The sequence below is a fragment of the uncultured Jatrophihabitans sp. genome (assembly GCF_964244045.1).
In the GTDB taxonomy this organism is placed as follows: domain Bacteria; phylum Actinomycetota; class Actinomycetes; order Mycobacteriales; family Jatrophihabitantaceae; genus Jatrophihabitans.
This window is the reverse complement of record NZ_CAXTHK010000005.1, coordinates 54,513-112,050: the sequence shown is the minus strand read 5'-3', so window position 1 is coordinate 112,050 and position 57,538 is coordinate 54,513. Positions and strand designations below refer to the sequence as shown.

Below are 57,538 nucleotides of genomic sequence, written 5' to 3'. Positions count from 1 at the left end.
GGTGCGGCGTGCAGTGCTGCTCGGCCTCGTCGTGCGAGTGCCGCTGTGGGCGTCCAACGTCGTGCTGACCCTGCACGTGGTGACCCACCTCGGCCGCTCGTACGCCGAGTCGGGGTTGCTCGTGGCTGTGGCTACGGTGACGCTCGCCGCCAGCGGGCCGTGGCGAGGCCGACGGATCGACCGGGTCGGGCTCCGCGCATCACTCGCCCCGTGTCTGGTCGTCCTCGCCACGTGCTGGAGCATCGCGCCGTTCGTCGGGTACTGGCCACTGCTGGTCCTGGCCGCCGTAGCCGGCTTGTTCGAGGTGCCTACCTTCACCATCGTGCGGCAGTCCCTGATGCACAGCGTCCCCGACGACCTGCGTCGCACCGCGCTGTCGATCGACTCGGTGGCCGTCGAGATCTCCTTCATGATCGGCCCGGTCATCGGAGTGCTGCTGGCCACGACCGTTCCCACGTCGTGGGCGTTGTTCGGCTGCGAGTTCGCCTCGATCGCCGGCGGGGTGGCCATCTGGATCCAGAACCCGGTGGTTCGCGACAATTCCGTCGAGCGGCCTGCGCGTAAACCGGCCCGAACATGGCTCGGACGTCGCGTGATCGCGGTGTTGCTGGCAGCGGGGGCCGCCACAGTGGTGCTCGGCGGATGCGACGTCGCCATCGTCGCCGCCCTCCGTCACCTGCATCACCAGCCGTGGATCGGCTGGGTGCTCGCGGTGTGGGGGCTCGGGTCTGCAGTGGGTGGGCTTGTCTACGGAGCGCTGCATCGTGCCCTGCCCGTCTTCCCCCTGCTCGGGCTGCTCGGAGCGACGACGATCCCGGTTGCCCTCGCCGGTGGCCCGCTGATGCTGGCCGTGCTGCTCTTCGTCACCGGCGTGTTCTGCGCGCCCACCATCACAGCAACCGTCGATGCGTTGTCGCGGATCGTGCCGGACGCCGTGCGCGGCGAGGCGCTGGGGTGGCACGGGTCGGCCATGACCGCCGGGGCCGCGCTCGGGGCCCCACTGGCCGGTGTCGCCATCGACACCGTTAGTTGGCGTGGCGGCTTCGTTGCTCCCGGCGTGCTGGGTCTGGCCGTCACCGTGATCGGCCTCCTGCTCTACCGTTTGCGCGACCGCGGGTCTACGGCGTACGTCGCGCTCCCACCCCAGGAACGGCGGGTCGTCGAGGCGGTGCGCGAACTCTGACACGACTGTGTCAGACTTTTCGGGTATGACGAACTTGCAGGCGTTCATCGCCGGACTGCCCAAAGCCGAACTGCATGTCCACCACGTCGGCTCGGCCTCGCCGCGCATCGTCGCCGAGCTGGCCGCCCGGCACGCCGGCGCCACATCGGTGCCGGCCGACCCGGACCTGCTGGCCGAGTACTTCACGTTCACCGACTTCGCGCATTTCATCACCACGTACCTCTCGGTGGTCGACCTCATTCGCGACGCTGAGGACGTCTGGACGCTGACCTACGAGATCGCCCGTGAGCTGGCGGCCGAAAGCGTGCGCTACGCCGAGCTCACTCTGACCCCGTACTCGTCGATCGCCCGTGGCATCGCCGCCGAGTCGTTCTGCGAGGCCGTCGAGGACGCCCGGGTGCGGGCTGAGCGGGACTTCGGCCTGGTACTGCGCTGGTGCTTCGACATCCCGGGCGAAGCCGGCGTGCCCGCGGCCGACGTCACGCTCGACGTCGCCACCCGGTTGCGTCCGGAGGGTTTGGTGAGCTTCGGCCTCGGCGGCCCGGAGCTCGGTGTCCCGCGCGAGCAGTTCGCACCGCACTTCGACGCCGCCGTCGCCGCCGGGCTGCACAGCGTCCCGCACGCGGGGGAATCCACCGGGCCAGAATCGATCTGGGACGCGCTAACCCACCTGCACGCCGAGCGCATCGGCCACGGCATCGCGGCGGCGCGCGACCCCCGCCTGATGGCCCACCTGGCCGAGGCCGGGATCCCGCTGGAGGTGTGTCCGACGTCGAACGTGTGCACCCGGTCGGTGCCGTCGCTGGCCGAACACCCGTTGCCGCAGTTGGTTGCGGCCGGGGTGCCGGTGACCATCAACTCCGACGATCCGCCGATGTTCTCGACGACGCTGAACCATGAGTACGAGGTCGCTGCCCAGTTGTTGGACCTCGGCCGCGACGGCGTGGCCGACCTCGCCCGCGCCGGGGTCCGCGCCTCGTTCCTCCACGACGTGGGCAAGCGTGAATTGCTGACCGAGATCGACACCTACGCGGCCCAGCCGGCGCCAGGACTTGTCGTCCCCGGCCACTAGCCTGGAAGCGTGCCTGACCCGTCCACGTACCGCCCGGCTCCCGGCACGATCCCGCTCGAACCCGGCGTCTACAAGTTTCGCGACGAGCGCGGCCAGGTCATCTACGTCGGCAAGGCCAAGAGCCTGCGGCAGCGGCTGAATTCCTACTTCGCCGACGTCGCCGGCCTGCATCAACGCACCAGGCAGATGGTCACGACTGCGGCCAGCGTCGAGTGGACGGTCGTACGCACCGAGGTCGAGGCTCTGCAACTCGAGTACACCTGGATAAAGCAGTTCGACCCGCGCTTCAACGTCCGCTACCGCGACGACAAGAGCTACCCGTCGCTTGCCGTCACGTTGTACGAGGACTACCCGCGCCTGCAGGTGATGCGCGGTCCCAAGCGCAAGGGTGTGCGGTACTTCGGTCCGTACTCGCACGCCTGGGCCATCCGCGAGACGCTTGACCTGCTGCTGCGGGTCTTCCCGGCCCGCACCTGCTCGGCGGGCGTGTTCAAGCGCGCGGGGCAGGTCGGCCGGCCCTGCCTGCTCGGCTATATCGGCAAGTGCAGCGCGCCGTGCGTCGGCCGTGTCAGCGCCGAGGAGCACCGCGGGATCGTGGAGGACTTCTGCGACTTCATGGCCGGGCGCACCGACACCATGATGAAGCGCCTCGAGAAGGAGATGCAGCGGGCCAGCGAGAGCCTCGAGTTCGAGCAGGCCGCCCGTCTGCGCGATGACCTCGGGGCACTGCAACGGGCGCTGGAGAAGCAGGCCGTCGTGTTCGGCGACGGCACCGATGCCGACGTCGTGGCCTTCGCCGAGGACGAGCTCGAGGCGGCGGTGCAGGTCTTCCACGTCCGTGGCGGCCGCATTCGCGGCCAGCGTGGTTGGGTCGTCGACAAGCTGGAAGAGATGACGACCGGCGATCTCGTCGAGCAGTTCGTGACGCAGTATTACGGGATCTTTACTGAGGACCTAGCTGACGGTTCGGAGATCCCAAGAGAGATCTTGGTTCCCGAGATCCCCGACGACAACGGCGCGCTCAGCGAATGGCTCAGCGAACGGCGCGGTTCGCGGGTGTCGCTGCGGGTGCCGCAGCGCGGTGACAAGCGGGCGCTGGCTGAGACCGTGCGGCGCAACGCCATGCAGTCGCTGAACCAGCACAAACTCAAACGGGCGTCCGACCTCACCGCGCGTTCGCGGGCTTTGGGCGAGCTGCAAGAGACCCTGGAGTTGTCGACGTCGCCGCTGCGCATCGAATGCTTCGACATCAGCCATGTGCAGGGCACGAACGTCGTGGCCTCGATGGTGGTCTTCGAGGACGGGCTGGCTCGCAAGAGCGAGTACCGACGCTTCGCGCTGCGCGACACGAGTGAGGGCACCGGCGACGTGCAGTGGATCGCCGAGGTCGTCCGTCGCCGGTTTGCCCGCTACCTGGACGAGCAGGTGCAGGACGGACCGGTGGAGGACGTCACCGACAACGTCGGGGACGGCGTCGACCGCGGGGTGGCGCCGGGCATCGACCCGACGACGGGCCGCCCGCGCAAGTTCGCCTACGCGCCCAACCTGCTGGTGGTCGACGGTGGCGCCCCACAGGTCGCGGCGGCCCAGAGCGTGCTCGACGACCTCGGCATCGACGACGTGTCGCTGGTGGGGTTGGCCAAGCGCCTGGAAGAGGTCTGGCTGCCTGGTCAGCCCTACCCGGCGATCCTGCCGCGCACATCTGAGGGGTTGTACCTGCTCCAGCGGGTCCGCGACGAGGCGCACCGGTTCGCCATCACCTACCACCGCCAGAAGCGCTCGAAGGCCATGACGACGTCCGCACTGGACGACGTGCCCGGGCTCGGCGAGACCCGCCGCAAGGCGCTGCTGACCCGCTTCGGTTCACTGAAGCGGTTGCGCGCGGCGTCGGTCGAGGACATCGTGGCGGTGCCCGGCATCGGTGAACGCACCGCTCAGGCCATCGTCGCCGCGTTGGCGCCGGCCGGCGACGAGGCACCCGCCCTCAACGTGACCACCGGAGAGGTCTTATGAGTGAGGCGATCGAGCCGACCGGCGAGGTCGGCGCGCTCGAGACGGTGATCATCACGGGGCTTTCGGGGGCGGGGCGCAGCACGGCGGCCAAGTGTTTCGAGGACCTCGGTTTCTTCGTCGTCGACAACCTGCCGCCGGAGCTGATTGGCACGCTGGTCGACCTCGGTAGCCGCAGCCAGGGCGCAGTCACCAGACTGGCGGTCGTCATGGACGTCCGCAGCCGCGCGTTCTCGAAGGACCTGCGCAGCGTCATCCGCGACCTCGCCGACCGGCGGATGCGTCCGCGGGTGTTGTTCCTCGAGGCCCAGGACGACGTGCTCGTGCGCCGTTTCGAGAACAACCGGCGTGAACATCCGCTGCAGGCCGGTGGCCGGTTGGTCGACGGCATCTCGGCCGAGCGCCGCCTGCTCTCGCCGCTGCGCGAGGAGGCCGACCTCGTCCTCGACACGAGCGAGCGTTCGGTGCACGACCTGCGGCGCTCGATCGAATCCGCGTTCACCGAGCTGGGGGCGAAGGGGCGTCCGGCGCTGCGGGCCACGGTGCTGAGCTTCGGCTACAAGTACGGGCTGCCCGTCGACGCCGATCTCGTCGTCGACGTGCGCTTCCTGCCGAACCCGCACTGGATCCCTGAGTTGCGACCGCTCACCGGCCGGGACCCCGAGATCCGCGACTACGTACTCAGCCAAGAGGGTGCGCTGGAGTTCCTGGACCGCTACACCGACATCCTGCGCATCATCGGCGCCGGCTACAGCCGCGAAAACAAGCGGTACCTGACGCTCGCGGTGGGCTGCACCGGCGGCAAGCACCGCTCGGTCGCCATCTCCGGCGAGCTGGCCACGCGGTTGCGGGCGATGGGCGTTCAGACGACGGTGGTGCACCGGGACCTCGGTCGTGAGTAAGGGCGGGCGCGCGGTCAAGGCGGTGGCGCTGGGCGGTGGGCATGGGCTGCACGCGGTGCTGTGCGCGCTCCGGCTGATCAGCGACGATCTCACCGCGATTGTCACCGTCGCCGACGACGGCGGGTCGTCCGGGCGCATCCGGCGCGAACTCAAGGTGCTGCCACCGGGCGACCTGCGGATGGCACTGGCAGCCCTGGCCGGCGACGACCCCGCGCACACCGCCTGGGCCGAGCTGCTGCAGCACCGCATCGGCGGCACCGGCGTGCTCGCCGGGCATCCGGTCGGAAATCTCATGCTCACCGGCCTGCTCGAACGTCATGACGATCCGGTGCAGGCGCTTGCCGCGCTGGGTGAGCTGGTCGGTGCGGTGGGTCGTGTGCTGCCCATGAGCCCGGTGCCGCTCGACCTCGTCGGCGAGGCCGATCGATTCGACCCGGACGATCCCACCCGCACGCGCCAGATCCGCGGGCAGGTGTCCATCGCCAGCACGCCGGGACGGGTGGTGTCGGTGCGGCTGCTGCCGCCGGGCGCGCCGGCGTGCGCCGATGCGGTGGATGCCGTCCGCGAGGCTGACGTCGTGGTGCTGGGCCCCGGGTCCTGGTTCACCAGCGTCATCCCGCATCTGCTGTTACGAGAGCTCGGCAAGGCGCTCGCCGGAACCGCGGCGCGAGTGGTCGTGGTGCTCAACCTCGTCCCGCAGGCCGGGGAGACCGACGACTACGCCCCGCACGAGCTACTGGACCTGCTGCAGACCCACGCCGAGCCGTTCGGCGGCCTGCCCATCGACACGGTGCTCGCCGACGCCGGCTCCGTGCTCGACCCGGACGGACTTCGCCGCTGCACGCGCGCACTGGGTGCGCGTCTCGTAGTGTCTACACTCGCCGCCGATGACAGCGTTGAGCGACACGATCCGGTCCGACTGAGTGAGGCGATCAGCAGCGTGATCGAGGAACCGATCACCGGCGAGCCGGACGGAGAGGCGAGCGCATGGCGATGACGGCAGCGGTCAAGGACGAGCTGAGTCGAGTTCCCGTGACCCGCATGTCCGCCCGCAAGGCCGAGCTGGCAACGATGCTGCGCTTCGCCGGAGCCCTGCACCTCGTCGGCGGCCACATCGTCATCGAAGCCGAACTCGACACCGGGTCGGTGGCCCGACGGTTGCGCAAGGAGATCGCCGACATCTTCGGCCACGGGTCCGAGGTGCAGATCGTGGCCAGCGGCGGCCTGCGCAAGAGCAGCCGCTACCTGGTGCGCGTCACCAAGGACGGGGAACGACTGGCCCGGCAGGCGGGCCTCGTCGACCTGCGCGGCCGCCCGGTGAAGGGCCTGCCCCATCATGTTGTCGCCGGTGGCATGGCCGACGCCGAAGCGGCCTGGCGCGGTGCGTTCCTGGCCCATGGCTCGCTCACCGAACCCGGCCGCGCGTGCGCCCTGGAAATCTCCTGTCCGTCGCCGGAGGCCGCGCTGGCCCTCGTCGGTGTTGGGCGACGGCTGGGTGTCTCGGCCAAGGCACGCGAGGTCCGCGGCGGCGATCGGGTCCTCGTGCGCGACGGCGACGCGATCGGTGCCCTGCTCACCCGCCTCGGCGCGCACGAGTCGGTGATCAACTGGGAAGAACGCCGGATGCGGCGCGAGGTCCGGGCTACCGCCAACCGACTCGCGAACTTCGACGACGCTAATCTGCGCCGTTCGGCCCGCGCCGCGGTGGCGGCCAGTGCCCGGGTCAGCCGTGCCCTGGAGATCCTGGCCGACGACGCCCCGGAGCACCTGCTGCAGGCCGGCCGGCTGCGCCTCGAGCACGGCCAGGCCTCTCTCGAGGAACTCGGTGCGCTGTCCGACCCGGTGATGACCAAGGACGCCGTGGCGGGGCGCATCCGCCGGCTGCTGGCCATGGCCGACAAGCGCGCCTCGGACCTCGGCATCCCTGACACCGAGTCGGCGGTCACGCCCGAGATGCTCGCCCCGTAACCACCCGCCGCCCACCCCGTAACCACCCGCCGCCCCACCACCCGCCAGCCGCCCTCGGGTGATCAACTGCGGATTTCGGTGCTTGAACGACGAGAATGCGCAGTTGATCACCTAGAGAGGCCGGGGGCCGAGGAAGGACGGGGCCGAGGAAGGACGGGGCCGAGGAAGGACGGGGAGCGGACGGACGAAGACGCATCGGCGTGCAGGACCGCACCTCGGCCGCACTCTGGGCCCGCGAGCATCTGCCGGACACCCGATAGGGTCGGGGCCGAAGACCGCAGACCCGTCCCGAGGAGCAGCGCAGTGACCGTACGAGTCGGCATCAACGGATTCGGCCGCATCGGCCGCAACTTCTTTCGCGCGGTCGCCGCGTCGGGGGCCGACGTCGAGATCGTCGGCGTGAACGACCTCACCGACAACGCGACGCTCGCCCACCTGCTCAAGTACGACTCGATCCTGGGCCGCTTCCCGGGCGAGGTGACCTACACCGAGGACGAGATCGCGGTCGATGGGAAAGCGTTCAAGGCCTACGCGCTACGAGACCCGAAAGAACTTCCGTGGGGTGACATCGGCGCCGACATCGTCATCGAGTCCACCGGTATCTTCACCGACGCGACGAAGGCCAAGGTGCACGTCGAGGGCGGCGCCAAGAAGGTCATAATCTCGGCCCCGGCCAGCAACGAGGACGTCACGATCGTCATGGGCGTCAACGACAAGGCCTACGACGCCGCGAAGCACACCGTCATCTCGAACGCGTCCTGCACCACCAACTGCCTGGCGCCGCTGGCGAAGGTGCTGAACGACGAGTGGGGCATCGAGCACGGTCTGATGACCACGATCCACGCCTACACCCAGGACCAGAACCTGCAGGACGGTCCGCACAAGGACCTGCGCCGAGCGCGCGCGGCCGCGCTCAACATCGTCCCGGCCTCCAGCGGCGCGGCCAAGGCCCTTGGGCTGGTGCTGCCGGAGCTCAACGGGAAGCTGACCGGGGCCGCTCTGCGCGTCCCCATTCCGACCGGCTCGGCCACCGACCTCACGGTCACGCTGTCGCGCGAGGCCGGCGTCGAGGAGATCAAGGCCGCCTACCAGGCAGCGGCGGATGGCCCGCTGAAGGGGTACCTGAAGTACAGCGAGGACCCCATCGTCAGCAGCGACATCGTCACCGACCCGGCCTCGTGCATCTTCGATGCACCGCTGACGCTCGTCACGGGCAACCTGGTCAAGGTCATCGGCTGGTACGACAACGAATGGGGTTACTCGAACCGCCTCGTCGACCTCACCGCCCTCGTCGGGGCCTCGCTGTAGATGAGCGACGCTTGCGCAGCGAACCGGAGGTGCAGAAGGGCTCTGCCGGTCGGCCGGAACGAAGTGAGGGTCGGACGATGATGCGAACGCTCGACGACCTGCTCGACGTCGGCGTCGCCGGCCGCCGCATCCTCGTCCGATCCGACCTCAACGTACCGCTGGGTACGGGGGAGCACGGCGCGCGGGCGGTGGCGGACGATGGCCGCATCCGCGCCTCGCTGCCGGTGCTCGAGAAGCTGCTCGACCACGGTGCACGGGTGCTCGTCACCGCCCACCTGGGCCGTCCGAAGGGTGCGCCCGACCCGCAGTACTCGCTGGCGCCTGTCGCCGACCGGTTGGCCCAGCTGCTCGGCCGGCCGGTCGAGTTCGCGCTCGACACCGTCGGCGAAAGCGCCCGACTACTCGCCGACGGACTCGAGGACGGCCAGCTGCTGCTGCTCGAGAACGTCCGCTTCAACGCGGGGGAGACGGCCAAGGACGACGCGCAGCGCTTCGACTTCGCTCGCCAGCTCGCGGCCCTGACCGGCGGCGAGGACGGCGGCGGCGCGTTCGTCGAGGACGCGTTCGGGGCGGTGCACCGCAAGCACGCTTCCGTGTTCGACGTGGCCACGCTGCTCCCGCACTACTGCGGCGACCTGGTACGCGACGAGCTGCAGGTATTGAGCACGCTGACCGGTCACCCGGCGCGGCCGTACGTCGTCGTGCTCGGCGGGTCGAAGGTCAGCGACAAGCTGGCCGTCATCGAGTCGCTGCTGCCCAAGGTTGACCGGCTGCTGGTCGGCGGTGGCATGTGCTTCACGTTCCTCGCCGCCCAGGGGCACGGCGTGGGTGACTCGTTGCTTGAACGCGACCAGGTCGACACCTGCCGCACGCTGCTCGAAAGCGCCGGCGAGAAAATCGTGCTGCCCACCGACATCGTGGTGTCCGACGACATCGCCAACGACGCCGTGACGGAGGTCGTAGCCGCCGACGCGATCCCCGCCGGCCGCAAGGGCCTCGACATCGGCCCGCAGTCGGTGGCGGAGTTCGGCGCCGCTCTCGACGGCGCGCAGACGGTGTTCTGGAACGGGCCCATGGGCGTGTTCGAAGTAGCCCCGTTCGCGGCCGGCACCAAGGGCGTCGCCGAGGCCGTGGCCGCTACGCCGGGACTGTCGGTCGTGGGTGGCGGCGACTCCGCAGCCGCCGTGCGCGCGCTCGGCCTCGACGAGACCGGCTTCGGTCACATCTCGACGGGCGGCGGCGCGTCGCTGGAATTCCTCGAGGGCAAGGAACTACCGGGTGTCACCGTTCTGGAAGCGCACTGACGTGGCGAAGTCCGACGGGCCGGCGCAGGCGCGGCCTGCAGGCCGGTTGCCACTGATCGCCGGCAACTGGAAGATGAACTGCAACCACCTCGAAGCGATCGCGCTCGTCCAGAAGCTGATCTTCAGTCTCACCGAGGAGCAGACGCGTCGGGTCGAGGTCGCGGTGCTGCCGCCGTTCGTCGACATCCGCAGCGTCCAGACGCTGATCGACGGCGACCGGGTGCCGATCAAGTTCGGCGCCCAGGACCTCTCGCCACACGACTCCGGCGCCTATACCGGCGACGTCAGCGGGCCGATGCTGGCCAAGCTCGGTTGCTCGTACGTGGTCATCGGCCACTCCGAACGTCGCCAGCACCACGGCGAGGAGGACGCGCTCGTGAACAGCAAGGTGGTGGCGGCGTACCGCAACGCGGTGACCCCCATCCTCTGCGTCGGCGAGACGCTCGAGGTGCGCCAGGCTGACGACCACGTCCAGCACGTCACCGCCCAGCTCACCGCCGCGCTGGACGGGATCACCGCCGAGCAGGCCGAGACCCTCGTCGTTGCTTACGAACCGATCTGGGCCATCGGCACCGGCGAGGTGGCCACCCCGGACGACGCTCAAGAGGTCTGCGCCGCCCTGCGCGGCACGCTCGCCGAGCTGTACTCGCCCGTTCTCGCCGACGCCGTCCGGGTGCTCTACGGCGGCTCCGTGAAGGCCGGCAATGCCGCCGAGCTGCTGGCCCGCCCCGACGTCGACGGCGCGCTGGTGGGCGGTGCCAGCCTCGACGCCGAGGACTTCTCCCGCATCTGCATCGCTGCGGGTGAGCCTGCCCCGGCGGGTTGACGTGCTGGGGTACGCACGCCTGCAGACGAACAACCTGTGTCCGGCTGGTCAAAGCGGCCAGTGCGGCAGGTAACCTGATGCCGCAGCTCATTCGTCGCGCTGCACGTCATACCCGCTCGCCCGTCATTCAGTGCTCTTGAGTAAAGGCCGTACCCGATGATTTTGACCTTGTCCATCGTGCTCACCGTCGCAAGTCTGATGTTGATCGTGCTGGTCCTGCTGCACCGCGGCAAGGGTGGCGGACTGTCGTCGATGCTCGGTGGTTCGTTCTACTCCAGCCTGTCCGGCTCGTCCGTCGTCGAGCGCAACCTGGACCGCCTCACGATCATCGCCGGTGCCGTGTGGGCTATTTCCATCATCGGTCTCGGCCTGCTCTACAAGAATCAAGCCTGACCCGCGCCCCGGTTACGGGCGCGCAAAATGTACAGCGAGAGGTGACGTACGTGGCTGGTGGCAGTGCCATCCGTGGCAGTCGAGTTGGTGCCGGGCCGATGGGGGAGAACGAGCGCGGTGAGTCCGCTCCCCGTCAGCTGGTGTCGTTCTTCTGCGCGAACGGTCACGAGGTGCGCCCCGCGTTCGCCGTCGACGCCGCGCTGCCCGACACGTGGGACTGCCCGCGCTGCGGTTACCCCGCCGGCCGGCAGTCCGACGCCCCGCCCAAGGCGCCCCGCAACGAGCCGTACAAGACCCACCTGGCCTACGTGAAGGAACGGCGCAGCGACGAGGACGGTGCGGCCATCCTCGAAGAGGCCCTGGCGCGTTTGCGCGCCCGTCGCGGCGAGAACTAGCCCGGCAACAGCCAGCTGGGCAGCAACTAGCTGGGCAACTTCGCCGCGGCGGCGGTGTCCAGCAACCACAGCGTGCGCTCGGTGCCGCGCGGGCCGGCCGACGGAACCTCTTCGCGCGGTGCGCCGCCGAGGGCTCGCGCCACCGCGTCGGCCTTCCCGTCGCCCGAGGCGATGAACCAGATCTCGCGCGCCGCGTCGAGGGCCGGGAAGGTCAGAGACAGCCGGTTCGGCGGCGGCTTGGGGGAGTCGCGCACTCCGATCACCGCCGCGTCGAGTACTCGCGTGCCGGGGTGGCCGGGAAACAATGACGCGCAGTGCCCGTCAGGACCGAGGCCGAGCAACACGACGTCGAAGGCGGGCACGCTCACGTCGTTGCCGTCGGACGCCAACGCGGCAAGTTCGGTGGCGTAGGAGTCCGCTGCCGCGTCGAGGTCGTCGCCGAAGCTGGCGTCGGCCGCCGGCATCGGGTGCAGGTGGCCGGCCTCGACGGGCAGGTGATCGAATGCCTTGGCCATCGCCGGCCGGTCATTGCGGTCGTCGTCGCCGGCCGGCACGTAGCGTTCGTCACCCCACCAGACATGCACCCGCGACCAGTCCACGGGCGCGGCATCGGTGGCGGCGGGCAGCCCGGCCAGGACGGCCTCGAGGATCGACCCGCCGGTGATCACAAGGTGGGCGTACTCGCGTTCAGCAAGCGCAAGACCAAGGGTTGCCACGGTTCGTTCGGCGGTGCGCTGGGCCAACGCGTCGGCATCGGGGTGCAGCACGACCTCGGGCTTGTTCGCCGGTGCGCTCACGAGGCACCGGCCTTGCGGGAACGCGACGGACGGTCGACGACTTCGCCGGTGGCCGGGTCGTACCAGATGTGCTTGCGGTGCGGTGAGCGCTCCTCGATGCCGTCGACGCCGGTGACCGTGGACAGCGCCTCGGCGTAGACGTGATCGTGGTCGAGGCGCTTGAGCTCCTCGGCCAGCAGGTCGCCGAGGGGCCGCTCGCCGAAGGGCATGAACGAGTCCTGCTGACCGTCTCGGCGCAGCACCAGGCTGGCGCCCTCGAGGGTGGCCCGGGTGGTGCGGTCGTCGTCGAAGTGAATGTCGACGCCGCTCACCGGCTCGTCGTCGACACCGTCGATGTCGACGTGCAGCTCCAGGCGGGCGGTCAACCAGCCGGCCAGCAACCGCGCCGAGGGCTCGTTGATGCCGCCGTGCACCACCACGCCCTTTGGCGCCGCGTGCGCACCGTCGAAGGCCGAGGCCAGCGCGGCACGCCACGGGGTGAGCCGCGTCCACGCGAGATCGGTGTCACCGGGCGCAAAGTCGTCGGCGCGCTGCTGCAGGGCCACGCTGGGGTCGGCCGAGCGCAGGATGTCGGTGATGCGCCGTTCGGCGAACACTCCGAGCGGATCGTAGGCGATCTTCTCCGGCGCCTCGCCGTACCACCACGTGACGACGGGGGCGTCGGGCGCGAGCAGCGGCAGGGTCACCGACTCGGCGTGCAAGGCCAGGCGCCCGTACATGCGCAGCACCACGGCCTCACCCGGACCGAGCCGGCCGCCCATCGTGACCTCGGCGTCCAGGCGCGGCACCGGCGCGTCGATCTGGCGACGGATCACCATCAGCATGCGCATCGGGTGCCGGCTGGCGGCCAGCGACGCAGCCTCCTCGGCCGCCTCCACGTCCTTGTGGTCGACGACGATGACAAGCGTCAGCGCAATGCCGCTGGTGACCGCGCCACCCGTGCGCCGTTCCGCGGCCAGCGCGCGCACGACGGCTCCGCCGGTCGTGTCCCAGAGCGTGGTCATGGCTCAGCCCTCGCTACGCTCGGCGTGGCAAAGCACGCTATGTCCATGGTTCGCCCGCGAGCTTCGCTCACGGCCGCCTCCACTGCCGGCCGTCGCTGGCCAGCATCTCGTCGGACTCCTTCGGACCCCACTCGCCGGCGCGATAGAGGTAGGGCTCCTGGCCGTCCCAGAACTTCTCGAGCGGGTCGATGACCCGCCAGGAGGCCTCGACCTCCTCGCTGCGCGGGAACAGCGTCGCGTCGCCTACCAGGACGTCGAGGATGAGCCGCTCGTAGGCCTCGGGGGAGGACTCGGTGAACGCCTCCCCGTAGAGGAAGTCCATGGCAACATCGCGGACCTCCATGGCGCTGCCCGGAACCTTGGACCCGAACTTCAGCGTGACGCCCTCGTCGGGCTGCACCCGGATGACGAGCTGGTTGTGCCCAAGCTCCTGGGTGTCGGTCTTGCTGAATGGCAGGTGCGGCGCCTTCTTGAACATCACGCTGATCTCGGTGACCCGCTTGGGCAGTCGCTTGCCGGTACGCATGTAGAAGGGCACACCCGCCCAGCGCCGCGTCTCGATGCCGAGGCGGACCGCCGCGTACGTCTCGGTCTTGGAGTCCTCGGGTATGCCCTCCTCGGAGCGGAACGAGCACGCTCGCTCGCCGGCGAGCCACCCCTGGTCGTACTGCCCGCGCACTGCGTAGCGCTCGAGGTCGTCGGGCAGCGAGATTGCCCGCAACGCCTTCAGCTTCTCGATCCGGACGGCCTCCGGCGAGAACTCGACGGGCTCCTCCATCGCCGTGAGCGCGAGCAGTTGCAGCAGGTGGTTCTGCAGCACGTCGCGGGCGGCACCGGTGGCCTGGTAGAACGCTGCGCGTCCGCCGATGCCCACGTCCTCGGCCATGGTGATCTGCACCGAGTCGACGAAATTGCCGTTCCACACCGGCTCGAACAGCTGGTTGGCGAAGCGCAGCGCCAGCAGGTTCTGCACCGTCTCCTTACCGAGGTAGTGATCAATGCGGTAGACGTCGCGTGGCGGGAAGACATTGTCGACGAGCTTGTTGAGCTCGAGCGCGCTGGGCAGGTCGTGGCCGAACGGCTTCTCGACGACCACCCGCCGCCAGCCGCCAGCCTTCTTCGCATCCGACAGCCCGGTGCGCTGCATCTGCTTGAGCACGTCCGGGAACAGCGTCGGCGGGATGGACAGGTAGAACGCGGCGTTGCCCTCGATGCCGTGGCTCTGCTTGAGGTCGGCCATCGTCGACACCAGCTCGTCGATCGCGGCGTCGTCGTCGAACGAGCCCTCGACGAAGCGCGAGTTGCTGGCCAACCGCCGCCAGACCTCCTCGTTCCATACCGTGCGGGCATGGTCCTTGGCGCTCTTACGGGCCATCGCCTCGAAGGACCCGCCACCGGGCCAGTCCGCCCGGCTGAAGCCCACCAGCACGAAGTCGGTCGGCAGCAGTCCGCGGTTGGCGAGGTCGTAGATCGCAGCGATCAACTTCTTGCGTGAGAGGTCGCCACCGATACCGAAGATGACCAGGGCACAGGGCTCGGGCACCCGCGGCAGCCGGCGGTCGGCAGGATCGCGTAGCGGGTTGAGCCCGTCGGCACCGAAGTCGGCCATCAGCCCGCCGGTCGAGGCCGGCATGCTTGCCGGCTGTGTCGGGGTGATGCCCTGGTCGGTCTGAATGGACGGCACCTCCGACCCGGTCGTGCTCTCCGGAGTGGTCGTTCCCGACTCAGTCATGCAGCCTCGTTTCGAAGGTCGCGAGCAGGCCTACGGGTACCGGTCAGGTCACTTGTCCGACGCGGCGAGTTGACTCTTCACGCTGTCGGACAGCTGGGCGTAGGAGTCCTCGAACTTCTGCACGCCCTCGGACTCGAGGACCTCGATGACGTCGTCATAACCGATGCCGAGTGCGGCGAGGTCGTCGATGACCTTGCGCGCCTCGTCATAGGTACCGGCGATCGTGTTGCCCGTGATCTTGCCGTGGTCGGCGACCGCGTCGAGCGTGGCCTCGGGCATCGTGTTGACCGTGTCCGGGGCTACCAGGTCGACGACGTACATCGTGTCGTCGTAGGCTGGGTCCTTGACGCCGGTCGAGGCCCAGAGCGGGCGCTGCACGGTGGCGCCTGCGTCGGCCAGGGCCTTCCACCGATCGGAGGCGATGACCTTCTCGTAGCGCTCGTAGGCCAGCCGGGCGTTGGCGATCGCGGCCTTGCCCTTGAGCGCCTTCGCCTCGTCGGTGCCGATCTTGTCGAGCCGCTTGTCGATCTCGGAGTCGACGCGCGAGACGAAGAACGAGGCCACCGAGTAGATCTGGGACAGGTCGTGACCGTCCGCCTTGGCCTGCTCGAGGCCGTCGAGGTAGGCGTCCATCACCTTGTCGTAGCGGTCCAGGCCGAAGATCAGCGTGACGTTGACGCTGATGCCGGCCGCGATCGTCTTGGTGATGGAGGGCAGGCCCTCCTGCGTCGCCGGGATCTTGATGAGCGCGTTGGGTCGGTCGACCAACCACCAGAGTGCTTTGGCCTCGGCGGTCGTGCGGTCGCTGTCGTGGGCGAGACGGGGGTCGACCTCGATCGACACCCGGCCGTCGGCGCCGCCGCTGGCCTCGTACACCGGCTTGAGGACGTCGCACGCCCAGCGGATGTCGAAGGCCATGAAGTAGCGGATGGCCTCGTCGGTGTCGGTCTTGCGCAGGGCGAGATCGCGGGCCTGCTCGTCGTAGGCCTCGCCCTTCTCCAGCGCCTTCTGGAAGATCGTGGGGTTGCTGGTCACGCCGACGACATGCTTGTCATTGACGAGGTCCTGCAGGTTGCCGGTGCGCAAACGCTCGCGGCTGATGTCATCGAGCCAGATGGAAACTCCGGCGTCGGACAGTTGGGCCAGTGCGTTAGTCATGAGAACTCCTGTCAGTTGTCTGTGGTGGTGCCGCCGACGGCACCGGCGCGGGTGAGGCTGGCGTGCGCTGCGGCGACGATGCGGTCGGGCGTGAAGCCGAACTGCTCGTACAACACGTCGCCCTCGGCGCTGGCGCCGAAGTGTTCGATCGAGATCGACTCGCCGGCATCGCCGACGTGCTCGCGCCAGCCCTGTTTGACCGCGGCCTCGACGCTGACCCGGGCCTTGATCTCCGGCGGCAGGACCTCCTGCCGGTAGGACATCGGCTGCGCCTCGAACCACTCCATGCAGGGCATCGAGACCACCCGGGTGGGCGTGCCCTCGGCCTCGAGACGTTCGCGGGCAGTCAGGGCCAGCCCGACCTCGGAGCCGGTGGCGATGAGGATGACCGTCGCGCGACCCGTCGAGGCCTCCTCCAGGATGTACGCACCCTTGCCCGCGTCGGCGGTCTTAACCGGGTCCAGCACGGGCAGGTTCTGCCGCGAGAGCGCAAAGCCGACCGGCCCGTCGGTCTTCTCGAGCGTGGTACGCCAGCAGGCCGCCGTCTCATTGGCGTCGGCCGGGCGCACCATGTCGAAGCCCGGGATCGCCCGCAACGACGCCAAGTGCTCGATCGGCTGGTGGGTAGGGCCGTCGCCACCGAGCCCGATCGAGTCGTGCGTCCAAACGAAGATGGACGGCAGGTCCATCAGTGCCGCCAACCGGACGGGCGGGCGCATGTAGTCGCTGAACACCAGGAACGTCCCGCCGTAGACGCGGGTGCCGCCGTGCACGGTGATCCCGTTGATGATCGCGCCCATGGCGTGCTCGCGGATGCCGAAGTGCAGCGTGCGCCCGTAGGGACCGCCGCTCCAGGTTTTGGTCTGATGGACGGCCGGCAGGAAGCTGGGTTCGCCCTCCATCGTGGTCAGGTTGCTCTCGGCGAGGTCAGCCGAACCGCCCCACAGCTCGGGCAGCACCGAAGCGATCGCGCCCAGCACCTTGCCGGAGGCGGCGCGGGTGGAGACCGTGTTCGCCTTGCCGTCCTTCTCGGTCGGCCAGGTGGGCAGGGACTGCGCCCAGCCGTCGGGCAGGGTGCGGTTCTGCATCCGCTCGTGCAGTTCGAAGCCAGCCGGGTTGTCCTTCGCCCAGGCGTCGTAGGACTGCTGCCATTCGGCGTGCGCGGCGCGACCGCGGTCGATGACCTCGCGTGTGTGCGCCAGGACCTCGTCGGCGACGTCGAACGTGACCTTGGGGTCGAACCCGAGGATCTCCTTGGTCTTCTCGATCTCCTCGTCGCCCAGGGCACTGCCGTGCGCCTTGCCGGTGTTCTGCTTGGTCGGCGCGGGCCAGCCGATGATCGTGCGCACGACGATGAACGACGGCTTGTCGGTGACTGCCTTCGCTGCCTCGATGGCAGCCTCCAGGGCGACGATGTCCTCGCCGGAGTCGACATGGTGAACGTCCCACCCGTAGGACTCGTAGCGCGCGCCGACGTCCTCGCTGAACGCGACCGCGGTGTCGTCCTCGATGGAGATGTGGTTGTCGTCGTAGAACAAGATCAGATTGCCCAGCTGCTGGTGCCCGGCGAGGGACGAGGCCTCGCTGGACACGCCCTCCTCCATGCACCCGTCGCCGGCAATCACGAAGATGTGGTGGTCGAACGGCGACTCGCCCGGAGCTGCGTCCGGGTCGAACAGACCCCGCTCGCGGCGGGCCGCCATGGCCATGCCCACCCCGTTGGCTACGCCCTGGCCGAGCGGGCCGGTGGTGATCTCGACGCCGGCTGTGTGGTGATACTCGGGGTGCCCAGGAGTGCGGGACTCCCACGTGCGCAACTGCTTGAGATCCGACAGTTGCAATCCGTAGCCGGACAGGAACAGCTGGCAGTACTGCGTCAGTGACGAGTGCCCGTTCGACAGGATGAACCGGTCGCGCGCGACCCACTCCGGGTCAGTGGGGTCGAGGCGCATGACGCGCTGGTAGAGCAGGTAGGCCAGCGGCGCCAGACTCATTGCCGTTCCGGGGTGGCCGCTGCCGGCCTTCTGTACGGCGTCGGCGGCCAGTAGGCGAGCGGTGTCGACCGCCTTGGTGTCGAGTTCGGTCCACCAGTCGGGGTGCGTCGTGACGACGCCGTCGACGGGGTTGAGACCTGCGTTGTTGGCTGTGTCCGGCACGGACGATCAAGTCCTCTCTCGCATCGCTCATGTGTGGGGCCCGGCTCCGGGCCCTTTGTGTCCTCTGGTGCCCTATGTGTCCTACCCAGGACAGTCTTCGTCCCAGCCTAGCCACTCCGGAGCCCCGCGAAAGGGCCGTCGCCGAACGGTCGCCAGGAGGTCACCGGGACGCCGCCTACCCGCTGAGCCTGGGTGCGGGCCGGGCGAGCGTGGCAGTTAGGCTGAGCGGCGTGACGCAGACTCCGGTGGCGCCCGCGCACGCGGGTCACGGCGAGGAGTCCGCAGCCCCACGAGCCGGCCGTGCAGCTTTGGTGCACCGAGGCGGTCCGGGCCGTAGCCGGCTCGCCGCATATGTCGCCCTGACCAAGCCCCGCATCATCGAACTGCTGCTGGTCACGACCCTGCCCACCATGATTCTCGCGGCGGGCGGGTTGCCCACCTGGTGGGTCGTCGTGGCGACGATGGTCGGCGGCACGCTCGCCGCCGGCAGCGCGAACGCGCTGAACTGCTACGTCGACCGCGACATCGACGCCCTGATGCGGCGCACGGGCCACCGCCCGCTCGCCCGGGCCGAAGTGTCACCGACCGGCGCGCTGCGCTTCGGTCTGGTGCTCGGCGTCGTCGCGGTGTTATCGGTCGGCCTGGTCACCAACTGGCTGGCCGGCGGACTCACCGCGACCGCCATCGGCTTCTACGTCGTCGTCTACACGATGCTGCTCAAGAGGCGGACCTCGCAGAACATCGTCTGGGGCGGTGCCGCAGGGTGCATGCCCGTGCTGATCGGCTGGTCGGCAGTGACCGGCTCGCTGGCCTGGGCGCCGGTCCTACTGTTCGGCGTGGTGTTCTTCTGGACGCCACCACACTTCTGGGCACTGGCCATCCGCTACCGCGAGGACTACGCCAACGCCGGCGTCCCGATGCTGCCCGTCGTGGCCGGCCCGGTGCGGGTCGCCCGTGACATCACCGGGTACGCGTGGCTCACGGTCCTGACCTCGCTTGCGCTGTGGCCGGTCGCGACGTCGTGGGTGTACGGCGTCCTTGCGCTCGGCGCCGGCATCGGCCTGATCGCCTCGGCGCACCGCCTGCTCTCGCGCACCCGCCGGCAGGTCGACGACCCCAGCGTCGAGGTCAACCCGATGCAGCTGTTCCACCTGTCGAACAGCTACCTTGCCTTCGTCTTCGTGGCCGTCGCAGTCGACGTCTTCGTCCGCTGACGCCTGCAGGCATCAGCCCGCAGCGATGCTGATCGCGACCTCCTTGGTGGTGCGCACCGTGGATGTCACCCCGTTGGAGAACCGCTGGGTGCCGGTGATCTGCAGCGTGCCGGTGGTGAAGGTGGCCGGTACCTCGAAGACGTTCGCGATCTTGCCCTTCGGGGCGATGTTACGGGCCTTGACGTAGCTGCCGTTCGGCAGTTTGAGCCGCAGCTGCGACGGGTCATAGCCGTACGGTCCGCCGGACTGCGTCGAATCGAAGTAGTTGATCCGCACGGACAGCAGGGCGTTACGCGGGCTGCTGGCCTTGACCGCGGTGTTCGCCGGCGGCCAGTAGTCCAGCGAGGCCAGGGTGGCCGTCGTCTTGAACGTGGCGTTGCCCTTGCGAGTGCCCTTGCGCACCAGGATCGGGACGTTGAAGGTGCGCCCGAGGACCTGGGTGCGGTGCGTGCGAGTCAGGACGGCAATGTTGTTGGCTCCGGGCTGGCCCTGCGGCAGCGACAGCGTCTGCGTGTCGCCCGAATCGATGAGCTGCAGCGTCGGTGCGGAGGAGTCCGGGACTGCGGCGATGACGTACTCGCCCGTTGTGGCCGTCGGTACGTCGTGCGTGGTGCCGCCGACCACGAGCTTCACCTGGGCGCCGGTGCCGCTGCTGACGGCGCCGATGTCGTAGGTCGTCCGGAACGCCAGCAGCTTCTGACCGCTCGGTGCCGAGCGGGCGTCGGTGCCGGTGCCGTAGCGGGGGATGAAGCCGGCCGCGGTCACCGTGACCTTGCGCGTGCGCCCGACCATGACTGCGTTGGTGAGCGAGGAAGGTGGGGTGGTCGAGCCCAGGCTGGCGGTGGTGATGGAGTCCTGCTGGGTGGACTGCGGCTGGGGAACCTTCAGCCCGCCGTTGCCGCTCGGTGCCGTCTCGCCGTCGGGCCGCACGAGCTTGTACCCGGAACGCACGCTGGACGGATCGACGCTGTCGAGCGAGGACTGCGGGGTCAGAACGGCCTTGCCGCCGGACGTGGCGGCGGTCAGCCGCACCGGCAGGTACTCCTGCGCGGTATTGCCGTCGACGAACAGGACGGGACCGCAGGACAGGCTGCTGTCGACGTCGCTCTTCTTGGTGCCGTCGGCCGGTTTCTCGGCCTGGACGAAGTAACAGCGGGTGTCGTTGCTCTTGACACCGTGGCGCGCGGACACCGTCTTGGTCACGGACGATTCAGCGCTCGAGAGCACCGCGGCGGCGTCCTTGATGGAGTTGCCCTGGTAGGTGATCGACGGGGCGTCGTCGCCGGGCAGGACGAGCAGGGCGACGAGCCCGGCGGCGATCAGCGCCACGGCGACGACGGCGGCGATGAGGATGTTGCGGCGCTTCTTCGACGCTACCGGCGCCGGCGCACCGGCCCACGGATGTGCACTCGACCCCTGCTGGAAGCCAGGCTGTCCGTACCCGGGCTGTTCGTAGCCAGGTTGTCCGTACCCGGGTTGTCCGTACCCGGGCTGTTGGTAGCCGGACTGCGGGTAATCCTGGGTCGGCTGGTAACCCTGAGGTGATTGATAGCCCTGGGTTGGCAGGTAGCTCTGGGTTGGCTGGTAGTTCTGGGTTGGCTGGTAGCTCTGGGTTGGCTGGTAGGCCGCAGGCTCGCCCTGCCATTGCGGTTGCGGGGCGGCCGGCTCGGGCGCCGACTGGAACGTCAGGTTGCTGCGGGTCTCCTGCGCCGCGGACTGGTCAGCACCGCCGGAGCCGCCGCCGCTCGAGCCGGCGCCGCGGCGATGACCGGTCCACATCTGACCGTCCCAGTACTGCTCGGCGTTCGAGTCCTGTGGGTCTGGATACCAGCCGGCGTCAGCCACTGCTCACCCTTCGTCGGTACTCGTGTCGAACAGCGATGATCACACGAAGCGAACACGCACACTTCATCGGTGCCGGGTGACCCCGGCGATCTCCCTAGAATTAGGGCATGTCTCGCATCGTGCTCGCCACCTGTACCCGGTTACCGGACGGTGACGATGACGCGCAGGCCTTGGGAGCAGCGTTGCGATCCTGCGGGGTACAGCCGCAGTGGGCGGCGTGGGACGACCCGACGGTCGACTGGTCCGGCGACCTCGTCGTCCTGCGTTCGACCTGGGACTACCCGAACCGCCGCGCTGAGTTCCTGACCTGGACCGCGTCGGTGCCACATCTGGCCAACCCCGCCGAGGTCGTTGCCTGGAACAGCGACAAGCGGTATCTGGCCGACCTCGCCGCCACCGGGCTGGACGTTGTGCCGACCGCGGTTGCCGACCCGGCGAACCTCGAGGTGCCGGACGCCGACGAGTTCGTCGTCAAGCCGTCGGTCGGTGCCGGCTCGGGCGGTGTCGGCCGGTTCCGCCGTGACGCCCGCGGGCTGCGCGCGGCTAGGGCACACCTCGAGGCGCTGCACGCCGCGGGGTACACCGCGCTGGTGCAGCCTTATCTTGCCGACGTCGACACCCGCGGCGAGACCGCGCTCGTCTATGTCGACGGGACGTTCAGCCACGCAGCGCGCAAGGGCCCGATGCTGGCCGCCGATGCCCGTCACCCGCTCGGCGGCCAACTCGACGACGAGCTGTTCGTGCCGGAGGCCATTACGGCGCGCAAGCCCTCCGACGCCGAACTGGCTGTCGGCGACGCTGCGGTGGCCGCGGTCCGTGACCGCTTCGGCAGCACCCCGCTCTACGCCCGGGTAGACCTGCTGCCGTCGGCGGGCGGGCCCGTCGTGGTCGAGCTGGAGCTCATCGAGCCGTCCCTGTTCCTGGATTGCGCCGAATCGGCGGCCACAACGTTCGCGGCTGCGATCGCGGCCCGAATATGAGCGAGGTGATGGACCCGGCGGCCGATTCGCCGTTCCCGGCCATGGCTGACGGGCGACTGCAGGCACTTCGCCGCATGAAGGCGATCTCCGGCGCGCTGCTGCTCGTCGCCGCGATCGTTTACGTACTGTGTCGGGCGTTCACGGACAGTGACGGCGTGTGGGGGTACATCCAAGCGACCGCGGAGGCCTCGATGGTGGGCGGGCTGGCCGATTGGTTCGCCGTCACCGCGCTGTTCCGGCACCCACTGCGGTTGCCGATCCCGCACACGGCGATCATCCCGCGCAAGAAGGACCAGATCGGCGAGGGCCTGGCCACCTTCGTACGCGAGTACTTCTTGACCAGCGAGATCCTCGGCGAGCGGCTCGCCGCCGCGCGGGTGCCGCAGCGGGTCGGCGACTGGCTCGCCGACCCCGAGCACGCGCGTCGGTTGGCGCAGGAACTGAGCATCTCGGTCAGCGGCATGGCCGAGATGCTGCGCGACGACCAGCTGCGCAACTCGGTCGCCACGTTCGCCGACAAGCGGCTGCGGCAGACCGACATGTCCCCGCTGCTGGCCCGGCTGCTCGAGGCGGTCTGCGACTCAGGTCAGCACCAGGCGGCGTTGACCACGACCTTGCGGGGGTTGGCCCACTTCCTGGAGGAGAACCGCAGCGAGTTGCGCCGCCGGGTCGCCCTCGAGAGCCCCGAGTGGGTGCCGGACTGGGTCGACGACCGGGTCTTCAACAAGGGCTTCCAGCTGCTGCAGTCGTTCATCACCGACGTCGTGGGCGACGACGGGCACGGGCTGCGCAAGGGCTTCGACGACCAGCTGCGCGACTTCGCCGAGCGGCTGCGGGACGACCCCGAGCAGATCGCGAAGGTCGAGCAGACCAAGCTCGAGATCCTCGACCACCCGGCTGTGCGCTCCTACCTCGAGGACATCTGGGGAACGTTGAAGAAGTTCATCCTCGACGGTGCCGCCGACCCCGAGTCGGACCTGCGTCGCTCGGCCGAGGCGCTCACCGTGCGCGCCGGCGAGGTGCTGCGCGACGACCCGGACGTCCGCGGGCGGGTGAACGACGTGCTCGAGCGCTTGGCGGGGCACGTGGCCACGCACTACGCCGACGACCTCACCGACGTCATCTCGACGACGGTCGCCCGCTGGGACAACGAGGAGACCAGCCGTCGCCTCGAGCTGCAGGTCGGTCGCGACCTGCAGTTCATCCGCATCAACGGGACCGTGGTCGGCGCGCTGGCCGGCCTGGCCATCTACACGTTCAGCCGGCTGTTCTGAGTCGCGCGAACGGCTCGGTCTGCAGCAGGACGTTGAGGGCGGCCAGCCACACCAGGCAGGCGCCGAACATGTGTAGGCCGACGAGCAGTGGCGGCACGTGCAGGAAGTACTGCGTGTAGCCGATGACGCCCTGGGCCAGCTCGACGCCGAGCAGCACGACGGCCGCGCGCCGGACGGCCTCGGCGGCGTGCACGGCGTAGACCAGCACGACCAAGCCGACGGTCAGGCCGATCAGCACCATGACGACGTCGGCGTGCAGCTGCGAGACCGACGACACCTTGAGCCCGGTGCGATGGATCTTGCCGCTACTGTCCTTATCCCCGGCGTGCGGACCGCTGCCGGTGACCACCGTGCCGGCGACGAGCGTGGTCAGCGCAACCATCGCCGTAATGCGGGCCAGGGTGCGCGGCAGCGGACCGGGCAGGGCGGGGACGTCATCGACCGGACGCAACCGCCACCACAGCAGGAATGTCACCGCGATGATCGCCATCGACAGCATGAAGTGCGCCGCGACCAGCCAGGGGTTGAGGTGAGTCAGCACCGTCAGTCCGCCGAGCACCGCCTGCGCCGGGATACCGAGCGCTGCCCAGGTAGCCGGCGCGCGTTGCGTGCGGCGGACCATCGCCACCAGCCAGGTGGCCACTGCGACGATGACGAGGACGAAAGTCAGCTGGCGGTTGGTGAACTCGATGATCCCGTGAACGGCGTACTGCTTCGTCGGCGTCAGCGAGGCGTCGGTGCACCGCGGCCAGGTGGGGCAACCAAGGCCGGAGTCAGTAAGGCGGACCGCGCCGCCGGTAACCACGATGACCACGTTCGCGACGACCGAGGCCAGAGCCAGCCGACGCAGCGCATTGGCGGTCTGCAACCACGAGGGCAGCCAGCGCACCCGCCGGTCGTCGACGCCGTTCCGGCCGGTCGCGACGACCGGTTCGGTGCTTACTCCCACTTGAACCACCGTGCGGCGGCCGGCAGGGCGATGGCCGCCCAGACCAGCAGCGTCAGGACCTCGCGCACCGGGAAGCCGGCGTGGTGCTGGAGCACGTCGTGCAGCCCGTCGCTCAAGGCGGCCGACGGCAGGAACTGCAGGACGTCGCGGGCGGCGCCGCCGTACTTGTCGAGCGGGATCGCGATGCCGCCGGCGAACAGCAGGATGAGCCAGATCAGATTCGCGGCAGCCAGCGTCACCTCCGCACGCAGCGTGCCCGCCACCAGCAGCCCCAGCCCGCCGAACGCCAGCGTGCCCAGCACCACCAGCAGGACGACGGTGAACGGGTCGCCGTGCGGATGCCACGCCAGCGCCAGGCCCACACTGCAGATCAGCACGATCTGCAGCACCTCGAGCAGCAGGACGGCCAGTGTCTTGCCCAGGATGAGCGTCGAGCGCGGCAGCGCGGTGGCCCCGAGCCGCTTGAGCACCGCGTACTTGCGCTCGAAGCCGGTGCCGATGGCCAGGCCGGTGAACGCGGCGGACATGACCGCGAGCGCGATGATGCTCGGTACGACGAAGTCGATGCGCCGCGGCGTCCCGAGGGAGTACAGCAGCGGCAGGTTGAAGAAGAACAGCAACAGCAGCGGGATGAGCAGCGTCAACCCGACCTGCTCACCGTTGCGCAGCAGCAGCCGGAACTCCATGCGCGTCTGCGCCTTCACCATCGTGGCGCGCGACGACGCGGCCGGCGCGGGCGCGAATGAGATGCGTCCCGGTGCCGTCTGATCGCTCATGTGCGCAGCTCGCGTCCGGTGAGCTCGAGGAACACGTCCTCGAGGGTGCGCCGCTCGACGGAGAGGTCCTGCGCCAGCACCTGCTGGTGCGCGCACCAGGCCGTCAACGTGGCCAGCAGTTCGGGGGTGACGTCGCCGGTGATCAGGTACCGGCCGGGTTCGGGTTCCAGGGCGGTGCTGCCCAGCGGCAACACGTCGACCAGCTGATCGAGCGGTAGACCGGCGATCGCGCGGAACCGGATCTGGCCCTCGGCGCCGGAGCGGGTGAGCTCAGCAGGACTGCCCTGCGCCACCACCCGTCCCTGGTCGATGACCACCACGTCGTCGGCCAGCTGCTCAGCCTCGTCGAGGAGGTGGGTGGTCAGCACGACGCTGACGCCGTCGGCGCGCAACGAGCGGATAAGGTCCCAGGTGCCGTGTCTGGACTGCGGGTCCATGCCGGCCGTCGGCTCGTCGAGGAAGACGAGTTCGGGGCGGCCGACGAGCGCCAACGCCAGCGACAGCCGCTGCTGCTGACCGCCGGAGAGCCGCTTCACGGCGGTGCCGGCGGCCTCGGTGAGCCCGACGACCTCGAGCAGCAGGTGCGGGTCGTGCGGGTCGGCGGCGTAGGAGGCGAACAGGCGCAGCAGCTCGACCGTGGTGGCACCGGTGTAACCGCCGACGCCGTCCTGGAGCATGACGCCGACGCGCGGGCGCAACTCGGTGGCGTCGGCCACGGGGTCGCGGCCCAGCACCCGGACCTTGCCGGCGTCGGGCCGCCGGAAGCCCTCGCAGATCTCGATGGTCGTGGTCTTGCCGGCCCCGTTCGGGCCGAGCAGCGCCACGACCGACCCGGCGGGCACGTGCATCGACAGCCCGTCCACCGCTCGGCGCGAGCCGTACGCCTTGACGAGGTCGACCACCTCGAGGGCCGGCCCCGACGGCACGGACGATGCGGACACAACAACAGTCTATGAACGCTGCGGAGCGGGCCGCGCCATGGATGTCGGGGGAGTGATCTACGCGCGCTCACGCGCGCGGTGCCTCGGTCATCCGGGGGTCGTGGACGACCCGGCGAAGGCGTCGACGTAGGCCTGGCCGGACAGCGCCTGGACGCTCGCGCGCACGATCTCGGTGACCTCGCGCAGTACCCGCGAGCTGCGCTCCTCGCCCGCGCGATCGCCGAAGTACAGCGGCGCTCCGAAGTGCACCTCGACCGGGACCCGGTGCCACGCGTGCGTACCGGGCGGCTGGGCCTCACGCGTCCCGACCAGACCGACCGGGACGACGGGTGCACCGCTGCGCAGCGCGAGCCGCGCGACGCCCGTGCGGAACTTGTGCAATCGGCCGTCGGGGGAGCGGGTGCCCTCCGGGTAGATGCCGAGGGTGCGGCCCTCGGCCAGCACGTCGACGCCGATGTCGATGACGGCCGCGGCCGAGCGGGTGTCCGAGCGCGCGACCGGCACGTGCCCCATGCTGTTGAAGAACACGGCCATCGCCCTGCCCCTCGGACCCGGCGTGTTGAAGTACTCCACCTTCGCGAAGTAGCAGACCTGCCGGCGCGCCGCCAGCGGCGTGAAGATCTCATCGGCGAAGGAGACGTGGTTTGCGGCCAGCACGACCGGACCGTCCGGGAGGTTGTGCAGTCCGGTGACCGCGGGCCGGTACACCGCGCGCAATGCGGGAGCCAACGTCAGCTCGAGCGTCCGGTACAGCACGCGAGGAACCTATCGTGGGGGATCGGCACGCAGTTGTGACCCATCAGGCGGAACCCGTTTGTGATCAGCCCGAGTAAATACGTCATAATGGTGTTGTGGAAATCGCGACGGACACCAGGGACGCCAGGGGCGCTGCCACGCTGCCCGTTGGCGCCGGCGAGCGGACGGGCGACCGCACCCGCGACGCGGTGGCCCGCACGGTGCTCGAGCAGGGTCCGCACAGCGCCGCCGCACTGGCCGAGCGGCTGGGCCTCTCGGCCGCAGCGATCCGCCGTCACCTCGACGCCCTGGTCGGCGACGGCATTCTCGTCGAGCGCGAGCCACGGCCGAGCGCGCAGCGTGGCCGTGGACGTCCCGCCCGCACCTATGCCCTGACCGACGCGGGCCGTGCCTCGTTCCCACACGCCTACGACGACCTGGCCAGCACCGCACTGCGCTACCTGCGCGACACCGGCGGTGAACAGGCCGTCGAGGCATTCGCCGCACACCGGGCCGAGCAGCTGGCCGACCTGCTCACCGAACGCGTCGATCGCAACGCGCCGCTCGCCACTCGCACCGGTGCGTTGGCCGGCGGGCTGACGGCGCACGGATACGCGTCGACGACGCAGGCCGTGGGCAGCCCGAACCAGAGCACCAACGGCATTCAGATCTGTCAGCACCACTGCCCGGTCGCCCACGTGGCCGCCGAGTTCCCCCAATTGTGCGAAGCGGAAACACGCGCCTTCGAACAGGTGTTGGGCACCTACGTGCAGCGGTTGGCGACGATCGCCCACGGCGACGGCGTCTGCACCACGCACGTCCCGCACCGACCAGAAACACCCACCCACCCGATCCGGGAGGACCACAGATGACCACCACCCAGCCAGCCCCAGTGACATTGACCCAGGACGAGCAGATCGATGCGCTCGGCCGGTACGGCTTCGGCTGGAGCGACAGCGACGCCGCCGGCGCCAGTGCCAAGCGCGGACTGTCCGAGGCGGTCGTGCGGGACATCTCGGACAAGAAGAGCGAGCCCGAGTGGATGCTCACGCACCGGCTCAAGGCGCTGGCGATGTTCGACAAGAAGCCGATGCCCAGCTGGGGTTCGGACCTCTCGGACATCGACTTCGACAACATCAAGTACTTCGTCCGCTCGACGGAGAAGCAGGCTGCGACCTGGGACGACCTCCCTGCGGACATCAAGAACACCTACGACAAGCTCGGCATCCCCGAGGCCGAGAAGCAGCGCCTCGTCTCCGGGGTGGCCGCTCAGTACGAGTCCGAGGTGGTCTACCACCAGATCAACGAGGAGCTCGAGAAGCAGGGTGTCATCTTCATGGACACCGACACCGGCCTCAAGGAGCACCCGGAGCTGTTCCGCGAGTACTTCGGCTCGGTGATCCCGTCGGGCGACAACAAGTTCTCCGCGCTGAACTCGGCCGTGTGGTCGGGCGGGTCGTTCATCTACGTGCCGAAGGGCGTGCACGTCGAGATCCCGCTGCAGGCCTACTTCCGGATCAACACCGAGAACATGGGCCAGTTCGAGCGCACGCTCATCATCGTCGACGAGGGTGCCTATGTGCACTACGTCGAGGGCTGCACCGCGCCGATCTACAAGTCGGACTCGTTGCACTCGGCCGTCGTCGAGATCATCGTCAAGAAGGGCGGCCGGTGCCGCTACACGACCATCCAGAACTGGTCGAACAACGTGTACAACCTGGTCACCAAGCGGGCCAAGGCCGAAGCCGGCGCCACCATGGAGTGGGTCGACGGCAACATCGGCTCCAAGGTCACCATGAAGTACCCCGCGGTCTGGATGACCGGCGAGTACGCCAAGGGCGAGGTGCTCTCGATCGCGTTCGCCGGTGAGGGCCAGCACCAGGACGCCGGCGCCAAGATGCTGCACCTCGCGCCGCACACGTCCTCGACGATCATCTCCAAGTCGGTTGCCCGGGGCGGCGGTCGCACGAGCTACCGCGGGCTCGTCCAGGTCAACAAGGGCGCGCACCACAGCAAGTCCACGGTGAAATGCGACGCCCTGCTGGTCGACGACATCAGCCGCTCCGACACCTATCCCTATGTCGACGTTCGCGAGGACGACGTGTCGATGGGGCATGAGGCCACGGTCTCGAAGGTCAGCGAGGACCAGCTGTTCTACCTGATGAGCCGCGGCCTGTCCGAGGACGAGGCCATGGCCATGGTCGTGCGCGGTTTCGTCGAGCCGATCGCCCGTGAGCTGCCGATGGAATACGCGCTCGAGCTCAACCGCCTGATCGAACTGCAGATGGAGGGAGCAGTCGGCTGATCCGGCTGCCACAGACATGACCGCACTGCTCAAGCCCACGGGTTCGCCCGCGGAACGTTTCACCTCGCGAGACCCCGAGGCCTTCGAGACCCCCTCGTCACGGGACGAGGACTGGCGCTTCAGCCCGTTGACCAAGCTGCGCGCCTTCTTCGAGCCGTTCACCGAGGACCTCGTCGTCACGGGGTCGACGACCGTGCCCGACGGCGCGCGCGTCGACGCTGTCGACCCGCAGACCGTGCTGGGGTTCGGCTCGGTGCTGACGCCGGCCGACCGCGCCAGCGCGGTGGCCATGGCGCAGGCCCGCAAGGGCACACACACGGTCACCGACGCGGGCGCCGAGCTGGCCGAGCCCGTAGTCATCGAGCGGATCGGGATCAGCGGGCGCGGCTACTCGCACCACATCATCGAGGCCGGCGCGAACTCGCACGCCACCGTGGTGTTCGACCACCGCGGCGCGCTGAGCGTGTCGGGCAACGTCGAGATCATCGTCGGCGACGGCGCCGAGCTGACCCTCGTCGCGATTTACGACTGCGACCCGTCCGCGGTCGTGCTGGTCGCGCACGCGGCCAAGGTCGGCCGCGACGCCACGTTCCGCCACGTCAACATCGGCCTGGGTGGCGGCGTCGTACGCATCGTCCCGACCGTGCAGTACGCCGGCCCTGGTGGTCGTGCCGAGCTGCTGGGTGTCGCCTTCGCCGGCGCCGGGCAACACATCGAGACGCGGCTGTTCGTCGACCACGCGGTGCCGCAGTGCTCCTCCGACGTGTTGTACAAGCACGCATTGTCGGGTGACACCGCTCGCACGGTCTGGATCGGCGACGTCCGCATCCGACCGGCGGCCACCGGCACGCAGACCTACGAGATGAACCGCAACCTGCTGCTGTCCGACGGCGCGCGCGCCGACTCGGTGCCGAACCTTGAGATCCAGACCGGCAACATCGCCGGAGCGGGGCACGCCAGCGCGACGGGTCGCTTCGACGACCTGCAGCTGTTCTACCTGCAGTCCCGGGGCATCCCCGAGGACGTCGCCCGGCGTCTGGTCGTGCGCGGCTTCTTCGCCGATGTCGTCGAGCGCATCGGCATCGCTGCCCTGCAGCAGCGAGTCATGACCACCATCGAAGCCCGGCTGGGCTTCCCCAAGAACGACATCGAATCTGATGACTCTGTTGAAGAGGACGACGAATGAGCATTCTGGAAATCCACGATCTGCATGTCACCGTCGGTGACGCCGGCGAGACGACCGAGATTCTGAAGGGCGTCGACCTCACGGTCTCCTCCGGCGAGACCCACGCCATCATGGGCCCGAACGGTTCAGGCAAGTCGACGCTCGCCTACTCGATCGCCGGCCACCCGAAGTACACGGTCACCGGCGGCACGGTCACCCTCGACGGTGCCGACGTGTTGGCAATGACTGTCGACGAACGCGCTCGTGCGGGGCTGTTCCTGGCCATGCAGTACCCGGTCGAGGTGCCCGGTGTCTCGGTGTCGAACTTCCTGCGCACTGCCGCCACCGCAATCCGTGGCGAGGCGCCGAAGCTGCGCACCTGGGTCAAGGAGGTCAGCGTCAGCATGGCCGAGCTCGAGATGGACAAGACCTTCGCCGAGCGCAGCGTCAACGAGGGGTTCTCCGGCGGTGAGAAGAAGCGGCACGAGATCCTGCAGCTCGAGCTGCTCAAGCCCAAGATCGCGATCCTGGACGAGACCGACTCCGGTCTGGACGTCGACGCACTGCGGGTCGTCAGCGCCGGCGTCAACCGCTCACGCGAGCAGGGCATCGGCACGCTGCTGATCACGCACTACACGCGTATCCTGAACTACATCAAGCCCGACTTCGTGCACGTCTTCTTCGACGGGCGCATCGCCGAGTCCGGCGGCCCGGAGCTTGCCACCAAGCTCGAGAACGAGGGCTATCACAGATTTGGTGTGAACGAGACGGCGAGCGCCTGATCATGTCTCTGGATGTGGAGGCGGTCCGCAAGGACTTCCCGATCATGGCGCGCGAGGTGCACGGCGTCCCGCTCGTCTACCTCGACAGTGCCAACAGCGCGCAGAAGCCGCAGCAGGTCATCGACGCTGAAGCCGATCTCTACGCCAACCACTACGCGAACGTGGCCCGCGCAGTGCACACGCTCGGCAGCGAGGTCACGAACGCCTACGAGGGCGCACGTGACAAGGTGGCGGCCTTCCTGAACGCCCCGTCACGCGACGAGATCATCTTCACCCGCAACATCACCGAGGCGCTGAACCTGCTGGCGTACTCCTTCTCGAACGCGTCCACCTTCCCTGGGGGCGAGAAGTTCGCGCTCGGGCCCGGTGACGAGATCGTGGTCACCGAGATGGAGCACCACAGCAACCTTGTGCCGTGGCAGCAGCTCGCGTTGCGCACGGGCGCGACGTTCCGCTGGATCCCGATCGGTGACGACGGGCGGTTGGTCGAGTCGGCCATCGACGAGGTCATCAACGAGCGGACGAAGGTCGTGTCGTTCGTCTACCAGTCGAACGCGCTCGGCACGATCAACCCGGTGAAACGCATCGTCGAGCGCGCGCACGCCGTGGGCGCGCTGGCCATCGTCGACGCCGCACAGGCCGCGCCGCACATTGCGCTGGACGTCCAGGATCTCGGCGCCGACTTCGTCGCCTTCACCGGCCATAAGGTCTACGGACCGACCGGCGTCGGTGTCCTGTGGGGCCGCTACGACCTGCTCGCCGCACTGCCGCCGTTCCTGGGGGGTGGCGAGATGATCGAGACCGTCGCCATGGAGGGTTCGACGTTCGCCGCACCGCCGCACCGCTTCGAGGCCGGCACGCCGATGATCGCTCAGGCCGTGGCGCTGGGTGCGGCCATCGACTGGCTCACCGACCTGGGCCTCGACAACGTGCGCGAGCACGGCGAGCAGATCACCGGCTACGCGCTCGAGCAGCTGCAGACCGTGCCGGGCCTGACCATCATCGGCCCGGCCGACAATGTCGACCGTGGCGCCACCATCTCGTTCACGCTCGACGGGGTGCACCCGCACGACGTCGCTCAGTTGCTCGACGAGTACGGCATCGCCGTACGCGCCGGCCACCACTGCGCGCGGCCGGTGTGCCTGCGGTTCGGAATACCGGCGACCACCCGCGCGTCATTCGGGGTGTACACCACCACCGACGAGATCGACCAGCTCGTCGTGGGCCTCAGCAAGGTCGCGGAGATGTTCTCCACATGAGTGAGTCGATGTACCAGGAGATCATCCTGGACCACTACAAGCACCCGCAGCACCGCGGCCTGCCCGAGTCCTTCGACGCCGAGGTGCACCACGTCAACCCGACCTGCGGCGACGAGGTCACCCTGCGGGTGCGCATCGCCGACGGACGGATCGCCGACCTCGGCTGGGACGGCGAAGGCTGCTCCATCAGCCAGGCGTCGACCTCGGTCATGAGCGGGCTCGTCAGCGGCAAACATGTCACCGACGCGCTTGCGCTGGAGGAGAAATTCCTCGAGCTGATGCAGTCCCGCGGCGCAGCCGAGCTCACCGAGGCCGACGCCGACCTGCTCGAGGACGCTGTCGCCTTCGAAGGTGTGTCGAAGTACCCGGCTCGCGTTAAGTGCGCGCTGCTGGGTTGGATGGCCATGAAGAGTGCAGTGGCTGACGCCGAGACCAAGAAGGAGCGAAGCTCATGAGTGCACCAACCATTCCGTCGCGCGACGACATCGACGAGGCCATGCGTGACGTCGTCGACCCGGAGCTCGGCATCAACGTCGTCGATCTCGGCCTCGTCTACGACGTGACCGTCGACGAGGGCGAAGCGGGCATCGTGATCACCATCGACATGACCCTGACGTCAGCCGCTTGCCCGCTGACCGACGTGATCGAGGACCAGACGCACTCCGCTCTGACGCTCGGCCCGAAACCCCTTGCCGTCGACGCCAAGATCAACTGGGTCTGGATGCCACCGTGGGGTCCCGACAAGATCACCGATGACGGCCGCGAGCAACTGCGCGCCCTCGGCTTCAACGTATAATATGACCTCCCTCCGCTGCGCTCCGGACGCCAAAGGCCATTCCGCTGTGTCCTTCGCTCGCTCATGACGGCCTACTGGATCAGCGAGTACCGCGAGATCATCGACGCGGACAAGGTGGCGGCCTACGGCAGGCTCGCCGGACCGGCGCTTCTCGCTGCCGGTGGCCGGTTCCTCGCCCGAGACGTTCCGGAGCAGACCTACGAGGCCGGCGAGGCGACCCGCACCGTCGTCATCGAGTTCGAGTCCGTCCAGGCCGCCCGCGATGCGCATGACAGTCCGGCTTACGCGGAGGCGCTCGCCGCCCTCGACGGTGGCGCCATCCGCGACATGCGGATCGTGCCGGGAGTGCAGTAACCGCGTTAGCGTCCGACGGGCGCTGGTCATCCTGACGAAATGGCTGACGAACCGAACAAGAACGGACCCGTTCCCGGGGCACGCGCCGACATCGACCCGGACTTCTTCGATTACCGCTCGCTGCTCGACAAGGATGAGCAGGCGTTGCTGGCTGATCTGCGCGCATGGTTGACGGAGCACCTCGTCCCGATCGTCGACGACTACTGGGCCCGCGCCGAGTTCCCGCACCAGCTCATCCCGCAGCTCGCACCGCTCGACGTCATGGGCCTGTCACTGGACCTGCCAGGACGTGAGCCCCAGCGCCGACTGCTGTCAGGTTTTGCCAGCTTGGAGTTCGCTCGCATCGACTCCTCGTTCGCGTCCTTCTACGGTGTCCACAGCGGGTTGGCCATGGGCAGCATCTACCAGTGCGGCTCGGACGAGCAGCGTGACCGCTGGTTGCCGGCGATGCGACGCCTCGAGAAGATCGGCGCGTTCGGGCTTACCGAACCGCACGGCGGCTCCGACGTCGCCGGCGGCCTCGAAACCACCGCCCGCCGCGACGGAGACGAGTGGGTCATCGACGGCGCGAAGCGGTGGATCGGCAACGGCACGTTCGCCGACCTGATCGTCACCTGGGCGAAAGACGTCACTGATGGCAGCGACGGTGGCGTGCGCGGCTTCGTTGTCGAGAAGGAGATGCCCGGGTTCTCGGCCACCAAGATGGAAAACAAGATGGCGCTGCGGATCACGCAGAACGCCGACCTCACCCTGGACGGCGTGCGGGTGCCCGAGGCCAACCGGCTGCAGAACGCCAATTCTTTTGACGACACGAACTCCATCCTGCGAGCGACGCGGGGGAGTGTTGCCTGGAGTTCCGTCGGGGTGATGACCGCGGTCTACGAGGTCGCCGTGCAGTACGCCAAGGACCGTGTTCAGTTCGGCCGCCCGATCGGTGCGAACCAGCTCATCCAGGACCTGCTCGCCCGCATCCTGGGCAACCTGACAGCCTCGCTCGGCATGGCCGTGCGGGGCGCGCAGCTGCAGGACGACGGCGTGTTTCACGACGAACAAGGGGCGCTGGCCAAATCGTTCTGCACGTCGCGGTTGCGCGAGTGCGTTGCATGGGCGCGCGAGATACTGGGTGGCAACGGCATCCTGCTCGACTACGGGATCGCGCGGCACTTCAACGACGCCGAGGCGCTCTATTCCTACGAGGGCACCCGGGAGATCAATACGCTCATTGTGGGCAGAGCCATCACCGGACTGTCTGCATTTACCTAACCCGCACAGCCGCATTCCTGTCATTTACAGGTTGACAGGATCTAATAATGAAGACAGGTCTTTCCGCCCAGAATGACAGCTTTGCTGATCGTCCGGATCAGCTTGACAAAGCTCGTCCTCAAGTATGAGCCCGTTATGCCGATAACCACTGCAAAGAGCTCTGGTTATCGATGTGACGAGGTTTCTAATGGCCGCTTACACCGCCAAGCACGCTGTCCAACCTTTGGTCGATGGCAACAGAATGCCTCGCTCCCACAGCATGCTGAGCCTGACCATCACGGTGGTAGCTATCGCCGCGTCGATTGCCACCATGGCGATAACCGGTAATGCGGCGCCCTCCGGCGCGGCCACGGCGTCGACCGACGCCTCCCGCTCGACGTCCGGCCGACGTGCGCACCCGACGCATGTCGTAGTGGCTGAGAACTCGGTCGAAGCTACGTCGGACACGCTCGTGTCGAAGCCGGCAGCCGTGGTGCACACCCCGGCCAAGGTTCGAGTCGCCGTGGCCAACGTCGTCAGCCCGGTTGGTCAGAATGCAGCGACGGACGTGTCGCCACTGGCCGCGGACGGCATCCCCGTTACCGCGCTGCACGCCTACCAGGATGCTGCCGCCGCGGTGGCGACCACCGATCCGGGATGTCGGATCCCGTGGCCGCTGCTCGCCGGTATCGGGCGGGTCGAGAGCGATCACGGTCGTTTTGCTGGGGCGACGCTGTACACCAGCGGCACGTCCAGCGCGAAAATCCTGGGACCGATCCTCGACGGGAACGGAACTGCAGTCATCCGCGATACCGACAGTGGGCTCTTGGACGGCGATACCTCCTACGACCGAGCGATGGGTCCACTGCAATTCATCCCGTCAACGTGGGCCAACTACGCCTCGGACGGAAACCATGACGGGATACAGGACCCGTTCAACATCTTCGACGAGAGCTTGGCGGCCGCGAAGTACCTGTGCGCAGCCGGCGGCGACCTGGCCACGACTGCGGGACAGGTTCGTGCGGTGTTCGCGTACAACCACCTGACGTCGTACGTGGATACGGTCCTTGCGCTGGAACATGCCTACGCCACCGGTGCGGGTGTCATCGTCCCCGACCCGCCGGCCGCAACGAAGACCAAGGTCGCGTCTACGAAGCCTGTTAGCAAACCTGTCACCGCGCCGGCGCCGAAGTCCGGGCACCCGGCAGCGCCGGTGCCCGCCCAGCCGACTCCGGTCAGCATCACTCCCGCCAAGCCCGGCACACCGACCAAGCCGGTCACGCCAACCACCCTGAACTGCCCGACGGGCACCCAACCCATCCCGATCGCGTCGGGCGCCTCGGCTGCCGTCCCCACGCCGGCCCCGGCGACGGGTTCGCCTGTGGCGCCCAATGCAACGGTGCCAGCAGTGCCCGGAGCGGTTACCACATCACCTGTTGCCCTGATGCCGGACGGCAAGACTCCCGTCCCCGCAGGCTGCATGCTGGTTCCCGTGCCTACCGCTGCCCCGACGTCGACCGGCTGATCTGTTCGGCGGTTTCCCCACGGCGAGCTGTCAAGCACAGCAGCGCGGCGAACGCGTACAACCCGGCGGCCAGATAGAACGCCAGGTCGTAGGACCCCTCGGCGTCGCGGATCCAACTAGCGCCGCTGGCGGCCATTGCTGCGCCGATCTGGTGCGCGGCGAAGACCCAGCCGAAGACGATGGGCGCGGAGTCGCCGAAGTACTCCCGGCACAGGGCGACTGTCGGTGGCACGGTGGCCACCCAGTCCAGACCGTAGAACAGGATGCACACCCAGGTGCTCGGCGTGGTGTGCGGTGACAGGGGGGACGGCAGGGCGAGCAACGACAAGCCGCGTCCTGCGTAGTAGACGAGCAGCAGCAGGCGCGGGCCGACCCGGTCGGTCAGCCACCCGGAGGCGATCGTGCCACCGACGTCGAAAACCCCCGCGCAGGGCCACACCTGCGCTGCTGCCGACCCGTCTGTCGTGGCGCATCAGGCCGGACCAGTGGCATACGCCGTTATCTGCAAAGATCGTGCCACGTCTGTCCCGCACCGCGTCACCGTGCTGTTGCTTGCGCCCGTCGTCGGCTTCGACGCCGCGATCCCGTCGCAACTCCTGGGGGAGGCATTCGACGACGCGGAGTGCCCGCGCTACGACGTCACGGTTGCCGGGTTGACGACAGACCCCGTCGCCACCGATTCGGGCTGGGCAATGGTCCCGACCGCCGACGCATCCGCGCTCGCCCGGGCCGACACGGTGATCGTGCCGGGCACCCGGTTGCCCTCGGCCCGCTTGCACGGCGTGCTCGACGATGACGTGCACGCTGCCCTCGCGTCGGTGCGGCCGGGTACTCGGTTGGTGTCCATCTGCACCGGGGCATTCGTTCTCGCCGCTGCCGGGCTGTTCGACGGCCGGCCCGCGACGACCCACTGGCGCCGCGCCGCCGAGTTCCGGGCGCTCTATCCGGACGTCCTGCTCGACGAGAACCGGCTCTTCGTCGACGACGGAGATGAGCTGAGCTCGGCCGGGCTCGCGGCGGGTGTCGTCCCGCCCTGGCGTGACGGGGGACAGGATCAGTTCATCGAACGCCCCGTGCCCGATACCGGGCACGCGAGCACCGCGGCGGTGCGGCAGTGGGCGATCGAGCACCTCGACGAGCCGCTGGACGTCGCCCGGCTCGCTGCGGCCGCCCGGATGAGCGTACGTACATTCAACCGCCGCTTCACCAGCGAGACCGGTCGGTCACCCGGAGCCTGGGTGCTGGCGCAGCGAGTCGAGCGGGCCCGTCACCTTCTCGAGGCCACCGATCTGGGCGTCGACGATGTGGCGTTGCGCGTCGGCCTCGGCTCGGGCGCCAGCCTGCGCCAGCACCTGCGCGCCTCGCTCGGGGTCGCGCCGCTGGCCTACCGACGCACCTTCCGCGGCACCCCCGCCGGTTGAGTGTCGGGTTACGCCTCGAGTGTCGCTTTATAAGCCGCCACTCGGCTCGTAACCCGACACTCAACGGGAGCGGGAGACGGGAGCGGGAGCCGGGAGCTAACCCAGCGACGACGCCGAGAACGTGTCGCACTGCAGCGGGTCCCCGGTGCGGTAACCCGTCGTCAACCACTTCTTGCGTTGCGCCGACGAACCGTGGGTGAAGCTGTCCGGATCGACGTTGCCACCGCCGAGGTTCTTCTGGATGTAGTCGTCGCCTATTCGCTGCGCGGTGTCGACGGCGCTGTCGAGGTCGGCCTGGGTGATGTCCTCGATCAGCGCCGGCTGGCCGCCCTGCGGCTGGCTGGCGTGGTTCATCCAGACCCCTGCATAACAGTCGGCCTGCAACTCGAGACGTACCGAGTCCGACGATGCTCCCTCGCGGGTCTTGACCTTCGACTCGGTCCCGAGCAGGTCCTGCACGTGGTGGCCGTACTCGTGGGCCAGCACGTAGGCGTTGACGAGCGGCCCGCCCTCGGCGCCGAACTGGCTCTTGAGCTGGTTGTAGAAGCCGAGGTCGATGTAGACGAGTTTGTCGCCGGGACAGTAGAACGGCCCCGCGTCGCTACTGGCCGACCCGCACGCTGTCGACACCTGCCCGGTGAAGAACACCGTGTCGACCTTGCTGTAGCCGCGCTGCGCCCCGCGGTAGCGCGTCGCCAGCGTCGGGTACGCGGCACCCCAGTAGTCCTGCACCGAGTTGATGTCGGCAACCACCGCGCACTCGAGCTTGCTGTTCGCGTCGGCGCCGGTACGGCACTCCTGTGCGAGATCACCGTTGTCAGCCGTCGCGGGGTTGCCGTTTTGACCCAGCTGGCCGAGCACCCCCTGCCCGCTGCTCGAACCGCCACGGGTGAGCAGCACGGTCAACACCCCGACCACGACCAGGACGACCAGCCCGCTGAACCGGCCGCTGCGGCCGCGGAAGAGGAACGGCAGCAGCAGTCCGATCAGGCCGATCCCGCCACCGCCGCCGATCCCACCCGCCGAGAACCCGGAGCCGCCACCGCGGGAGTCCGAGACCTCCGACGTGTCGAGCTGCGCGTCGTCGTTGTACTTCATGGCATCTCACATCCGATGGTTCGCAGGTCGGGCGGAATTGGCGGTGCCGGAAAGTCTGTACCGTAGACGTGTGATCAAGCGGGAGTGACGACGGCGCACATGCACACCAGTGCGTCCATGCCACGTCCGTTCCCTGGAGTTACCCATGATCACTGCCCATGACCTCGAACTGCGCGCCGGCGCTCGAATTCTGCTCGAACCCACCACCGTGCGCGTGCAGGCCGACGACCGCATCGGTCTCGTCGGGCGCAACGGCGCGGGCAAAACGACCAGCCTGCGGGTGCTTGCCGGCGAGACGCTGCCGCACACCGGCCGGCTCGACGTCATCGGCCCCGTGGGCTACCTGCCCCAGGACCCGCGCGACGGCGACCTGACGGTCCTTGCCCGGGACCGGGTGCTCAGCGCTCGTGGCCTCGACGTCCTGGTCACGCAGATCGCCAAGGCGCAGGTCCAGCTGGCGGAGACCCCCGACGACGAGGCCCTGCTGCGTCGCTACGGAAACCTCGACGAGCGCTTCTCCGCCCTCGGCGGGTACGCCGCCGAGAGCGAGGCGGCCCGGATCTGCGCGAACCTGGGTCTGCCCGACCGGGTCCTCGAGCAGCCGCTGTCGACGCTGTCCGGTGGTCAGCGGCGCCGGGTCGAGCTCGCCCGCATCCTGTTCGCGGATTCCGGTGCCGAGCCCACGACGCTGCTGCTCGACGAGCCCACCAACCACCTCGACGCCGACTCGATCGTCTGGTTGCGCGATTTCCTGCGCCAGCACACCGGCGGGCTGGTGCTCATCAGTCACGACGTCTCGCTGCTCGACGCCGTCGTCAACAAAGTCTGGTATCTCGACGCCAACCGCTCGGCCATCGACGTCTACAACGTCGGGTGGCAGACGTACCTTAAACAGCGCGAAGCCGACGAGAAGCGCCGGGTGCGTGAGCGGGCCAACGCCGAGCGCAAGATCGACCAGCTCAAGGGCCAGGCCGACAAGATGCGCGCCAAGGCCACGAAGGCGCGGGCGGCGCACCAGATGGACCGTCGCGCCGCTGCGTTGGCCGCCGGCCTCGACGCCGTGCGGGTCTCTGACAAGGTCGCCCGGCTGCGCTTCCCCGCGCCCGCACCGTGCGGCAAGACACCATTGACCGCCGAGGGGTTGTCCAAGTCCTACGGTTCGCTCGAGGTGTTCGCGGGCGTCGACCTGGCCATCGACCGAGGCGCGCGGGTCGTTGTGCTGGGCCTCAACGGGGCCGGCAAGACCACCCTGTTGCGGATGCTGTCCGGGGTTGAGACCCCCGACACCGGTGAGGTCATCGCCGGGCACGGTCTGCGCCTGGGCTATTACGCGCAGGAGCACGAGACGCTCGACCACGACCGCACGATCCTCGAGAACATGCGCTCGTCCGCCTCCGAAGTGGGGCGCTCGGATCTGAACGACACCGAGCTGCGCAAGATCCTCGGGGCCTTCCTGTTCACCGGTGACGACGTCGACAAGCCCGCCGGTGTCCTGTCCGGCGGTGAGAAGACGCGGCTCGCGCTCGCCATGCTGGTCACCAGTGCCGCGAACGTCCTGCTGCTCGACGAGCCGACGAACAACCTCGACCCGGTGTCGCGCGGGCAGGTGCTCGACGCGCTGCACACCTTCGCCGGCGCCATCGTGCTGGTGACGCACGACGAGGGCGCGGTCGAGGCGCTGTCACCGGACAAGGTGATCTTGTTGCCCGACGGCGTCGAGGATCAATGGAGTCCCGACCTCGCCGAGCTCATCTCCCTCGCCTGAGCTGTTCCCTGCTGACCGGGCCGTCCCGGCCGTGGCACGCGTTCGACGGGTGATCAGTGGCGGCCGCCCCAATTCCCTACCGTTCCCGGCTTTGTTGGCGGCCGTGTCGCGCATCATGCGAGTCGATCTTGCTCTGTCTTCGGTGCGGCTGATATCAAGATCTGGTTGCGGCGGGCGCCGTGCCGCACGATGGTGCCCTTCGACCCCGTCGCGCACTCCGGACTTTACTCAAACCAAGGGAAACGTCATGGCGGTATTGAAGAAGGGCGCCCGGATCACCGGCGCCGAGCGCACCAAACTTGCAACGGACCTGAAGAAGGCCTACGACAAGGGCACGAGCATCCGCGAGCTGGCCGACAAGCACGGCCGTTCCTACGGCTTCGTGCACCGGGTGCTGTCGGAGTCCGGTGTGACGCTGCGCGGCCGGGGCGGCGCCACCCGGACCAAGACCGCCGCGGGCAAGACGAAGCCTCGCTCGAAGTAGCTCGAGTACAGAGCCGGACCGGTGTCGGTGCGGCGCAGTAACCTGGCCGCATCGACACCACGGCTTCCAATTCCGCGCTCGCCGCTCGCTGCACCCTCGACACCGACCCGCACGCGGGGATCCGCGTCGAACGTTCCGAGCGCGTCGTCACCATCACGCTGTGCCGTCCTGAGCGGCTCAATGTCCAATCCCCACGTATGTGGACGGAGCTCGTCCGCGTGCGCCGCGAACTGCCCGGCACCGTCCGGATCGCCGTGTTGCGCGCCGAGGGCCGCGCATTCTCGGCCGGGCTCGACCGCGCCCTTGCCTCGCCGTCGTCCGACGAGGGCTTCGGCGGGCTGGCCCAACTGAGCCGCGCCGACGCGACGGAGCGGATTGCGCTGTGGCAACAGGCCTTCGACTGGACCTCCGCGCCCGATCTGGTGAGCATCGCTGCGGTGCAGGGTCACGCCGTGGGCGGTGGCATGCAGCTGGCCCTGGGCGCCGACATCCGGATTCTCGCCGCCGACGCCAGGTTGAGCATGCCCGAGCCGGCGCTCGGTATCGTGCCCGACCTCGGCGGCACCAAGCGGCTCGTCGACCTCGTCGGCTACTCACGCGCCGTCGAGATCTGTCTCACCGGCCGACGCGTCGGCGCTGACGAGGCGCTGGGCATGGGCCTGGCGTCCCGGGTGGTCGCGGCCGATCGCCTTGACGCGGCGGTGGCCGAGACGGTCGACGCGCTACTGGCCATCGACCGCAACGCGGCAGCCGAGACGAAGGCGCTGCTGCAGGCTGCGTCCCGGCACACCCAGGCCGAGCAGCAGGCCGCCGAGCGCGACGCCCAGTACAGGCGGCTGCGCGACCTCGCCGGGTTCGACGAGTGAGCGTGTCGGCGTGAGCTTCGACCACAGCGCGATGCGGGCGATGAGCTCGGCGCGGCACGGGACCAAGGCCGCCCACCCGATCCCCAGGGGAAGCTGGCGACGGGTGCTGCGATTCGCGCAGCCCTACCGCCGGGAGCTGACGATCTTCCTGGCACTGATCACCGGCAGCGCGCTGGTCGGCGTCATCACGCCCGTACTGGCCGGGCGGGTCATCAACGACATCACCCGCAAGGCGGCTGCGCACGTCGTCGTCGACATCGCACTCGTCATCGCGGCGTTGGCCGTGCTCGACGCCGTGTTCTCCTTCATCCAGCGCTGGTATTCCGCCCGCATCGGCGAGGGCCTGATCTTCGACATGCGCACCGCGGTCTTCGACCACGTCCAGCGCCAGCCGCTGGCGTTCTTCACCCGCACGCAGACCGGTGCGTTGATCAGCCGGCTGAACAACGACGTCCTCGGCGCGCAGCAGGCGTTCACCTCGACACTGTCGGGCCTGGTCTCGAACGCAGTCAGTCTGGTGCTGACGGCCGCCGTCATGTTCACGCTGTCCTGGCCCATCACGCTGATCTCGATCGTCATGCTGCCGGTGTTCGTCATCCCGGCCCGGCGCATCGGCGCGCGCCTGCAGGAGATCACCCGCGAGTCCTACAACCTCAACGCCTCGATGAACGCGACGATGACGGAGCGGTTCAACGTCGCGGGCGCCATGCTCGTCAAGCTCTTCGGCCGGCCCGTCGAGGAGGACGCGTCGTTCCGCGGTCGCGCGGCCCGGGTGCGCGACATCGGCATCACCTCGGCCATGTACGGGCGGGCGTTCTTCGTCTCATTGACCCTGGTCGCGGCGCTGGCCCAGGCGCTCGTCTACGGCCTGGGCGGCTACTACGCCATCACCGGTTCGCTGTCGGCCGGCACCGTGGTCACGCTGGCGTTGCTGCTCACCCGCCTGTACGGCCCGCTGACGGCGCTGTCCAACGCCCGCGTCGACATCATGAGCGCGCTGGTCAGCTTCGACCGGGTCTTCGAGGTGCTCGATCTCGAGCCGATGATCGCCGACGCACCCGACGCCGTCGAGCTCCCCGCCGCGGCGCGCACCGTCGAGTTCGCCGACGTCCACTTCCGCTATCCCACCGCGGCCGAGGTGTCGTTGGCCTCGCTCGAGGACGTCGCCACGCTCGAGCGCACGGCCTCGGCCGAGGTGCTGCACGGCGTCTCGTTCCGCGCCGAGGCCGGGCAGATGATCGCGCTGGTCGGGCCGTCGGGTGCGGGCAAGACGACGATCAGCCAGTTGTTGCCGCGCATCTACGACGTCACCGGCGGTCAGGTGCTCGTCGGCGGTCACGACGTCCGCGCCGTCACCCAGCAGTCCCTGCACGACCGGATCGGCGTGGTCAGCCAGGACGCCCACATGTTCCACGACACGATTCGGGCCAACCTGCTCTACGCGGCCCCGCACGCCGACGACGCGGCCATTGCAGCGGCCGTCGAAGACGCGCAGATCGGCGAGCTCGTCGCGTCGCTGCCCGATGGTCTCGACACCCTCGTCGGCGATCGTGGCTATCGGCTCTCCGGCGGCGAGAAGGCCCGGTTGGCGATCGCGCGGCTGCTGCTCAAGGCGCCCGAGATCGTCATCCTGGACGAGGCCACCGCGCATCTCGACAGCGAGAGCGAGGCCGCGGTGCAGGCCGCCCTCTCGCGGGCGCTGGCCGGACGTACCTCTCTCGTCATCGCGCACCGCCTGTCGACGATCCACAACGCCGACCTCGTGCTGGTGCTCGACGCGGGGCGCATCGTCGAGCAGGGCCGGCATGCCGACCTGCTCGCCGCCGGCGGCCTGTACGCCGAGCTGTACCGCACCCAGTTCCGGGCTCAGGTCACCCCTGCCGGCTGACGGCGCGCGTCAACCCACCAGTGCGGTCGCGCCCACCGGGTCCTCGAGCAGTGCGGTGAAGGCGATCTCGGCCGCGCCGAGCAGGGCGGAGTCCGCGCCCAGCGCCGGTTCGAGGAGCTGCACGGTGCGGTTGGGCGCCTCCAGGGCGTAGCGCTCGAGAGAGTCCTCGAGTTCGCGGTGTGCCAGGCGCAGCACCTCGGCGAACGAGCCGCCGAGCAGGACCAACTGCGGATTCAGGGTGTTGAGCAGGGCCGCAATCGTGCGCCCGAGCGGTTCGGCGATGCCGCAGACGGCCGCAAGCGCCCGCGCGTCGCCGCGGTGGGCGTCGGCGATCACTGCGGCCACCGCTTCGTCGTTCGGGGGCAGCGGGCGGCCGGCCCGCTCGAGCAGGGCGGCGCCGCCGACGTACACCTCGACGCAGCCGCGCTTCCCGCAGTGGCATTCCGGCCCCGTCGGGTCGAGCACGTTGTGCCCGATCTCCCCGGCGTGCCCGTCACGACCGAGCAGCGGCACGCCGCCGATGAGGATGCCGGCGCCCACGCCGATGCGGCCCATGACGTACACGACGTCGTCAATGCCGCGCGCGCTGCCGCGCTGATGCTCGGCGAGGGCCGCCAGGTCGGCGTCGTTACCGATCGCGATGGGCATGCCCGGCGGAGCGAGGTCGGCGAGCAGCGCACCGAACGGCGCGTCGTGCCAGCCCAGGTTGGGGGCCACGCCGACGTGCCCCGTCCGCCGGTCGACGGTGCCCGGCACGCTGGCGCCGATACCGGCCGGGCGGGCGTCGGGGCACGCCTCTGCCTGGACGATCGGCATCGCCTCGGCGACGAGCGCGGCCACCGCCTCGGCGGACGCGGGCACCTCGGTGATCACGACCCGGCGGGCGAGCACCTCGCCGCCGAGGCCGACTGCGGCCACGGTCACGTGCGCGACGTCGACATCGACCGCCACGGCGTACGGGCCGCGCTTGTGCGGCGCCACGACGTGGGACGGGCGGCCGACCCCGGCGCCGCCGCTGGGCACGACCTCCTCGACGATGCCCAGCTGGGTCAGCTCTGCGACCAGGGCGCCGATCGTCGAGCGGCTGACCCCGAGCCGCTGGGTAAGTGCCGCGCGGGTCAACGCTCCGTCGCGGTGGATGTGGCCGAGGATGAGCGACAGGTTGTGCCGCCGGATTGCTTCCGGCCGCACGGCCGCCGAGGACTGGCTCACCGCTGCTGGCCCACCCGTCCGGAACGGGTCAGCGCTTCACCGCCCTGCGCCGGGACAGCGCGTCCACGGTGGCCGCGACAAGGAGTACGACGCCGGTGATGACCTGCTGGTACTGCGGGCCGAGGTTCGGCTTGAGCCCGATGCCGTTCGGGATGATGGTGATCACGAGGGCGCCGATCACTGCGTTCTGCGGCTTTCCGCGACCACCGAACAACGACGTGCCGCCGATCACCGCAGCAGCAACCGAGAACAGCAGGATGTTGCCGCCGCCCAGGTTCAGCACGACGGCGCCGGCCGACGAGGCCAGGAACAGTCCGCCCAGGGCCGCGAAGCCACCACTGACCGTGAACGCGGTGACTCGGATGTGCGTGACGTCGATACCGGCGCGCCGGGCGGCCTCGGCGTTGCCGCCGGTGGCGAACAGGTGGCGTCCCCACGACGTGTGGTAGAGCGCCAGCGTCGAGACGATCATCAGGGCGATGGGAATCGCCGCAGCGTAGGGAATGCCTTCGAGCTTGCCGTAGGGGAGCACGTTGCGGTTGCGGTTCGCCAAGATGGTGAGCACCACGGCTGCCACCGCGATGAGCCCGGCGCGGACGAGCACGAGGGAGATCTCGTCGGCGGCCAGGCCCTTGCGCTGCGCCGTCACTGACTTGAGCACGGTGAAGGCGAGGTACCCGCCGATGACCACGATCGTGAACACCCAGCTCCAGGCCGGGGTCAGGTTGTTGTTGGCCAGCCCGTTCCAGGCCTTGTAGTCGTTGATCTTCTTGGACTGCGAGTTCAGGGCGAACAGCAGAACACCCTGGAAGGCGAGGAACAGGGCCAGCGTGACGATGAAGCTGGGGATGCCGACCGAGGCAACGAGCCACCCGATCAGGATGCCGACGGCGCAGCCGAGCGCCACCGCGAAGAACATGGCGAACAACTCGTGCTTGTCGAGCTGAAAAACGACCACAAGAATGCCGAGGATCACGACGATCGGGCCACTGATCGACTTCAGGTAGAAGCCCAGCGCGGCCATCAGGGCCATGCCGCCGAGGATGGACCAGTAGAGGCCCGTGGGCACGCCACCGCCGTGCAGTCCGCTCTGGAAGATCGCCTGGGCGGCGAACCCGGCGCACATGCCACCCGTGGTGCCGCCGGAGAGGTCGATCTCGCCGAGCAGCAGCACGAAGACCAGGCCCATGGCGATCAGGGCGATGTAGGCACCCTGGCCGGGCAGGTTGCCGATGTTGTAGTCGGTGAGGAAGCGGCCACTGACCTGACTGAAGATGATGCCGAGCACGATCAGGCCGAGCACGGAGGGCAGGGCGCCGGGCTCGCCGGTACGCAGCTTGTCGACGTAACCCTGCAGCGCGTCGCGGATGCTGCGTCGTTCGACGTCGAGGGAGAAGCTCGACGCCCGCTCGGGCGTGGATCCGGTCTTGGCCAGGTCCTCGTCGCTCTTCACCGTCGAGGTCGGCTTTCCCAGGTTCGGGGGAGTCATGGCGTCCCTCTCAGATGTTCGCGTTGGCGGTGGCAGGCGCAAGACCGATGTCGCCGCTGCGACCGGCCGTGATCAGCTCGACGATCTGGGTCGTGCTGCTGTTCTTCGTCAGGACCTCGGCCGCGATCCGTCCCAGGTAGAGGGCTGCGACGCGGTCGGCGACCTCCATGACGTCGTTCATGTTGTGCGAGATCAGCACGACACCCAGCCCCTGGTCGGCGAGGCGTCGAACCAGGTCGAGGACCTGGCGGGTCTGGGCGACACCCAGGGCGGCAGTCGGCTCGTCGAGGAAGACGACCCGGCTGTTCCAAAGCACGGCCTTGGCGATGGCGACGGTCTGGCGCTGGCCGCCGGAGAGGTTGGCGACCTTTTGCCGCACCGAGGAGACCGTGCGCACCGACAGGCTGGTCAGCGTCTCGCGCGCCTTGCGCTCCATCTCACCGTCGGCCAGAAAGCCGAAGCGGCGGATCTCGCGGCCGAGGAACATGTTCTGGGTGATGTCGAGGTTGTCGGCTAGCGCGAGGTCCTGGTAAACGAACTCGATGCCGAGGGCAGCGGCATCGCGCGGGTCGTTCAAGGTGATCGGTTTGCCCTCCCATGTCACCGTCCCGCTGTCGATGCCGTTGATGCCGGCGACGCACTTGACCAACGTTGATTTGCCGGCACCGTTGTCGCCGACGAGTGCGGTGACCTCGCCCGGGTAGACGTTGAAGTCGACGTCGTGTAACACGTGCACCGGACCGAAGCTCTTGTTCAACTTCGAAATTTCCAGGATCGGCGTAGTCATGCGGTCACCGGGCTTCTCATCAGGAGGGGGAGCGAGGACGTAGGGCAGTCGGCGTGTCGATGACGATGGCCGGACGGTACCCCCGTCCGGCCATCGTCATCAGGATGTTGCGATCTAGCAGGTGATGCGGTGGATCAGAGGCCGGCCTTCGAGCACGCCGCGGCGATGCCCTTGCAGACCTCGGCCTTGGTCAGCGCACCCGCGGTGATCACGTCGTTGACGTTCGACACCGTGATGACCTGGGTGGGCAGCAACAGCGCCTGGATCTTGTGGCTCGGCGCCTTCGGGTCCGGGAAGTCGGTCAGGGTGAGACCGGCCTGCTCGGGGCTCTTGCCGGACAGCAGCGCCAAGGCGAGCTGCGCGGCCGCGTTGGCCTCGTACTTCTTGACGTCCTTGAAGACCGTCATGCTCTGCTTGCCCTGGATGATGTTCTGCAGACCCTCGACGCCGGAGTCCTGACCGGTGACGACGACCTTGCCGGCCGCGCCATTCTTGGCCAGCACACCGATGACGGCGTTGGCGATGTCGTCATTGGCGGCGAGCACCCCATCGACCTTGCCGGTGGTGGTGAGTGCCTGCGTGAAGGTCGGGGCCGCGTTGTTGACGTCCCAACCCTTGACGACGGCCTCGGCACCGATGGTCAGCTTGCCGGCCGAGACCAGCGGGTCGAGCACCTCGTGCGCGCCCTTCTTGAACAGCACCGCGTTGTTGTCGACGTCGGTGCCGCCGTCCATCATGATGATCTTCGGCTTCTTGACGCCGTCGGCGTTCAGGCAGTCGACCAGGGTCTGCGCCTGCAGCTTGCCGACGTCCTCGTTGTCGAAGGACACGTAGTACTGAGCCGAACCACCGAGGTTGACGCGGTCGTAGTCGATGACCTTGACGCCGGCCTTGGTGGCCAGCTGCTCGACCGCAGCGCCGGAGCTGGCGTCAATGGAGTCCATGAGCAGGACCTTGACACCCTCACCGATCATGCTCTGAGCGATCGACTTGAACTTGCCGACGTCGCCACCGGCGTTCTGGATGTCAGGGGTTGCACCGGCGTCGGTGAAGGCCTTCTTCAGCAGCGGGGCGTCGTAGAGCGTGTACCGGGTGGAGGACGTGGTGTCGGGCAGGATCACACCCACTTTGCCGGCGGCCTTGATCGCGGTGGTCGCGCTGGGGGCCTTCGCCGCGCTCTGCGGCGGGCTGGTCAGCTTGCATTCGGCCGTCGCGGTGCCGCCGCCGCCGCTGCTACTGCTGCTGCTCGAGGACGTGCTGCCGCCGCCGGCCGAGCCGGTGCTCTTGCTGTTGCCGCCACTCGAACCGCAGGCGCTCAGGGTGAGCGCCGCTGCGATGCCGAGCGAGGCGATGGTGACTGTGGTTCTGCGCATGCAGTCGCGCCTTCCCGTCGTTGGGAACCGAGCGTGCGCCCGGCCTGTCGTGAATGTTTCGAGCGCGAACATATACGTGGCGCGACCCACATTTCCAGAGACCGAAATGAATTCGTTACCTGTTGAACATATTCGGGCCACTCCTTCGGCCGCGTGTTGTGACCTCTGGTCGACGGTGAGGCAGAGTGATGCTCACGATGCTGACCGATCCGGAGTCGCCCGATCCCGACGCCGTCTACGCCTCCTTCGGCGAGTGGGTCGCGGCCCAGGGCATCGAGCTGTACCCGGCGCAGGACGAGGCCGTGCTCGAACTGGTGTCTGGGTCCAACGTGGTGCTCTCGACGCCGACCGGTTCGGGCAAGTCGCTGGTCGCGGTGGCCGCGCACCACGTGGCCCGCGCGGCCGGCCTGCGCTCGGTCTACACCGCGCCGATCAAGGCCCTCGTCAGCGAGAAGTTCTTCGCCCTCTGCGCGGTGTTCGGCTCCGAGCACGTCGGGATGATGACCGGCGACGCGGCCGTCAACGCCGACGCACCCATCCTGTGCTGCACGGCCGAGGTGCTGGCCAACATCGCGCTGCGCACCGGCGTCGACAGCGACCTGCGGGTCGTGATCATGGACGAGTTCCACTTCTACGCCGACCCGGACCGCGGCTGGGCCTGGCAGGTGCCGCTGCTCGAACTGCGGCACGCGCAATTCCTGTTGATGTCGGCCACGCTGGGCGACACGACGTCGCTGGCCGAGGACCTCTCGCGGCGGACGGGACGCGAGACGGCGGTAGTGGCCGGCGGTGAGCGCCCGGTGCCGCTGCACCACTACTACGAGGTCACGCCGCTCCACGAAACGATCACCGAGCTGCTGGCGACCGGGCAAGCCCCGATCTACGTCGTGCACTTCACCCAGGCCGCAGCGCTCGAACATGCCCAGGCCCTGACGTCGATCAATGTGGCCACCCGCGAAGAGCGCGACCGCATCGCCGAGGCCATCGGCTTGTTCCGCTTCAACGCCGGGTTCGGCAAGGTGCTCTCTCGGCTGGTGCGCCACGGCATCGGGGTGCACCACGCCGGCATGCTGCCGAAGTACCGCCGGCTCGTCGAACAGTTGGCGCAGGCCGGTCTGCTCAAGGTCATCTGCGGCACCGACACGCTCGGCGTCGGCATCAACGTACCTATCCGTACGGTGGTGTTCGCGGCGCTGTCGAAGTACGACGGGGTACGGCAACGCCAGCTGCAGGTGCGCGAGTTCCACCAGATCGCCGGGCGGGCCGGCCGGGCCGGCTTCGACACCGCCGGCACGGTCGTCGTCCAGGCCCCCGAGCACGAGGTCGAGAACGCCCGGCTGCTGGCGCGCGCCGGGGACGACGTCAAGAAGCGCAAACGGATCGTGCGCAAAAAGGCGCCCGAGGGTTTCGTGTCCTGGGGCAAGCCGTCGCACGACCGGTTGCTGACCTCGGAGCCAGAAGCGCTGACGCCCCAGTTCGCGGTGACACCTGCGATGCTGCTCAACGTCATCGCCCGGCCCGGGGACGCGTTCACCGCGATGCGGGCGCTGATCATGGACAACCATTCGCCGGCGTCGGCCCGGCGGGGTCAGGTGCGCGACGCGATCCGCGCCTACCGCTCGTTGCTGGCCGCCGGCGTGATCGAGCGGCTCGAGTCGCCGGACGCGGACGGGCGCACGGTCCGGCTGACCGCCGACCTGCCGCTGAACTTCGCGTTGAACCAGCCACTGTCGACGTTCGCGCTGGCCGCGTTGGACCTGCTGGACCCGGAATCCGAGACGTACGCCCTCGACGTCGTGTCCGTGTTCGAGGCGACCCTCGACGACCCGCGGCAGGTGTTGTCCGCGCAGCAACGGATGGCCCGTGGTGAGGCCGTGGCGGCGATGAAGGCCGAGGGCATCGAGTACGACGAGCGGATGGAGCTGCTGAGCGAGGTCACCCACCCCAAACCGCTGGACGAGCTGCTGCGTGGCGCCTTCATGGTCTATCGGCAGACGCACCCGTGGTTGCGCGAGGACCAGCTGACGCCGAAGTCGATCGTGCGCGATATGTGGGAACGCGCGATGACCTTCACCGAGTACGTCTCCTTCTACGGGCTGTCGCGCAGCGAAGGCACGCTGCTGCGCTATCTCACCGACGCCTACCGGACACTGCGGTCCTCGGTGCCGGACGCGGCGTCGACCGAGGGCTTCGAGGACATCGTCGAGTGGCTCGGTGCGCTGGTGCGCCAGACCGACTCGTCGCTGCTCGACGAGTGGGAGCAGCTGACGTCGGGTGCCACCCTGATCGTCGGCGAGGTCGAGGTGGCGCGGCCGGTGTCGTTGACCGGCAACGTGCGTGCGTTCACGGTGCTGGTACGCAATGCGCTGTTCCGACGCGTCGAGCTGGCTGCGCTACAACGCTTCGACGCCCTCGGCGAGTTGGACCGCGACGCCGGCTGGGACGCTGAGCGCTGGGCGACCGCGATGGACGACTACTTCGCCGAGTACGACCGCCTCGGCACCGGAGCCGACGCCCGCAATCCCGCCCTGCTGCAGGTAGTCACCGGGCCGGACGCCTGGTCGGTGCGACAGGTCTTCGATGATCCGGACGGCGACCACGACTGGGCAATCAGCGCGTCGATCGACCTCGCCGCGTCCGACGAGGCCGGCGAACCTGAGGTGACGGTGCTCGACGTCGGCCCCCTCCACCCGTGATCAACAGCGCCGAACCGTCGCAGGGCGACGGTTCGGCGCTGTTGATCAGCGGGGCGGGCCCTAGTTGGTGTCAGGGAACGCCGCGGTGAACGAGTTCGCGGCCAGGGTTCGCAGGTCGTCGTCGGTCAGACCCAACGCGGTGGCCACCGCGTCGTAGTTCGCGGCGACATACCCGTTGGCGCTGACGGCCGAAGCCTCGGCGATGATGGCCCCCGTCCAGCAGGACGAAGCCGCGCCGCATGCCGAAGGTCGGCGCGATCAGCTGCTTGCCGTCGACCAGGGCGACTCGGCGATACGTCTCGAGCGAGGTGTCTAGCGCGATGAAGATGGCTGTCGCCGTTGGCGTGGTCCGGCAGCGAGACGAGGCGGTCGTCGCAGCGTTCCCGACCCTCGAAGTCCGGAACGAACCGGCTGAGATCAAGTCGAGCCGCGAGTCGGGTCAGGCCACGTCGAGCAGGCGACTCCAGACCAGCTAGCGCACCTTGGTGGCCTGGTCGACGTACGTGCCCCGTCCCGGTTCGATGCGCAGTAGGCCCTGGCGGGCCAGCTCGTCGGTGGCTCGGCGCAGCGTGCCGCGGCTGACCCCGAACCGCTCCATATGTCATGGGATTTCCTGGCGCACTCGAACTGTCCGCCCTTCGCCGCGCTGGAGCGGGTCGAAGGGCGGACAAGTCCGCAGGAAGCGGGGTTTAGAGCAGCGAGCGCAGGACGTACTGCATGATGCCGCCGTGCCGGTAGTAGTCGGCCTCGCCGGGGGTGTCGATACGGACGCGGGCGTCGAACTCCACTCCGTCGGCGGTGACATGCACGGTGCGCGGCGTCGTCCCATCGTTGAGCGCCGTGACGCCGCTGATGGAGAACGTCTCCTCGCCGGTGAGGCCGAGCGTCTCCGCGGACTCGCCGTCGGGGAACTGCAGCGGCAGCACGCCCATGCCGATCAGGTTGGAGCGGTGGATGCGCTCGTAGGACTCGGCGATCACGGCGCGCACACCGAGCAGCGCGGTGCCCTTGGCGGCCCAGTCGCGTGACGACCCGGACCCGTACTCCTTGCCCGCAAGCACGACGAGCGGTGTCCCGGCCGCGGCGTAGTTGACCGACGCCTCGTACACCGAGGTCACCTCGCCGGCTGCGCTGAAGTCGCGGGTAAAGCCACCTTCGGTACCGGGCGCGATCTGGTTGCGCAGTCGAATGTTGGCGAACGTGCCGCGGATCATGACCTCGTGATTTCCGCGCCGCGAGCCGTAGCTGTTGAAGTCGCGACGGTCGACGCCGTGTTCGGAGAGGTACGTGCCGGCGGGGGAGTCGGCCTTGATCGAGCTCGCCGGGCTGATGTGATCGGTGGTCACCGAGTCGCCCAGCTTCAGCAGCACGCGGGCGCCCTCGATGTCGGTGACATCGGACGGCTGTGCCGACATGCCCTCGAAGTACGGGGGCTTGCGCACGTACGTCGAGTCGGGGTCCCACTCGAAGGTGTCGCCCTCGGGCGTGGATAGGCCCTGCCAGCGTTCGTCGCCGGTGAAGACGTCGGCGTAGTCCTTGCTGAACATCTCGCTGGCGATCGCGGAATCGATTGTCTCCTGGATCTCCTGCGGGGAGGGCCAGATGTCGTGCAGGAAGACGTCGTCGCCGTCGGTGTCGGTGCCGAGCGGCTCGTTGACGAGATCGATGTCCATAGACCCGGCCAGTGCGTACGCAACCACGAGCGGGGGAGACGCAAGGTAGTTCATCTTCACGTCCGGGTTGATGCGGCCCTCGAAGTTACGGTTGCCCGAGAGCACCGCGGTGACGGCGAGGTCGCCCTCGTTCACTGCCGTCGACACCTCGTCGATGATCGGGCCGGAGTTGCCGATGCACGTGGTGCAGCCGTAGCCGACCAGGTTGAACCCGAGCTTCTCGAGATACGGCGTGAGGCCCGAGCGGTCGTAGTAGTCGGTGACGACCTTGGACCCGGGCGCCAGTGACGTCTTGACCCACGGCTTGCGGGTGAGGCCCTTCTCGACGGCCTTCTTGGCCAGCAGGGCGGCGCCGATCATCACCGACGGGTTGGACGTGTTGGTGCACGACGTGATCGCGGCGATGACCACCGCACCGTGGTCGACGACCGTGTCGTTGCCGTCGATGCTGATCGACATCGGGTTGGACGTGCGTCCGGTAGCGCCGTTCGCGGCCGAGTGGGTCGGCGCGGGAGCGGACTCGTGCCCAGTGGCCGACGTCGGGTCAGAGGCCGGGAACGACTCGTCGACCGCCTCGTCCTGCGCGTCCTGCACGGAGTCGCCGTTGGAGTCGCCGTTGACGTACGAGCCGAGCGCCTCGCGGAACATCGGCTTGGCCGACTTGAGCGGTACGCGGTCCTGCGGGCGCTTCGGCCCGGCGAGCGACGGTTCGACCGTGGACAGGTCGAGCTCGAGGGTCTCGGAGAAGTTCGGCTCGACGGAGGCGTCGTGCCAGAGGCCGTTCTCCTTGGCGTAGGTCTCGACGAGGGCGATCTGGTCGTCGTTGCGGCCGGTGAACTTCAGGTAGCGCAGCGTCTCGTCGTCGATGGGGAAGATCGCGCACGTCGAGCCGTACTCGGGGCTCATGTTGCCGATCGTGGCCCGGTTGGCCAGCGGCACCGCGCCGACGCCAGGACCGTAGAACTCGACGAACTTGCCGACCACACCCTGCTTGCGCAGCATCTCGGTGATCGTGAGCACGAGGTCGGTCGCCGTGGAGCCGTCAGGCAGCTCGCCGTTGAGCTTGAAGCCGACGACCTTGGGGATGAGCATGCTGACCGGCTGGCCGAGCATCGCGGCCTCGGCCTCGATACCGCCGACGCCCCAGCCCAGCACGCCCAGGCCGTTGACCATCGTGGTGTGCGAGTCGGTACCGACGAGGGTGTCGGGGTAGGCCACGCCACCCCGGCTGAAGACGACGCGGGCCAGGTACTCGATGTTGACCTGGTGCACGATGCCGGTGCCGGGCGGCACGACCTTGAACTCGTTGAACGCACCCTGGCCCCAGCGCAGGAACTGGTAGCGCTCAAGGTTGCGCTCGTACTCGAGTGCGACGTTGCGCTCGAAGGAGTCGGGTGCCCCGAACAGGTCGGCGATGACGGAGTGGTCGATGACGAGCTCTGCCGGTGCCAGTGGGTTGATCTTGGAAGCATCGCCGCTGAGCTCGACGACGGCTTCGCGCATGGTGGCGAGGTCGACGACGGCGGGTACGCCGGTGAAGTCCTGCATGACAACGCGGGCGGGGGTGAACTGGATCTCGGTGTCTGGCTCGGCGTTCGGGTTCCAACCGGCGACCGCGCTGATCTGGTCAGCGGTGATGTTGGCGCCGTCCTCGGTCCGCAGGAGGTTCTCCAGCAGGATCTTCAGGCTGAACGGGAGCTTGTCCGAGCCCTCGACCGCATCGATGCGGTAGTAGTCCAGCGTCGTGTCGCCGACGCTGAGTGCTGCCTTGGCCCCGAAGCTGTTCTGGTCCGCCGTCACGACGTGCCCCCGTCTCGTAGAGATCTCTTGACGTCAAGATACCACCGACCATCGTGGCACACGCGCCGCGCCGACGAGGTGTCCGCAAAGCATCACCCCAGCATCGGCCACGTAAACTCCCGGCCGTGGTGATGGAGTGACCGGCAACCGGCCGACGCTGAGCTGGCGGCACATCCGCACCGCCTGCCTCACCGGCTACGGGGCGGTCCTTGCCTATCTAACGGCCGTCGGCGGCGTCCCCACCGCCCGCCTGCCGTTGGCCTGCATCATCGTCACTGGCCTGCTGCTGACCCGGCTCGGCCAGGGTTGGCGGCGCATGGGCCAGGTCATCGTCGACTGGGCGCCGTTCACCGCCGTCCTGCTGCTCTACGACCGCACCCGCGGCATCGCCGACAGCCTGGGCATCCCGCTGCACGAACGCGACATCGTGCACGCGGAGCGGTGGGTCTTCGGCGGCATCGACCCCACGGTCTGGTTGCAGAACCACCTCTACGACGCCGCACACCCGACCAACGTGCACTGGTACGACGCGCTCTGCACGCTCGTCTACACCTCGCACTTCCTGGCCACACCGATAGTCGCCGCCATCCTGTGGCTGCGGGCCCGCAAGCTGTGGATCCGCTACATCTCGCGCGTCATCGCGCTGTCCTTCAGCGGTTTGCTGACCTACGTCCTGTTCCCCGAAGCGCCGCCGTGGCTGGCGGCCAAGGACGGCTACCTCGCCCCGGTCGGCCGGCTCTCGGCGCGCGGCTGGATCTGGCTGCACGCAGGCAACGTGAACACCACGCTGGCCAAGGCGCAGACGGCTGGCTCGAACGCCGTGGCAGCCATGCCGTCGCTGCATACCGCCTTCGCCACGCTCATCGCCTTGTTCATCGGCTCGCTGCTGACCACTCGGTGGCGTTACCTGCTCGCGCTGTATCCGACGGCCATGGCTTTCACGCTCGTGTACACCGGCGAGCACTACGTCCTGGACTGCGTCGCCGGCGTGCTGTATGCCCTCGCGGTGCACTTCGGCATCCGACGGTGGGAACGGCGACGGGCCGCACGCGGCGAGGATCCGGCAGCGGACGCCGCCCAGGCGACGTCGCTCGAAACGGTACCGCTCGCGGTCTCTCGAACGGCGCTGCCGGTCGAGAAGCCGAAGCCCGCCTGACCGCTCCGTAGGGCACTGCGATGGCCGATCCGGTCGACTCCTGTCCACTTTTGTGACATTTGGGGTCTATGGTTCTGGTGGTGCTACTGGCGCTGGTGGGACAGGACTGGCACCCTGGGGCTGCCGTGTTCGCGTGGGGGATGCCAGAGGAGTTGCCTTGCTGCGTCTGAGACCCACGTCCGAACGCTCGACAGGTGGTCCTCGCGTGCCGACGCGCGGCGTGGCCGCTCTGACCGTTCTGGCGCTCAGCGCCGCAACCCTGCTTGCTGTTCCCGGCGCTGCCCACGCTGCTCCGAAGCCCCCACCGAACCCGACGAACGGTCAGTTGTCTGCCGCCGCGGCAGCCAAGGCTGCCGCGAACGCCGAGGTCAGCCGGCGCTCGGCGGCCGTCGGCCGCTTGGGCGGCCAGGTCGCCGCCGCGCAGTCTGAGCTCGCCGCCCTGCAGGGCACTGCCGAACTCGCCGAGCAGAAGGTCGCGTACGCCGTCTCCAAACAGCGCGACGGCGAGACCGCGGCGCGTACGGCTATCGCAGCGAACAAGACGGCCGTCGCGGCCGTCACGGCCAACAACAACGACCGCGTCCGCGAGGTGCAGGCGATCTACATCGGCGGTGAGTCCTCCGACGGCGCCACCGGTGCGTTGCTGCAGGCGAAGAACCCGTCGCAGTTGTTGAGCCAGAGCACGCTGACCGACTTCATCGTCGACAACAAGATGGACGCCATCGGCCGCTCGCAGCGCCTGGCCGTCACCGCGTCGAACACCGCGGCCAAGGCGCGGCTGGCCGTGCAGCGACTGAAGACGCTGACCGCGGCGGCCCAGTCGGCGCAGCGGGCCGCGGCCGCAGCGGTCTCGTTGCAGGCGGCGCGCAAGTCTTCGCTCGAGGCCACCCTGGCCTCCAGCCGGACGGCGCTGGTGGCCGAGCAGAACGCTTTCAGCGCTGCGCAGGCCAGCCTCGTCAAGCTGACCGGTCAGCGAGCCACGTACGTCGCCTATCAGCGCTACCAGGCCTATCTGCGCGAGCAGCGCCGGCTCGCCGCCCTGGCTGCGGCCCGTGCCAAGCGGCTGGCGGCACAACGCGCGGCGGCGCAGGCGGCGGCCGCGCGAGCGCGCAAGAACCACCAGGGCGGCGGCGGTGGCGGCGGTGGCGGCAACACGTACAACCCGCCGGTGGACCCGGTCGGCGGATCGTGGTCGGCCGCCCGCGGCCGGGCCGCGGTCGCCCGGGCGATGACCACGCTGGGCACGCCCTACGCCTGGGCCGGAGGTGGGGCGAGCGGGCCGAGCTACGGGGTGTGCGACGCGAGCAACGGAGCGCCCAACGACTGCTATGTACGCGGTTACGACTGCTCCGGCCTGGCGATGTATGCGTGGGGTCCGTATCTGTCGATGCCGCACTATGCGGCCAGCCAGTACACCGTGGCCGGTAGCTATCACCCGCCGTTGAGCAAGCTCAAGCCCGGCGACCTGCTCTTCTGGAGC

The 57,538-nt window shown here is 68.8% G+C and carries 49 protein-coding genes and 1 pseudogene (2 of these 50 only partly in view); 32 read left to right on the top strand and 18 right to left on the bottom strand.

All coding sequences use genetic code 11. The features are described 5' to 3' along the window. The 11 genes from ACFFC4_RS06165 to ACFFC4_RS06115 form a co-directional block, all read left to right on the top strand. On the top strand, positions 1-1,183 hold the 3' portion of the coding sequence (locus tag ACFFC4_RS06165) for an MFS transporter (protein WP_375498822.1). The gene continues 41 nt to the left of window position 1, outside the view; 1,183 of the gene's 1,224 nt are visible here — the last part of the coding sequence; its start codon lies off the left edge, out of view; the stop codon is at positions 1,181-1,183. 25 nt (positions 1,184-1,208) lie between these two features. Further along, the gene (locus ACFFC4_RS06160; RefSeq protein WP_375498820.1) at positions 1,209-2,255 is read left to right on the top strand and encodes an adenosine deaminase; all 1,047 of its coding nucleotides are present in this window, start codon (positions 1,209-1,211) and stop codon (positions 2,253-2,255) included. Between the two features lie 9 nt (positions 2,256-2,264). Continuing rightward, a complete protein-coding gene (uvrC, locus tag ACFFC4_RS06155; RefSeq protein WP_375498818.1) occupies positions 2,265-4,268 on the top strand; it encodes an excinuclease ABC subunit UvrC in 2,004 nt (667 codons plus the stop codon). Next, positions 4,265-5,167, top strand: a complete 903-nt coding sequence (rapZ, locus tag ACFFC4_RS06150) for an RNase adapter RapZ (protein WP_375498816.1) — start codon at positions 4,265-4,267, stop codon at positions 5,165-5,167. The genes uvrC and rapZ overlap by 4 nt, the downstream gene beginning before the upstream one ends. Beyond that, positions 5,160-6,164 (top strand): uridine diphosphate-N-acetylglucosamine-binding protein YvcK, encoded by a 1,005-nt coding sequence (gene yvcK / locus ACFFC4_RS06145; protein ID WP_375498814.1) that lies wholly within the window; start codon positions 5,160-5,162, stop codon positions 6,162-6,164. The genes rapZ and yvcK overlap by 8 nt, the downstream gene beginning before the upstream one ends. Beyond that, positions 6,155-7,135, top strand: coding sequence for a DNA-binding protein WhiA (gene whiA / locus ACFFC4_RS06140; protein WP_375498812.1), 981 nt, complete (start codon positions 6,155-6,157; stop codon positions 7,133-7,135). Before yvcK ends, whiA begins: the two co-directional genes overlap by 10 nt. 303 nt (positions 7,136-7,438) lie before the next feature. Beyond that, complete coding sequence (gene gap / locus ACFFC4_RS06135) at positions 7,439-8,443, top strand: type I glyceraldehyde-3-phosphate dehydrogenase (RefSeq protein ID WP_375498810.1); 1,005 nt, start codon at positions 7,439-7,441, stop codon at positions 8,441-8,443. 80 nt (positions 8,444-8,523) lie between these two features. Next, positions 8,524-9,747, top strand: a complete 1,224-nt coding sequence (locus ACFFC4_RS06130; protein WP_375499026.1) for a phosphoglycerate kinase — start codon at positions 8,524-8,526, stop codon at positions 9,745-9,747. Position 9,748: 1 nt separating this feature from the next. Beyond that, a complete protein-coding gene (gene tpiA, locus ACFFC4_RS06125) occupies positions 9,749-10,573 on the top strand; it encodes a triose-phosphate isomerase (RefSeq protein WP_375499024.1) in 825 nt (274 codons plus the stop codon). 156 nt (positions 10,574-10,729) lie between these two features. Next, complete coding sequence (gene secG, locus ACFFC4_RS06120; RefSeq protein WP_375498808.1) at positions 10,730-10,966, top strand: preprotein translocase subunit SecG; 237 nt, start codon at positions 10,730-10,732, stop codon at positions 10,964-10,966. 50 nt (positions 10,967-11,016) lie between these two features. After that, a complete protein-coding gene (locus ACFFC4_RS06115) occupies positions 11,017-11,361 on the top strand; it encodes an RNA polymerase-binding protein RbpA (protein WP_375498806.1) in 345 nt (114 codons plus the stop codon). Between the two features lie 26 nt (positions 11,362-11,387). Here ACFFC4_RS06115 and pgl read toward each other — a convergent pair whose 3' ends face one another. From pgl to tkt, 5 genes are all read right to left on the bottom strand, one after another. Then, a complete protein-coding gene (gene pgl / locus ACFFC4_RS06110) occupies positions 11,388-12,158 on the bottom strand; it encodes a 6-phosphogluconolactonase (RefSeq protein WP_375498804.1) in 771 nt (256 codons plus the stop codon). Further along, on the bottom strand, positions 12,155-13,162 hold the full coding sequence (locus ACFFC4_RS06105; RefSeq protein WP_375498802.1) for a glucose-6-phosphate dehydrogenase assembly protein OpcA: 1,008 nt from the start codon (positions 13,160-13,162) through the stop codon (positions 12,155-12,157). Before ACFFC4_RS06105 ends, pgl begins: the two co-directional genes overlap by 4 nt. 67 nt (positions 13,163-13,229) lie before the next feature. Further along, positions 13,230-14,771: a glucose-6-phosphate dehydrogenase gene (gene zwf / locus ACFFC4_RS06100; RefSeq protein WP_375499022.1), complete on the bottom strand. Its 1,542-nt coding sequence runs from the start codon at positions 14,769-14,771 to the stop codon at positions 13,230-13,232. 171 nt (positions 14,772-14,942) lie between these two features. Continuing rightward, positions 14,943-16,052, bottom strand: a complete 1,110-nt coding sequence (gene tal / locus ACFFC4_RS06095) for a transaldolase (RefSeq protein WP_375498800.1) — start codon at positions 16,050-16,052, stop codon at positions 14,943-14,945. 11 nt (positions 16,053-16,063) lie between these two features. Continuing rightward, a complete protein-coding gene (tkt, locus tag ACFFC4_RS06090) occupies positions 16,064-18,208 on the bottom strand; it encodes a transketolase (protein WP_375498798.1) in 2,145 nt (714 codons plus the stop codon). A 230-nt stretch (positions 18,209-18,438) separates the two neighbouring features. Between tkt and ACFFC4_RS06085 the strand changes: the two genes are divergently transcribed. Further along, positions 18,439-19,422 (top strand): heme o synthase, encoded by a 984-nt coding sequence (locus ACFFC4_RS06085; protein WP_375498796.1) that lies wholly within the window; start codon positions 18,439-18,441, stop codon positions 19,420-19,422. A gap of 12 nt (positions 19,423-19,434) precedes the next feature. Here ACFFC4_RS06085 and ACFFC4_RS06080 read toward each other — a convergent pair whose 3' ends face one another. After that, entirely contained in the window at positions 19,435-21,267 is a 1,833-nt protein-coding gene (locus tag ACFFC4_RS06080; RefSeq protein ID WP_375498794.1) for a DUF2510 domain-containing protein, read from the bottom strand. 107 nt (positions 21,268-21,374) lie between these two features. Here ACFFC4_RS06080 and ACFFC4_RS06075 point away from each other — a divergent pair, with 107 nt between their 5' ends. Together ACFFC4_RS06075 and ACFFC4_RS06070 are read left to right on the top strand one after the other, a co-directional pair. Further along, complete coding sequence (locus ACFFC4_RS06075; protein WP_375498792.1) at positions 21,375-22,247, top strand: RimK family alpha-L-glutamate ligase; 873 nt, start codon at positions 21,375-21,377, stop codon at positions 22,245-22,247. Then, positions 22,244-23,521: a DUF445 domain-containing protein gene (locus ACFFC4_RS06070; protein ID WP_375498790.1), complete on the top strand. Its 1,278-nt coding sequence runs from the start codon at positions 22,244-22,246 to the stop codon at positions 23,519-23,521. The genes ACFFC4_RS06075 and ACFFC4_RS06070 overlap by 4 nt, the downstream gene beginning before the upstream one ends. On the opposite strand, the gene ACFFC4_RS06065 is transcribed toward ACFFC4_RS06070, so the two are convergent. From ACFFC4_RS06065 to ACFFC4_RS06050, 4 genes are all read right to left on the bottom strand, one after another. Next, positions 23,505-24,470 carry a heme A synthase gene (locus tag ACFFC4_RS06065; RefSeq protein ID WP_375498788.1) on the bottom strand — a complete coding sequence of 322 codons (966 nt, stop codon included), beginning with the start codon at positions 24,468-24,470 and terminating at the stop codon, positions 23,505-23,507. The two genes, ACFFC4_RS06070 and ACFFC4_RS06065, sit on opposite strands and share 17 nt — an antisense overlap. Beyond that, entirely contained in the window at positions 24,461-25,246 is a 786-nt protein-coding gene (locus ACFFC4_RS06060; RefSeq protein WP_375498786.1) for an ABC transporter permease, read from the bottom strand. The genes ACFFC4_RS06065 and ACFFC4_RS06060 overlap by 10 nt, the downstream gene beginning before the upstream one ends. Further along, entirely contained in the window at positions 25,243-26,172 is a 930-nt protein-coding gene (locus ACFFC4_RS06055; protein ID WP_375499020.1) for an ABC transporter ATP-binding protein, read from the bottom strand. The genes ACFFC4_RS06060 and ACFFC4_RS06055 overlap by 4 nt, the downstream gene beginning before the upstream one ends. A gap of 102 nt (positions 26,173-26,274) precedes the next feature. Then, entirely contained in the window at positions 26,275-26,943 is a 669-nt protein-coding gene (locus ACFFC4_RS06050; protein WP_375498784.1) for a lysophospholipid acyltransferase family protein, read from the bottom strand. A gap of 95 nt (positions 26,944-27,038) precedes the next feature. Between ACFFC4_RS06050 and ACFFC4_RS06045 the strand changes: the two genes are divergently transcribed. From ACFFC4_RS06045 to ACFFC4_RS06000, 10 genes are all read left to right on the top strand, one after another. Next, the gene (locus tag ACFFC4_RS06045; protein WP_375498782.1) at positions 27,039-27,794 is read left to right on the top strand and encodes a helix-turn-helix transcriptional regulator; all 756 of its coding nucleotides are present in this window, start codon (positions 27,039-27,041) and stop codon (positions 27,792-27,794) included. Then, positions 27,791-29,227 (top strand): Fe-S cluster assembly protein SufB, encoded by a 1,437-nt coding sequence (gene sufB / locus ACFFC4_RS06040; protein ID WP_375498780.1) that lies wholly within the window; start codon positions 27,791-27,793, stop codon positions 29,225-29,227. The genes ACFFC4_RS06045 and sufB overlap by 4 nt, the downstream gene beginning before the upstream one ends. Positions 29,228-29,243: 16 nt before the next feature. Continuing rightward, positions 29,244-30,413 carry a Fe-S cluster assembly protein SufD gene (gene sufD, locus ACFFC4_RS06035; RefSeq protein ID WP_375498778.1) on the top strand — a complete coding sequence of 390 codons (1,170 nt, stop codon included), beginning with the start codon at positions 29,244-29,246 and terminating at the stop codon, positions 30,411-30,413. Further along, positions 30,410-31,174 carry a Fe-S cluster assembly ATPase SufC gene (gene sufC / locus ACFFC4_RS06030; protein ID WP_375498776.1) on the top strand — a complete coding sequence of 255 codons (765 nt, stop codon included), beginning with the start codon at positions 30,410-30,412 and terminating at the stop codon, positions 31,172-31,174. The genes sufD and sufC overlap by 4 nt, the downstream gene beginning before the upstream one ends. Positions 31,175-31,176: 2 nt before the next feature. After that, positions 31,177-32,433, top strand: a complete 1,257-nt coding sequence (locus ACFFC4_RS06025) for a cysteine desulfurase (RefSeq protein ID WP_375498774.1) — start codon at positions 31,177-31,179, stop codon at positions 32,431-32,433. Continuing rightward, entirely contained in the window at positions 32,430-32,888 is a 459-nt protein-coding gene (gene sufU, locus ACFFC4_RS06020) for a Fe-S cluster assembly sulfur transfer protein SufU (RefSeq protein WP_375498772.1), read from the top strand. Before ACFFC4_RS06025 ends, sufU begins: the two co-directional genes overlap by 4 nt. Further along, positions 32,885-33,229 (top strand): metal-sulfur cluster assembly factor, encoded by a 345-nt coding sequence (locus ACFFC4_RS06015; protein ID WP_375498770.1) that lies wholly within the window; start codon positions 32,885-32,887, stop codon positions 33,227-33,229. The genes sufU and ACFFC4_RS06015 overlap by 4 nt, the downstream gene beginning before the upstream one ends. Positions 33,230-33,292: 63 nt before the next feature. Beyond that, positions 33,293-33,583 carry a DUF1330 domain-containing protein gene (locus ACFFC4_RS06010; protein ID WP_375498768.1) on the top strand — a complete coding sequence of 97 codons (291 nt, stop codon included), beginning with the start codon at positions 33,293-33,295 and terminating at the stop codon, positions 33,581-33,583. A 39-nt stretch (positions 33,584-33,622) separates the two neighbouring features. After that, the gene (locus ACFFC4_RS06005; protein ID WP_375498766.1) at positions 33,623-34,846 is read left to right on the top strand and encodes an acyl-CoA dehydrogenase family protein; all 1,224 of its coding nucleotides are present in this window, start codon (positions 33,623-33,625) and stop codon (positions 34,844-34,846) included. Between the two features lie 259 nt (positions 34,847-35,105). Next, positions 35,106-36,350 (top strand): lytic murein transglycosylase, encoded by a 1,245-nt coding sequence (locus tag ACFFC4_RS06000; RefSeq protein WP_375498764.1) that lies wholly within the window; start codon positions 35,106-35,108, stop codon positions 36,348-36,350. Here the strand turns inward: ACFFC4_RS06000 and ACFFC4_RS05995 are convergent. Continuing rightward, a pseudogene (locus ACFFC4_RS05995) lies at positions 36,322-36,804 on the bottom strand (MFS transporter); the annotation flags it as partial. The gene ACFFC4_RS06000 and the pseudogene ACFFC4_RS05995 sit on opposite strands and share 29 nt — an antisense overlap. Positions 36,805-36,892: 88 nt before the next feature. Between ACFFC4_RS05995 and ACFFC4_RS05990 the strand changes: the two are divergent. Then, positions 36,893-37,771 carry a GlxA family transcriptional regulator gene (locus ACFFC4_RS05990; protein WP_375498762.1) on the top strand — a complete coding sequence of 293 codons (879 nt, stop codon included), beginning with the start codon at positions 36,893-36,895 and terminating at the stop codon, positions 37,769-37,771. Between the two features lie 96 nt (positions 37,772-37,867). On the opposite strand, the gene ACFFC4_RS05985 is transcribed toward ACFFC4_RS05990, so the two are convergent. After that, positions 37,868-38,869: a neutral zinc metallopeptidase gene (locus ACFFC4_RS05985; RefSeq protein ID WP_375498760.1), complete on the bottom strand. Its 1,002-nt coding sequence runs from the start codon at positions 38,867-38,869 to the stop codon at positions 37,868-37,870. 145 nt (positions 38,870-39,014) lie between these two features. Here ACFFC4_RS05985 and ACFFC4_RS05980 point away from each other — a divergent pair, with 145 nt between their 5' ends. From ACFFC4_RS05980 to ACFFC4_RS05965, 4 genes are all read left to right on the top strand, one after another. After that, a complete protein-coding gene (locus tag ACFFC4_RS05980) occupies positions 39,015-40,634 on the top strand; it encodes an ABC-F family ATP-binding cassette domain-containing protein (RefSeq protein WP_375498758.1) in 1,620 nt (539 codons plus the stop codon). Between the two features lie 247 nt (positions 40,635-40,881). Next, positions 40,882-41,118 carry a helix-turn-helix domain-containing protein gene (locus ACFFC4_RS05975; protein WP_375498756.1) on the top strand — a complete coding sequence of 79 codons (237 nt, stop codon included), beginning with the start codon at positions 40,882-40,884 and terminating at the stop codon, positions 41,116-41,118. A 119-nt stretch (positions 41,119-41,237) separates the two neighbouring features. Further along, a complete protein-coding gene (locus ACFFC4_RS05970; RefSeq protein WP_375499018.1) occupies positions 41,238-41,984 on the top strand; it encodes an enoyl-CoA hydratase/isomerase family protein in 747 nt (248 codons plus the stop codon). 31 nt (positions 41,985-42,015) lie between these two features. Beyond that, positions 42,016-43,872 carry an ABC transporter ATP-binding protein gene (locus tag ACFFC4_RS05965; RefSeq protein ID WP_375499016.1) on the top strand — a complete coding sequence of 619 codons (1,857 nt, stop codon included), beginning with the start codon at positions 42,016-42,018 and terminating at the stop codon, positions 43,870-43,872. A gap of 9 nt (positions 43,873-43,881) precedes the next feature. On the opposite strand, the gene ACFFC4_RS05960 is transcribed toward ACFFC4_RS05965, so the two are convergent. From ACFFC4_RS05960 to ACFFC4_RS05945, 4 genes are all read right to left on the bottom strand, one after another. Next, a complete protein-coding gene (locus ACFFC4_RS05960) occupies positions 43,882-45,084 on the bottom strand; it encodes an ROK family protein (protein WP_375498754.1) in 1,203 nt (400 codons plus the stop codon). A 28-nt stretch (positions 45,085-45,112) separates the two neighbouring features. Further along, positions 45,113-46,573 (bottom strand): sugar ABC transporter permease, encoded by a 1,461-nt coding sequence (locus ACFFC4_RS05955; protein WP_375498752.1) that lies wholly within the window; start codon positions 46,571-46,573, stop codon positions 45,113-45,115. Positions 46,574-46,583: 10 nt separating this feature from the next. Further along, entirely contained in the window at positions 46,584-47,360 is a 777-nt protein-coding gene (locus tag ACFFC4_RS05950) for an ATP-binding cassette domain-containing protein (protein WP_375498750.1), read from the bottom strand. Between the two features lie 134 nt (positions 47,361-47,494). Then, entirely contained in the window at positions 47,495-48,733 is a 1,239-nt protein-coding gene (locus tag ACFFC4_RS05945; protein ID WP_375498748.1) for a sugar ABC transporter substrate-binding protein, read from the bottom strand. A gap of 188 nt (positions 48,734-48,921) precedes the next feature. Between ACFFC4_RS05945 and ACFFC4_RS05940 the strand changes: the two genes are divergently transcribed. Then, a complete protein-coding gene (locus tag ACFFC4_RS05940) occupies positions 48,922-51,429 on the top strand; it encodes a DEAD/DEAH box helicase (protein WP_375499014.1) in 2,508 nt (835 codons plus the stop codon). A gap of 472 nt (positions 51,430-51,901) precedes the next feature. Here ACFFC4_RS05940 and ACFFC4_RS05935 read toward each other — a convergent pair whose 3' ends face one another. Both ACFFC4_RS05935 and ACFFC4_RS05930 read right to left on the bottom strand, forming a co-directional pair. Continuing rightward, positions 51,902-52,027 (bottom strand): GntR family transcriptional regulator, encoded by a 126-nt coding sequence (locus ACFFC4_RS05935; RefSeq protein WP_375498746.1) that lies wholly within the window; start codon positions 52,025-52,027, stop codon positions 51,902-51,904. A 91-nt stretch (positions 52,028-52,118) separates the two neighbouring features. Next, positions 52,119-54,902: an aconitate hydratase gene (locus ACFFC4_RS05930; protein ID WP_375498744.1), complete on the bottom strand. Its 2,784-nt coding sequence runs from the start codon at positions 54,900-54,902 to the stop codon at positions 52,119-52,121. A 136-nt stretch (positions 54,903-55,038) separates the two neighbouring features. Between ACFFC4_RS05930 and ACFFC4_RS05925 the strand changes: the two genes are divergently transcribed. Beyond that, the gene (locus tag ACFFC4_RS05925) at positions 55,039-56,058 is read left to right on the top strand and encodes a phosphatase PAP2 family protein (protein WP_375498742.1); all 1,020 of its coding nucleotides are present in this window, start codon (positions 55,039-55,041) and stop codon (positions 56,056-56,058) included. A gap of 205 nt (positions 56,059-56,263) precedes the next feature. Next, on the top strand, positions 56,264-57,538 hold the 5' portion of the coding sequence (locus ACFFC4_RS05920) for a C40 family peptidase (RefSeq protein ID WP_375498740.1). 147 nt of this gene lie beyond the right edge of the window; only the first 1,275 of its 1,422 coding nucleotides appear in the window; its start codon is at positions 56,264-56,266; its stop codon lies beyond the right edge, outside the window.

What these genes read in the sequence shown, in the direction of transcription:
- ACFFC4_RS06160 (WP_375498820.1), top strand. Translation starts at nt 1,209, where the DNA reads ATGACGAACTTGCAGGCGTTCATCGCCGGACTGCCCAAAGCCGAACTG.
- rapZ (WP_375498816.1), top strand. Translation starts at nt 4,265, where the DNA reads ATGAGTGAGGCGATCGAGCCGACCGGCGAGGTCGGCGCGCTCGAGACG.
- whiA (WP_375498812.1), top strand. Translation starts at nt 6,155, where the DNA reads ATGGCGATGACGGCAGCGGTCAAGGACGAGCTGAGTCGAGTTCCCGTG.
- ACFFC4_RS06130 (WP_375499026.1), top strand. Translation starts at nt 8,524, where the DNA reads ATGCGAACGCTCGACGACCTGCTCGACGTCGGCGTCGCCGGCCGCCGC.
- secG (WP_375498808.1), top strand. Translation starts at nt 10,730, where the DNA reads ATGATTTTGACCTTGTCCATCGTGCTCACCGTCGCAAGTCTGATGTTG.
- ACFFC4_RS06105 (WP_375498802.1), bottom strand. Translation starts at nt 13,162, where the DNA reads ATGACCACGCTCTGGGACACGACCGGCGGAGCCGTCGTGCGCGCGCTG.
- zwf (WP_375499022.1), bottom strand. Translation starts at nt 14,771, where the DNA reads ATGGCCGACTTCGGTGCCGACGGGCTCAACCCGCTACGCGATCCTGCC.
- tal (WP_375498800.1), bottom strand. Translation starts at nt 16,052, where the DNA reads ATGACTAACGCACTGGCCCAACTGTCCGACGCCGGAGTTTCCATCTGG.
- ACFFC4_RS06075 (WP_375498792.1), top strand. Translation starts at nt 21,375, where the DNA reads ATGTCTCGCATCGTGCTCGCCACCTGTACCCGGTTACCGGACGGTGAC.
- ACFFC4_RS06070 (WP_375498790.1), top strand. Translation starts at nt 22,244, where the DNA reads ATGAGCGAGGTGATGGACCCGGCGGCCGATTCGCCGTTCCCGGCCATG.
- ACFFC4_RS06060 (WP_375498786.1), bottom strand. Translation starts at nt 25,246, where the DNA reads ATGAGCGATCAGACGGCACCGGGACGCATCTCATTCGCGCCCGCGCCG.
- sufB (WP_375498780.1), top strand. Translation starts at nt 27,791, where the DNA reads ATGACCACCACCCAGCCAGCCCCAGTGACATTGACCCAGGACGAGCAG.
- sufD (WP_375498778.1), top strand. Translation starts at nt 29,244, where the DNA reads ATGACCGCACTGCTCAAGCCCACGGGTTCGCCCGCGGAACGTTTCACC.
- sufC (WP_375498776.1), top strand. Translation starts at nt 30,410, where the DNA reads ATGAGCATTCTGGAAATCCACGATCTGCATGTCACCGTCGGTGACGCC.
- ACFFC4_RS06025 (WP_375498774.1), top strand. Translation starts at nt 31,177, where the DNA reads ATGTCTCTGGATGTGGAGGCGGTCCGCAAGGACTTCCCGATCATGGCG.
- sufU (WP_375498772.1), top strand. Translation starts at nt 32,430, where the DNA reads ATGAGTGAGTCGATGTACCAGGAGATCATCCTGGACCACTACAAGCAC.
- ACFFC4_RS06015 (WP_375498770.1), top strand. Translation starts at nt 32,885, where the DNA reads ATGAGTGCACCAACCATTCCGTCGCGCGACGACATCGACGAGGCCATG.
- ACFFC4_RS06010 (WP_375498768.1), top strand. Translation starts at nt 33,293, where the DNA reads ATGACGGCCTACTGGATCAGCGAGTACCGCGAGATCATCGACGCGGAC.
- ACFFC4_RS06005 (WP_375498766.1), top strand. Translation starts at nt 33,623, where the DNA reads ATGGCTGACGAACCGAACAAGAACGGACCCGTTCCCGGGGCACGCGCC.
- ACFFC4_RS06000 (WP_375498764.1), top strand. Translation starts at nt 35,106, where the DNA reads ATGCTGAGCCTGACCATCACGGTGGTAGCTATCGCCGCGTCGATTGCC.
- ACFFC4_RS05985 (WP_375498760.1), bottom strand. Translation starts at nt 38,869, where the DNA reads ATGAAGTACAACGACGACGCGCAGCTCGACACGTCGGAGGTCTCGGAC.
- ACFFC4_RS05980 (WP_375498758.1), top strand. Translation starts at nt 39,015, where the DNA reads ATGATCACTGCCCATGACCTCGAACTGCGCGCCGGCGCTCGAATTCTG.
- ACFFC4_RS05975 (WP_375498756.1), top strand. Translation starts at nt 40,882, where the DNA reads ATGGCGGTATTGAAGAAGGGCGCCCGGATCACCGGCGCCGAGCGCACC.
- ACFFC4_RS05965 (WP_375499016.1), top strand. Translation starts at nt 42,016, where the DNA reads ATGCGGGCGATGAGCTCGGCGCGGCACGGGACCAAGGCCGCCCACCCG.
- ACFFC4_RS05955 (WP_375498752.1), bottom strand. Translation starts at nt 46,573, where the DNA reads ATGACTCCCCCGAACCTGGGAAAGCCGACCTCGACGGTGAAGAGCGAC.
- ACFFC4_RS05950 (WP_375498750.1), bottom strand. Translation starts at nt 47,360, where the DNA reads ATGACTACGCCGATCCTGGAAATTTCGAAGTTGAACAAGAGCTTCGGT.
- ACFFC4_RS05945 (WP_375498748.1), bottom strand. Translation starts at nt 48,733, where the DNA reads ATGCGCAGAACCACAGTCACCATCGCCTCGCTCGGCATCGCAGCGGCG.
- ACFFC4_RS05940 (WP_375499014.1), top strand. Translation starts at nt 48,922, where the DNA reads ATGCTCACGATGCTGACCGATCCGGAGTCGCCCGATCCCGACGCCGTC.
- ACFFC4_RS05935 (WP_375498746.1), bottom strand. Translation starts at nt 52,027, where the DNA reads ATGGAGCGGTTCGGGGTCAGCCGCGGCACGCTGCGCCGAGCCACCGAC.